The 56,758-nt window shown below is 63.9% G+C and carries 45 protein-coding genes and 3 pseudogenes (1 of these 48 cut by a window edge); 27 read left to right on the forward strand and 21 right to left on the reverse strand.

Features of this window, described 5'->3' with window-relative positions; genetic code table 11:
- A pseudogene (locus tag AC07M7_RS09595) lies at positions 1-592 on the reverse strand (hypothetical protein); the annotation flags it as partial.
- A gap of 300 nt (positions 593-892) precedes the next feature.
- Between AC07M7_RS09595 and AC07M7_RS09600 the strand changes: the two are divergent.
- Positions 893-4,549, forward strand: a complete 3,657-nt coding sequence (locus AC07M7_RS09600) for an autotransporter domain-containing protein (RefSeq protein WP_495207267.1) — start codon at positions 893-895, stop codon at positions 4,547-4,549.
- Positions 4,550-4,631: 82 nt separating this feature from the next.
- Complete coding sequence (locus AC07M7_RS09605; RefSeq protein WP_495207268.1) at positions 4,632-4,937, forward strand: hypothetical protein; 306 nt, start codon at positions 4,632-4,634, stop codon at positions 4,935-4,937.
- Between the two features lie 796 nt (positions 4,938-5,733).
- Here the strand turns inward: AC07M7_RS09605 and AC07M7_RS09610 are convergent.
- Entirely contained in the window at positions 5,734-5,946 is a 213-nt protein-coding gene (locus tag AC07M7_RS09610; RefSeq protein WP_495207269.1) for a hypothetical protein, read from the reverse strand.
- A gap of 369 nt (positions 5,947-6,315) precedes the next feature.
- Here AC07M7_RS09610 and AC07M7_RS09615 point away from each other — a divergent pair, with 369 nt between their 5' ends.
- The gene (locus tag AC07M7_RS09615; protein ID WP_495207270.1) at positions 6,316-9,495 is read left to right on the forward strand and encodes an autotransporter family protein; all 3,180 of its coding nucleotides are present in this window, start codon (positions 6,316-6,318) and stop codon (positions 9,493-9,495) included.
- A 389-nt stretch (positions 9,496-9,884) separates the two neighbouring features.
- Here the strand turns inward: AC07M7_RS09615 and AC07M7_RS09620 are convergent.
- Together AC07M7_RS09620 and AC07M7_RS09625 are read right to left on the reverse strand one after the other, a co-directional pair.
- A pseudogene (locus AC07M7_RS09620) lies at positions 9,885-10,459 on the reverse strand (transposase); the annotation flags it as partial.
- An 83-nt stretch (positions 10,460-10,542) separates the two neighbouring features.
- Positions 10,543-10,935 (reverse strand): DoxX family protein, encoded by a 393-nt coding sequence (locus AC07M7_RS09625; protein WP_495207271.1) that lies wholly within the window; start codon positions 10,933-10,935, stop codon positions 10,543-10,545.
- Between the two features lie 116 nt (positions 10,936-11,051).
- On the opposite strand from AC07M7_RS09625, the gene AC07M7_RS09630 reads away from it, so the two are divergent.
- Entirely contained in the window at positions 11,052-11,471 is a 420-nt protein-coding gene (locus AC07M7_RS09630; RefSeq protein WP_495207355.1) for an H-NS histone family protein, read from the forward strand.
- Between the two features lie 49 nt (positions 11,472-11,520).
- Complete coding sequence (locus AC07M7_RS09635; RefSeq protein ID WP_478474131.1) at positions 11,521-11,928, forward strand: hypothetical protein; 408 nt, start codon at positions 11,521-11,523, stop codon at positions 11,926-11,928.
- Positions 11,929-11,950: 22 nt separating this feature from the next.
- Here AC07M7_RS09635 and AC07M7_RS09640 read toward each other — a convergent pair whose 3' ends face one another.
- Entirely contained in the window at positions 11,951-12,592 is a 642-nt protein-coding gene (locus AC07M7_RS09640; protein WP_495207272.1) for a glutathione S-transferase family protein, read from the reverse strand.
- A 325-nt stretch (positions 12,593-12,917) separates the two neighbouring features.
- Between AC07M7_RS09640 and AC07M7_RS09645 the strand changes: the two genes are divergently transcribed.
- Positions 12,918-13,139, forward strand: a complete 222-nt coding sequence (locus AC07M7_RS09645; protein WP_495207273.1) for a hypothetical protein — start codon at positions 12,918-12,920, stop codon at positions 13,137-13,139.
- 7 nt (positions 13,140-13,146) lie between these two features.
- On the opposite strand, the gene AC07M7_RS09650 is transcribed toward AC07M7_RS09645, so the two are convergent.
- On the reverse strand, positions 13,147-13,950 hold the full coding sequence (locus tag AC07M7_RS09650) for an AraC family transcriptional regulator (RefSeq protein ID WP_046983430.1): 804 nt from the start codon (positions 13,948-13,950) through the stop codon (positions 13,147-13,149).
- 7 nt (positions 13,951-13,957) lie between these two features.
- On the opposite strand from AC07M7_RS09650, the gene AC07M7_RS09655 reads away from it, so the two are divergent.
- A complete protein-coding gene (locus AC07M7_RS09655; RefSeq protein WP_495207274.1) occupies positions 13,958-14,893 on the forward strand; it encodes a DMT family transporter in 936 nt (311 codons plus the stop codon).
- Positions 14,894-14,901: 8 nt separating this feature from the next.
- Here AC07M7_RS09655 and AC07M7_RS09660 read toward each other — a convergent pair whose 3' ends face one another.
- Positions 14,902-15,930, reverse strand: coding sequence for a helix-turn-helix domain-containing protein (locus AC07M7_RS09660; RefSeq protein WP_495207275.1), 1,029 nt, complete (start codon positions 15,928-15,930; stop codon positions 14,902-14,904).
- Positions 15,931-16,187: 257 nt separating this feature from the next.
- Positions 16,188-19,022: a TonB-dependent receptor domain-containing protein gene (locus tag AC07M7_RS09665; RefSeq protein WP_495207276.1), complete on the reverse strand. Its 2,835-nt coding sequence runs from the start codon at positions 19,020-19,022 to the stop codon at positions 16,188-16,190.
- Between the two features lie 556 nt (positions 19,023-19,578).
- Here AC07M7_RS09665 and AC07M7_RS09670 point away from each other — a divergent pair.
- Complete coding sequence (locus tag AC07M7_RS09670; RefSeq protein ID WP_006395575.1) at positions 19,579-20,031, forward strand: PA2169 family four-helix-bundle protein; 453 nt, start codon at positions 19,579-19,581, stop codon at positions 20,029-20,031.
- Positions 20,032-20,116: 85 nt separating this feature from the next.
- Here AC07M7_RS09670 and AC07M7_RS09675 read toward each other — a convergent pair whose 3' ends face one another.
- The gene (locus AC07M7_RS09675) at positions 20,117-21,583 is read right to left on the reverse strand and encodes an MFS transporter (RefSeq protein ID WP_495207277.1); all 1,467 of its coding nucleotides are present in this window, start codon (positions 21,581-21,583) and stop codon (positions 20,117-20,119) included.
- A 167-nt stretch (positions 21,584-21,750) separates the two neighbouring features.
- Between AC07M7_RS09675 and AC07M7_RS09680 the strand changes: the two genes are divergently transcribed.
- Together AC07M7_RS09680 and cml are read left to right on the forward strand one after the other, a co-directional pair.
- Entirely contained in the window at positions 21,751-22,656 is a 906-nt protein-coding gene (locus AC07M7_RS09680; protein WP_495207278.1) for a LysR substrate-binding domain-containing protein, read from the forward strand.
- Between the two features lie 198 nt (positions 22,657-22,854).
- On the forward strand, positions 22,855-24,042 hold the full coding sequence (gene cml / locus AC07M7_RS09685; protein WP_495207279.1) for a CmlA/FloR family chloramphenicol efflux MFS transporter: 1,188 nt from the start codon (positions 22,855-22,857) through the stop codon (positions 24,040-24,042).
- Between the two features lie 71 nt (positions 24,043-24,113).
- On the opposite strand, the gene AC07M7_RS09690 is transcribed toward cml, so the two are convergent.
- Positions 24,114-27,479, reverse strand: coding sequence for an autotransporter domain-containing protein (locus AC07M7_RS09690; protein WP_495207280.1), 3,366 nt, complete (start codon positions 27,477-27,479; stop codon positions 24,114-24,116).
- A 435-nt stretch (positions 27,480-27,914) separates the two neighbouring features.
- On the opposite strand from AC07M7_RS09690, the gene AC07M7_RS09695 reads away from it, so the two are divergent.
- The 5 genes from AC07M7_RS09695 to AC07M7_RS09715 all read left to right on the forward strand — a co-directional run bounded on the left by AC07M7_RS09695 (position 27,915) and on the right by AC07M7_RS09715 (position 33,499).
- A complete protein-coding gene (locus AC07M7_RS09695) occupies positions 27,915-28,451 on the forward strand; it encodes a fimbrial protein (RefSeq protein ID WP_136638525.1) in 537 nt (178 codons plus the stop codon).
- A gap of 176 nt (positions 28,452-28,627) precedes the next feature.
- A complete protein-coding gene (locus tag AC07M7_RS09700) occupies positions 28,628-29,404 on the forward strand; it encodes a fimbrial biogenesis chaperone (protein ID WP_495207281.1) in 777 nt (258 codons plus the stop codon).
- A gap of 19 nt (positions 29,405-29,423) precedes the next feature.
- A complete protein-coding gene (locus AC07M7_RS09705; protein ID WP_495207282.1) occupies positions 29,424-31,994 on the forward strand; it encodes a fimbria/pilus outer membrane usher protein in 2,571 nt (856 codons plus the stop codon).
- A gap of 111 nt (positions 31,995-32,105) precedes the next feature.
- On the forward strand, positions 32,106-33,104 hold the full coding sequence (locus AC07M7_RS09710; RefSeq protein ID WP_495207283.1) for a fimbrial protein: 999 nt from the start codon (positions 32,106-32,108) through the stop codon (positions 33,102-33,104).
- 128 nt (positions 33,105-33,232) lie between these two features.
- Positions 33,233-33,499, forward strand: a complete 267-nt coding sequence (locus tag AC07M7_RS09715) for a hypothetical protein (RefSeq protein WP_136638522.1) — start codon at positions 33,233-33,235, stop codon at positions 33,497-33,499.
- Positions 33,500-33,874: 375 nt separating this feature from the next.
- Here AC07M7_RS09715 and AC07M7_RS09720 read toward each other — a convergent pair whose 3' ends face one another.
- From AC07M7_RS09720 to AC07M7_RS09730, 3 genes and pseudogenes are all read right to left on the reverse strand, one after another.
- A complete protein-coding gene (locus AC07M7_RS09720; protein ID WP_495207284.1) occupies positions 33,875-34,204 on the reverse strand; it encodes a hypothetical protein in 330 nt (109 codons plus the stop codon).
- 36 nt (positions 34,205-34,240) lie between these two features.
- Entirely contained in the window at positions 34,241-34,648 is a 408-nt protein-coding gene (locus AC07M7_RS09725) for an Arc family DNA-binding protein (protein ID WP_495207285.1), read from the reverse strand.
- 275 nt (positions 34,649-34,923) lie between these two features.
- Positions 34,924-35,283, reverse strand: a pseudogene (locus tag AC07M7_RS09730) (DUF3011 domain-containing protein); the annotation flags it as partial.
- A gap of 206 nt (positions 35,284-35,489) precedes the next feature.
- Between AC07M7_RS09730 and AC07M7_RS09735 the strand changes: the two are divergent.
- Complete coding sequence (locus tag AC07M7_RS09735; protein ID WP_197617739.1) at positions 35,490-36,107, forward strand: LysE family translocator; 618 nt, start codon at positions 35,490-35,492, stop codon at positions 36,105-36,107.
- On the opposite strand, the gene AC07M7_RS09740 is transcribed toward AC07M7_RS09735, so the two are convergent.
- Genes AC07M7_RS09740 through AC07M7_RS09750 form a run of 3 tightly spaced genes read right to left on the reverse strand, consistent with a single transcriptional unit; the run spans position 36,104 to position 40,550 of the window.
- A complete protein-coding gene (locus tag AC07M7_RS09740; protein ID WP_495207286.1) occupies positions 36,104-38,923 on the reverse strand; it encodes a TonB-dependent receptor domain-containing protein in 2,820 nt (939 codons plus the stop codon). The genes AC07M7_RS09735 and AC07M7_RS09740 overlap by 4 nt on opposite strands.
- Positions 38,924-38,982: 59 nt before the next feature.
- Positions 38,983-39,987, reverse strand: a complete 1,005-nt coding sequence (locus AC07M7_RS09745) for a FecR family protein (protein ID WP_495207287.1) — start codon at positions 39,985-39,987, stop codon at positions 38,983-38,985.
- The gene (locus tag AC07M7_RS09750) at positions 39,984-40,550 is read right to left on the reverse strand and encodes an RNA polymerase sigma factor (protein WP_136638515.1); all 567 of its coding nucleotides are present in this window, start codon (positions 40,548-40,550) and stop codon (positions 39,984-39,986) included. The genes AC07M7_RS09745 and AC07M7_RS09750 overlap by 4 nt, the downstream gene beginning before the upstream one ends.
- A 269-nt stretch (positions 40,551-40,819) precedes the next feature.
- Here AC07M7_RS09750 and AC07M7_RS09755 point away from each other — a divergent pair, with 269 nt between their 5' ends.
- The 5 genes from AC07M7_RS09755 to AC07M7_RS09775 all read left to right on the forward strand — a co-directional run bounded on the left by AC07M7_RS09755 (position 40,820) and on the right by AC07M7_RS09775 (position 43,557).
- Positions 40,820-41,344, forward strand: a complete 525-nt coding sequence (locus tag AC07M7_RS09755; RefSeq protein WP_495207288.1) for a transposase — start codon at positions 40,820-40,822, stop codon at positions 41,342-41,344.
- Positions 41,337-42,095 (forward strand): winged helix-turn-helix domain-containing protein, encoded by a 759-nt coding sequence (locus tag AC07M7_RS09760; protein ID WP_495207289.1) that lies wholly within the window; start codon positions 41,337-41,339, stop codon positions 42,093-42,095. Before AC07M7_RS09755 ends, AC07M7_RS09760 begins: the two co-directional genes overlap by 8 nt.
- Before the next feature lie 332 nt (positions 42,096-42,427).
- Positions 42,428-42,802, forward strand: coding sequence for a transposase (locus AC07M7_RS09765; RefSeq protein ID WP_169050327.1), 375 nt, complete (start codon positions 42,428-42,430; stop codon positions 42,800-42,802).
- Between the two features lie 97 nt (positions 42,803-42,899).
- Positions 42,900-43,100: a hypothetical protein gene (locus AC07M7_RS09770; protein ID WP_495207290.1), complete on the forward strand. Its 201-nt coding sequence runs from the start codon at positions 42,900-42,902 to the stop codon at positions 43,098-43,100.
- A gap of 106 nt (positions 43,101-43,206) precedes the next feature.
- Positions 43,207-43,557, forward strand: a complete 351-nt coding sequence (locus tag AC07M7_RS09775) for a VOC family protein (RefSeq protein WP_495207291.1) — start codon at positions 43,207-43,209, stop codon at positions 43,555-43,557.
- A gap of 16 nt (positions 43,558-43,573) precedes the next feature.
- Here AC07M7_RS09775 and AC07M7_RS09780 read toward each other — a convergent pair whose 3' ends face one another.
- Positions 43,574-44,203, reverse strand: coding sequence for a TetR/AcrR family transcriptional regulator (locus tag AC07M7_RS09780; RefSeq protein WP_136638509.1), 630 nt, complete (start codon positions 44,201-44,203; stop codon positions 43,574-43,576).
- 125 nt (positions 44,204-44,328) lie between these two features.
- Here AC07M7_RS09780 and AC07M7_RS09785 point away from each other — a divergent pair, with 125 nt between their 5' ends.
- Entirely contained in the window at positions 44,329-45,801 is a 1,473-nt protein-coding gene (locus AC07M7_RS09785; RefSeq protein ID WP_495207292.1) for an MFS transporter, read from the forward strand.
- An 11-nt stretch (positions 45,802-45,812) separates the two neighbouring features.
- On the opposite strand, the gene AC07M7_RS09790 is transcribed toward AC07M7_RS09785, so the two are convergent.
- Together AC07M7_RS09790 and AC07M7_RS09795 are read right to left on the reverse strand one after the other, a co-directional pair.
- Entirely contained in the window at positions 45,813-46,115 is a 303-nt protein-coding gene (locus AC07M7_RS09790) for a KGG domain-containing protein (RefSeq protein ID WP_495207293.1), read from the reverse strand.
- A 243-nt stretch (positions 46,116-46,358) separates the two neighbouring features.
- Positions 46,359-46,823, reverse strand: a complete 465-nt coding sequence (locus AC07M7_RS09795; RefSeq protein WP_495207294.1) for a MarR family transcriptional regulator — start codon at positions 46,821-46,823, stop codon at positions 46,359-46,361.
- Positions 46,824-46,872: 49 nt separating this feature from the next.
- Here AC07M7_RS09795 and AC07M7_RS09800 point away from each other — a divergent pair, with 49 nt between their 5' ends.
- The 3 genes from AC07M7_RS09800 to AC07M7_RS09810 all read left to right on the forward strand — a co-directional run bounded on the left by AC07M7_RS09800 (position 46,873) and on the right by AC07M7_RS09810 (position 51,518).
- The gene (locus tag AC07M7_RS09800) at positions 46,873-47,784 is read left to right on the forward strand and encodes a S41 family peptidase (RefSeq protein ID WP_495207295.1); all 912 of its coding nucleotides are present in this window, start codon (positions 46,873-46,875) and stop codon (positions 47,782-47,784) included.
- A gap of 98 nt (positions 47,785-47,882) precedes the next feature.
- The gene (locus tag AC07M7_RS09805) at positions 47,883-48,776 is read left to right on the forward strand and encodes an NAD-dependent epimerase/dehydratase family protein (RefSeq protein ID WP_046984801.1); all 894 of its coding nucleotides are present in this window, start codon (positions 47,883-47,885) and stop codon (positions 48,774-48,776) included.
- A gap of 210 nt (positions 48,777-48,986) precedes the next feature.
- On the forward strand, positions 48,987-51,518 hold the full coding sequence (locus tag AC07M7_RS09810) for a methyl-accepting chemotaxis protein (RefSeq protein WP_495207296.1): 2,532 nt from the start codon (positions 48,987-48,989) through the stop codon (positions 51,516-51,518).
- Positions 51,519-51,614: 96 nt separating this feature from the next.
- On the opposite strand, the gene AC07M7_RS09815 is transcribed toward AC07M7_RS09810, so the two are convergent.
- Positions 51,615-52,001, reverse strand: a complete 387-nt coding sequence (locus AC07M7_RS09815; RefSeq protein WP_046984802.1) for a DUF2628 domain-containing protein — start codon at positions 51,999-52,001, stop codon at positions 51,615-51,617.
- A gap of 217 nt (positions 52,002-52,218) precedes the next feature.
- On the opposite strand from AC07M7_RS09815, the gene AC07M7_RS09820 reads away from it, so the two are divergent.
- On the forward strand, positions 52,219-52,389 hold the full coding sequence (locus tag AC07M7_RS09820; RefSeq protein WP_169050326.1) for a hypothetical protein: 171 nt from the start codon (positions 52,219-52,221) through the stop codon (positions 52,387-52,389).
- Positions 52,390-52,449: 60 nt separating this feature from the next.
- On the opposite strand, the gene AC07M7_RS09825 is transcribed toward AC07M7_RS09820, so the two are convergent.
- Positions 52,450-54,495, reverse strand: a complete 2,046-nt coding sequence (locus AC07M7_RS09825; RefSeq protein ID WP_495207297.1) for a TonB-dependent receptor domain-containing protein — start codon at positions 54,493-54,495, stop codon at positions 52,450-52,452.
- Between the two features lie 492 nt (positions 54,496-54,987).
- Between AC07M7_RS09825 and mdoH the strand changes: the two genes are divergently transcribed.
- Positions 54,988-56,758: the 5' portion of a glucans biosynthesis glucosyltransferase MdoH gene (gene mdoH / locus AC07M7_RS09830; RefSeq protein ID WP_046984804.1), read on the forward strand. Its footprint extends 155 nt past the window's final position; 1,771 of the gene's 1,926 nt are visible here — the first part of the coding sequence; it begins with the start codon at positions 54,988-54,990; the stop codon falls past the right edge of the window.

Below are 56,758 nucleotides of genomic sequence, written 5' to 3' on the forward strand. Positions count from 1 at the left end.
ATGCGGCGAAGGGTCGCCAGGCAGGATCAGAAGGTTGCGGCTCTTTTAGAACCGTCCGTGATATCGGGGTAGAACCCAACAGAGTGAGGTGTAGCGAGCGCCCGATCTTGAAAGCGCGCAAGCGATGGCCTGCCTCGTGAGCTTCTCTAAGTATGACCACCATGGCAGCTACGGCTTGCAGGCCTGCTTGCCCCTCCAAACGACGCAAGGGCTGATTGGGGCTTCGCCGGCGAACATGGCGGCCCAGAGCCAACACCCACTCGTCGAAGATCGCGCTCTGGATGGCAGACCATAGCCGCTTCAGCGGCGCATCCCCTTGCAACTCCGCTGGATGACGGACGTCCAGCAGATCCCAGTAGGCAGACCAGGCTGGATATGCTGGTTTGGTCCCCGTGTTCGGTGAACCCTTGGATGTGGTCAATGTCGCCACCTGGCTGGCGCGTGGCCAGTATGGAGCCGCGGCGCTATCGGCTGCAGCGGTGATTCCGTTACTGGGCGCGGTCGCGACAATCGGGAAGCTGGGTGCGAAAGGTGAAAAGGTCTTCGTGGTCCGTCGTGACGCGTAGATGAGCGTGCGCTTGATCAAGGTCATGTCCACGACATCGTGGCCCACCGAGCGGCATCCCCTTGTCGCACGCACTCGTCTCAGGAACTCAACGCCCCTTACGGCTAAGGTCAGGCCAACCAGGCTAGCGATTACCCGTCTCCGCCGTGAAGGCCAGGTCATATCGGATGCTGTTCGATCATCATGAATGTGAACTCATTAATTAATCGACTGTAGGGTGAGCGTCGCATGGGGCCGTTCCTATAACACACGACCATTGAAGTTAGATGACCGCGTTCTTGGTGACAGCGGGTGTAGATGGCCGTGTTCCAGGCTGGGGAGCCAAGAGTGAATCCGCTTTTCAACGATAGAGGGCAGGTCTACATGAATCATTCAGTAGTGTCTCATCCGCGTCGTACTTTAACTCCCCGTCCCTTGGCGCTTGCGGTAGTAGGCGCGCTGATGGTCGCAGCGTCACTGCCTGCCATGGCAGCGGACCCCCTTGATGAGCTTCGACAGCAGAGGAGCCTGCAAGCGGCAGCGTGGGCGCATTCGACGCCCGCCGTTGCTGTGGCAGGCGCCAATACGCCTCGTATTGCCGCTGCCACCACCAACACGGCGACGGTCGCTGGTGTGCCAGGTGATCCGGCCAGCTGGCGCACTGAAGAGTTCAATGCGGACTGGAGCAAAGCGGCCATTGGAGCGGAGTATGCCTATGCCCTTGGCTACAGTGGGGCCGGTGTCAAGGTAGGCGTTCTGGACAGTGGTGTTGATGCCGATACGTGGCGTGAGCGCGAGTTCGGCGACAGATTGCATCTGGTTGACACGCGCGAGGCGATGAAGGTGCCAAGTGACGCAGGGGTTTATGAGTTCGGGAGATTCGATGGACACACATCGATTGGGAACTACGATGAGAATTGGCACGGAACGCACGTGGCCGGAATTATTGGGGCGTCGCGAAATGACCAAGGTACCCACGGCGTGGCTTGGGGGGCCGATATCTTCAGTGCATCACATTATCTCGCGGGAGGGACAGGGGGGTACGGTACATCCCGGGTAATTAATTCCAAGTTTGGTAATGGTGAATTTATTCAGTTGCCCGCTGCGGTGCCCGCGTATCAAGGGCTGATAGCACAGGGGGTAAGGATTATAAACAACAGCTGGGGCGGTGGTTGGTCAAGGCTCAGTGATGGTGGATCTCCTCTTTATGATCGTGAGGCAGGGGAGTATATTTCACAACTTACTTCAGGGTATACGGGAACTGATGATCTTGAGGTATATCGATCTGCTTCGGCAGCCGGGATTGTTTCGATTTTTGCTGCCGGCAACAGCTCCAATGCTGCACAAGGCATGGTGATTCATGCCACTCCGACTGCCTCGTTGCCAATGGCATTTCCGGAATTGGAGTCCACCTGGCTGGCAGTGGCTGCATTAGGGGAAGACGGAAAGCTTGCTGAATTTTCGCAGGCCTGTGGCAATGCCCGCTATTGGTGTGTCAGTGCACCGGGTGTAGATGTTCGCTCAACCGGCGCCAAACGAATCATCAGTCGTGAAAATGCGATTGCGTTCATTGAGAGTATGAGGTCGTATTTTCCGGAGTATGTGGATTTGTATTCGACGGAGTCGCTGGGTGCTTTTGTAAATGATCCAGGTAATCCGCTCGCCCAAAGCCTTGATCCATTGCAAAGTGATGACCCGGTGACTACTGCGCGATTGTTTGCAATATATGCAATGCTGGGCGCCCTTACTTCTCCCACGAATCTCGAGAAGATGGATTCGGAGGGCAAGAAGTTGATTGATGACTCTGTTGGTTTTAATGCTCTTGAAGCTCTGATTTTTTTACGAACAGCTGGGATGGTTGGCAGCAAGAATCCTGGTGATAGTTCGGATGTGGAATACATGCTGGAGCGGTCGGAATTTGCGAGAGCCTTTGCTGATGAGTATTATCGAATTATAGGGGAGTACTCTGAGGTGGATTCTGGAGGCTATCTTTATGCGAGCGGAACCTCGATGGCCGCCCCGGTGGTTTCCGGGGCGTTGGCGCTGGTCATGGAGCGCTTCAAGTATCTGTCCGGAGAGCAGGCCCGAGATGTGATCTTGACAACGTCCCAGGACATAGGTGAACCGGGTGTTGACGAAGAGCACGGCTGGGGGCGGCCTGATATGGAGGCGGCGATGAACGGTCCTGGCGGTCTGCTGCGTGATTGGCGCGTCGATCTTCAGGGCGAAAGCGATGTGTGGTCCAACGATCTGGTCAATGGCGTTGTCCTCTCGGCCCGTGAAAGTGATCGGGGGCGCCTGATTCTTAGTGGGGCTGGTCAACTGGAGCTGCGGGGCAACAACTCGATTGAAGGGTTCCAGGTCAGCAAAGGTGTGCTGACCCTGTCGGCGGAGAACCAGGTCGCCAGCACGACACTGGTCGACGGTGGTGTGTTGAACATTAATACGACAGGCACGTTGTCGGGCGCCGACCTTCAGGTCGACAGCGGTTCGTCGGTTGTTAACGGCACCATGACCGGCAATACGCTGATCGGTGCACAGGGGCGGTTGAGTGGCGCCGGCACCCTGGTGGGCGATGTGCGCGTTGAAGGCATCGTCGAGCCGGGCAACTCCGTCGGCACCCTCACCATCGATGGCAACTATGTGCAGACGGCCACAGGTGTCTATGCGGCCGAGTTGGCCTCTGGCAAGCGCAGTGACTTGCTGCGTGTCACCGGGACGGCAACACTGGACGGCACCTTGGCTGCGCTTCCTGAGCCTGGTGTGTACTACCTGGGCGAGCAGTTCAATGTCCTGCAGGCGGATGGGGGGGTGCAGGGGCAGTTCGCCAAGACTGACTTCAGCGCGTTCTCGCCATTCCTGCAGTTCAGCGTGGCCTATGCGGCCAACGGAGCGCGCATTGATGTGGCACGCGGCGCGCTGCTGGCCAGCGCTGCCAGCACGCCCAACCAGCGTGCGGTGGCCGAGGTGGCCGACGCCCTGGCGATCAACCAGGGCCTGCCCCGGCCGTTGACCCAGCTGTTCCCGCAACAGGCCGGTGCGGCACTGGATGGCCTGAGCGGCGAGCTGCATGCCAGCACGGTCTCGGTGCTGGTGGAGAACGGCCGCTACGTGCGTGATGTGGCCCTGAGCCGAACTAATGCCGGCCTGGCGCCGGGAGAAGGGCAGTCCAGCGGCACTGGCGCCTGGGTGCAGGCGCTAGGTGGCAATGGCAAGCTTGATGGCGACGGCAATGCCAGCCGTACCGAGAGCAATGTCACTGGCCTGCTGGTGGGCCTGGACCATGGTGTGGGCGGCTGGCAGTTGGGTGTGCTGGGCGGCACCGGTCGCACCGACCTCAAGCAGGCGCAGGGGCGGCAGGCCAGATCGAAGATCACCAACACCCACCTGGGCCTGTATGCCGGCCATACCTGGGGCGGTTTCGGTCTGCGTGGTGGGCTGGCCTTCAGCCGGCACAAGATCAACAGCACGCGTGAAGTGGCCTTTGCTGGCTTCAGCGATACGCTGAGTGCCCGCTATGATGCGAACAGCCGCCAGGCGTTCATCGAGGCCGGCTACCGCTTCGGTGATCGTGAGTCCGGGCTGGAGCCCTACCTGCAGGTGGCGCAGGTGCAGGTTGATATGGATGAGGTGCGCGAGCAGGGCGGTGCGGCGGCGTTGCGCGGGCAGGCGGAAGATACCCGCACGACGGTGGCCACCGCTGGCCTGCGCTTTGACAAGGGGCTGAAGGCCGCGTTCCAGCAGGATAGCTGGCTGCACGTGCGCGGCGGCGTGGGCTACCGACGCAGTTTCGGTGATCGCAACCCGCTGGCGCAGCTGGCGTTCGATGCCGGCGATGCCTTCACTATCAGTGGTGCGCCGGTTGCTGATCGTGCGGTGGTGGCCGAACTGGGGCTGTCAGCGTGGTTGACTGCGCGCCAGCAGTTGGAGCTGGGCTACAGCGGTCAGTTCGGCGAGGACAGCCGCGACCACAGCGTCAACGCCCGCTGGTCGGTGCAGTTCTGAGGCAGGCCTGAGGCCGGGGAGAGGGCGCGGGATTGGCCCTCTCCCCCTGTTTTCTTTCATCAGCCCGGATTGGAAAATGAACATGAGCAGCGAAGAGGCGCTGTCGGTATCAGGCAGGTTGGCTGCCATGACGGTCATCATGGGAGCGCTTCTTGCTGATGCCAAACGCAACCATGACCATCCCGTGCAGGCCCTGGTCGATCTTCTTGACGTAGCGGATGAGCAGATAAAGAGGGCTCTGGAAAGCGAGCCTGCAGTGATGGATGAACACTTCCGCGAGATATTCAATGATGCGTCGAGCGCGACGATCGTGGAGGTGGGGTTGATTGCACAGGGCCTGTTGGGTGATGCAAACAGCTATGACCATAAAGCGGCGGCTAGCAAGTGAGCCGGCGGTGTGCTCGGCATTGCTCTAGGCAAATGGCCTGGCGGAGTTCGCAGGGAAAGGTGCAATGTACGCTTTGATCCTGCGGACTCTCGAGCCCGTTTGGGTGATTCTGTCCGTTGTCAACCAGGATGCCTGTCACTGCGCGGCGGACGCCCCCCCCCCCCGAACTTTGCTGCATGCCAGAGTGATCTGGAGAATCTGTGCCGACGGAAGTGGGCCCGTCCTCAATGGTGTGATAGATGCCAGTGGGTTGTGGATAGGCAGCAATACGGCTGCTCATTTCAAGGTGCTTGCGAATGGCCGGAAAATCTTGGTCCCGGATAATTCTTCCCGGGGTAAACATGTATGCGGTATGCGGTATGCGGTATGCGGTATTGGCGGGGCAGTAATCAAGCCTCTTCCTGTTGGAGCCGACGCCGCAGGAGCCATGCTGCGGGACCATTGTATGGGCTCCTGGTTATCGCCGCAGAAGGGCCTTCATTCGGACCAGGTTTGCTGTGCCAGCAGCGGTGCATCAGGCGCTCGCCGGTGCGCGAAACAATGAATGATGGAGGGTTCTTTCTCAGATCTGGTGGGCTGCGCTTGGAGCCGGTATCTGGTATGCGCATGCCTGATAGCTCCGCCTTGATGTATGGCACATCACGAGCAACATCCGCGACGGGCGGAGCGATCTGATCAACCCTTCTGGCCGGCGCACGTTGGATGACATGCTGGGAGGCGCACTGCCTCGAGTTTGATATGCAAATAGTGAATGGGAGGTTGTCTTGGCAAGGACTGAAGAGGGCATATTTATCTGTCAGCCATCGATTACAAGACGTGCCAATGCATGGCCAGCGCTGAGGGCGATAGCCAGCGTCAAGAAACTGCGGCCAATCCCTGCAATTGGCATCATATTGCCAACGCAAACCTCAAATACTTCATACCGCTCGCCCCATTGGTCCACTGTGATCTCGTAAAAAGTCCCGGAGTAAATTTCCTGGACTCGATGCTGGCGATGGATCAATTCCATTATCGAGCACTCTATATGTCGATTTGATCAGTGCAAGCATACGCGCGCCGGCTGCCGGACAAAAATTACATGGTCATCAATGTAACAATGTAGTTTATTTTACTTAATTTTGAGACTTGCATCACAGGGTGGGTTGGAACTAGTGTTCCGGTCGCTGCTCCAGTATGTGCCTCCGCTGGAGGCAGCTCCCTCGGCATCGCTCATAGGTTATCTCCCGCAAAGCATCGACCGGCGCTCACGCTTGGAAAGCCGCCAGCCACAGGTGGCTTGGAGGCAAAGCACGAACGAGATGCCCGGGTGCGGTTGGATTCCTGTGGGAAGCAGGATGCCCTGCTGATGGTGTGATCCTCTCTCAAGGTGAATTTGATAATGAAGTATCTTTCTGTGCAGCGGCCTTGGCTTGCCAAAGCTGTTCACCCTACAAAGGCCGGCAGTCAGGCGCTTGCTGCCAATTCAGAGGTGTTCAGGCTGGTTCCCATCCTTGGCCTCGGCGCCGCTTTGGGTGCTGGGCTGTTGCCCAATGCCGCACAGGCGGCGTGTTTCCTTACATCGGCAAGCCAGTACAACTGCTCTGGCGCAACGACAATCACCCAGTCAATCATCGCGCCCGGTGCCACGCTCACCACGACGGACGACTTCAGCATTTCGACGCCTACCGGCGACGGCATTGTTGTCGTCGGAGACGCTGCGCTTTCCTACAATGACCAGCATTCCTCAATGATCAACGCGGACTCTGGCACTGCGCTGACTCTGAGGGCCGGCACGCCAACCAACCAAGGCGGCCAAGGCATCACTGTCTTCACCAACGGGTCCATTTCGGCCGGTTCAGCAGGCACCGCCATTGAGGCGATCAACCGTGGGGCTGGCGGCATTGGTATCAACGCGACCGGGCCGCTTGTAGGTGGCACAGGCATCAGAGCTGAAAACTATGGTGGTACGGATATCCGTATCGAGACCGGGGCAGTCACTGCGACGGCGCGTGCTGGCACTTACATCGGTAGTGGCATCTATGCCAATAATCAAGGGACTGGCGACGCAACGGTCACCGCTAACGGTGTCATCAGCTCAAATGAGCGAGGTGTCATTGCCTATAGTAAAATGGGTAATGCGACGGTTACCACCAACGGTGAGGTCATCGCACGGGGTAGCGGGATATTTGCACAAGTTAGAAGTGGAGATGGAAAAAACGTCATCAACGCCAATGGCGACGTATTGGTGACGGGGACAGGGCGGCCTTCTGAAGGGGTGGCAGGCATCGCTGCTGTGGGAGGTGACGTAAATATCAATGCCAATGGCCGATTGATGACGTCAAGCAGCAAGAACGAGGTGCGAGGGTCTATTGGTATTGCGGTTCTTCGTTCGCGTAACGTCGACATTAAGACCAGTGGGAGTATCAGCGCGGAAACATTTGGCATAGGAGTGGCCTCCGGTCTCAACCAACTAGGACTGTGGGGCCGGTCGGGTTTGGGGGGGGCTGCTCCGTCATCAAGCGACACCGTTGGTGGTGTGAACGTGACGGCTGATGGCGACATCACCGTGGCAGGAGTTGCCAGCGGTTCCTCGGCATCGCCAGTTTCAGCGATTTTTCTGCAATCCATCGGCAATCGTGGTGCGGCCAATATAACCACCAGCGGGATTCTGACTGCAACAGAAACGGGGATATTCGTAGGTAGCCTGGAAGACACTTCCGCCGCCGGGGATACCCGAATCAATGTCAAGGAAGGCAGTGTGGTGCAGGGTGGCGTTGAGGCGATCAGGCTGTTCGCAGATACGCAGAAGATGGCGCAAATCAGCAACGCAGGCACGCTCCAGAACAGCTCCGGAGACTCGGACGCGACGGTGATTACATCCCTTGCCGAAGAGGTGTTCAATAAATCTGCGCGCAGCAATCTGCTGTCGGTATCCGTCGTCAATTCCGGCGTTGTGCTGGGTACTGTGGTTCTTGCAGGTCCTGGTAATGCGTTCACCAACAGGATGGGCGGTGTCTGGAACACGGCAGGGAGTACAAATGATTTCGGCTTTGACGTTGCAAACAACCGGATCTCGAACGAGGCCGGTGGCACGATCGTGGCTGCGCTTGGGGACAGGACGACAACGACAACTTTCAGCGGCATCGGTAGCTTCTCCAATGCGGGACGGTTGACGATGGAGAACGATACTGCCGGTGATCGAACCGTGATCGATGGCGAGTATGTGAGCGACGGCGGCGTGGTTGCGCTCGATACTGTGCTGGGCGGTGATGATTCGCCCACGGACCGCCTGATCATCAATGGTGGCACCAGTGGCTCTGGCCTGGTCCAGGTGCGCAACGCGGGTGGCGCGGGTGCGCCGACGGTAGATGGTATCAAGGTCATCGAAGTTGCAGGCGCATCCAATGGAACTTTCTCGTTGCTGGGCGACTACAGGACGAAGGATGGCAACAGTGCCGTGGTGGCGGGTGCTTATGCCTATACGCTGCACCAGGACGATGTTGCGACATCCACCGGTGGAGACTGGTACCTGCGCTCGCAGATGGATCCTGCGGGCCGAGTGACGCCGACTGAACCGGTAAGGCCTCGGTATCAACCGGGCGCATCGGTCTACGAGAGCTATCCGCAGGCCTTGTTGGGGCTCAATGGTGTGCCGACGTTGCAGCAGCGTGTTGGCAACCGGATGTGGTCGGGGACCAGCACCCAGACGGTCGGTGCCGGCGCGGAGGGCAACGGCGTATGGGGGCGCATCGAAGGTGCGCATCGCCGTATGGACACGGGCCGCTCCACCACCGGTGTCGACTACAAGCAGGACGCCTTCACTCTACAGGCGGGCATTGATGGACTGCTGTCGGAGAGCGCGGGTGGCACGCTGATTGGCGGCATGAACGCTCACTATGTCAATGGCAGAGCAGCGACTTTGTCGGCCTATGACGCAATCAACGGCGGCGGTAGCATTCGTACGGTCGGCTATGGTTTCGGTGGCTCGCTGACTTGGTATGGCGATAATGGTGCCTATGTGGATGCGCAGGGGCGGGCGACCTGGTACAGCAGCGATCTGAACTATGATGGTGGTGGTCGCCCGCTGGGCGACAGTCGCAAGGCCTTCGGCTATGCGCTATCGATGGAGGCCGGCAAGCGGTTTGCCCTGACGCCGGAATGGTCGCTTACACCGCAGGCGCAGCTGGTCTATTCCAGCGTGAAGTTCGATGACTTCAACGACCCCTTCGGCTCGGCCGTAAGTCTTGACAAGGGAGAAAGCCTGGAGGGGAGGCTCGGCCTTGCATTGGCCCAGGAGGCTAGTTGGCAGAGTGCCAATGGTGTGACATACCGCTCGCATGTGTACGGAATTGCCAACCTCAGCCATGAGCTCCTCGGCGAAACCCGGGTCAAGCTCGACGATGTGACGCTGAAGAATGGAGTGAATGGCTTGGGCGGCGGCGTGGGCATTGGTGGCTCTTACAGTTGGAATGACGGCAAGTACTCGTTCTATGGCGAGGGCCTCGTCAATACCAGCCTGAGCAGTTTTGCCGACAGCTATTCCCTGAGCGCTACGCTGGGCTTCCGTGCCAAGTGGTAGTGCACTGACGTGCATAAATCCACGGCTGTAGCTGGGAGGGCAAGCCCGAAGTGGGACGCTGTCACTCGGTGGTGACAGCGTCTTTGGTCTGCGCATGGCGACACATCGGTGTATCCAGTTTCATCTCCACTACCGGCTGAAACATGCTGTTGCATTCACTTGCCTGTCGTTGAATGTGCTGCAGCGGCCTCTGCGATGCACAAGTTGACGCTGGCAGCCTGGTTCCACGTTTGGCAAGGATGAGAACCGAGGGGTTGCCGCAAGGGAAGCGAAGCATGGAGCAACCGTGTCGCCGGAGGGGCTTGGGGCTCTCCGGCAGACAGGCATAGTAGTGCCTGCCGATGGCCGGCAGCCTCAGGATGTCCGCCCTGGCTGGCTTCAAGATCCGGTCCGCTTTCAGCGCCACGCACGGCGGTGCTGAGGGTCATCAGCATCTTCCGTATCACCGCCACGATGGCGACTTTGGCTTCCTTGCCGCGGGCACGCAGCGATCGGTAAAAGTCATGCAATCGAGGTTTGTGGTGCAGTGTCGAAATGCTGACCATGTAAAGTACCTGACGGATCTCGGCTCTGCCGCCGTGGATGCTTCGTTTTTTGCGTACCGCTCCGCTGGCGCGGGATATCAGGGTTACACCGACCTAGCTGGCGATGGCCTTCCACTGATCTTGTCCAGCTCAGGCAGGTGCTTGGCCAGGGCCACCTGCAGCACAGGTCCGGCGCCCGTCATCGCCTTGAACACGGCGAGTTGGGACTGTTGGGCGACCTGCTCGGCTATCTGCCTTCCCAAGCGTTCGGCCAGCGCTTGCAGTCGCCGAGCGTGCACAAACTCACGCAGTTTCTGCTACCAGGGTTCCAGCGGCTGATAGGAGAGCGACTTCACCTGTGGGGCCGTCGGCGCCAGTGCATAGGTATCCAAGCGGTCGGTCTTGGTCGTCTGGCTCAGCCTTTGGGCCAGTTTCCGGGCTGGGCGAGCAAGGCAAGCTGATCCACACGCTGGCGCCGGAGGCCGAACCTTTCCGCCAGCGCGTGCAGACCACGGACGGACGCTTACCCGCGCCGTCCCCTGCCATCAATGCTATAGCGCCCGGCGCCGGTACAGGCCAGCAGCAGGAAGCCACCGGCCAGCCCCAGGTTCTTCAGAAACATGATCTGCTGGGTCTGGTCGGCGAAGTTGTGGTGGAAGATGAACGCGGTGACCAGGCTGAAGCCCACCAGCACGATCGACACCAGCCGGGTCTGGAAGCCGAGCAGGATGCACAGCCCGCTGCCGATCTCGAAAACGATGGTTGGCCACAGCAGGATGCCCGACACCCCCATCGCTTCCATATAGCCCTGGGTGCCGCTGAGATCACCGAGCTTGCCCAACCCGGAGACCAGGAACAATGACATCAGCAGGATGCGCGCTAGCAGGTAGGCAAGCGAATGCGATGAGTGGCTCATGTGGATGTCCTCAGGGGCTGGCGAGGCCGATCGGAGCCCAGTGCCGGTGAAGCCTGTGCATACAACCAGATAGGGCGTCTTGACAGATGGCCATGCCGCAGTGGACCTTTCCGGCCATGAAGATAAATATTGAATCGCTCAGCCTTCGGGAACTGGGTGCCTTGGTGGTTGCCGCTGAACAGCGCAGACAACTGATTTCCAACCGCCGTCCGGCCAGTGCGGTGCGGCGCATGTTGAAGGCCGCAGCGGCCGAAGCCGGCTATACGCTCGAAGAGCTCTTCGGCGAAGAAGCCGTCGAAGACGCCGCACCCAGCCGCAAGCCCGCGAGGCGTAGAACCGGAAAGGTGGCGGCCAAGTACCGCGACCCGGAGTACAAGCGCCTGACCTGGTCCGGCCGCGGGCGCATGCCACGCTGGCTGGCGTCCAAGGTGCAGAAGGGCCACAAGGTGACCGATTTCCTGATTCCCGGCCTGGCCCGGCCGACGGCGCGCAAGAGCAGCCCAATCGGCAAGCGCACGGTCTTCAAGAAGGATTGACCAGGCCACGCTGTTAACCTGCCAGGGTCTGCACAGAGCGAGAGCACGCATGCAACATAACGGCAGCATGACGATTGCGCCCAAGATCCTGTACGCCGCAGGCGCCGCAGCCGTGCTGATCAGTCTGCTGGCCTGGTCGGTGGAATGGAGTGGGGTGGCCTACGTCTGCCCATACTGCCGGGTGCAGCGCACGGGTATCGGGCTGTTGGGCCTGTTGGTGCTGTTCGCGCGGCCCGGCGGGCTTATCGTGCCTTGGCTTTCATACACCACGGGCGGTTTCGCGTTCGTGGTGGCGGCGATGCAGCACTTCAACGGCTGGAAGCGCATTTCCGCCGGCAATTTCAGCTTCAATGAACAGTGGTACATCGACCCCTGGCTGCTGTCGGGCTGCGCGATGCTGATCCTGGTGGCGCAGCTGATGCTGGTACAGGCGGCGTGCCGGCGCAGTCTGCACTGAGGCCTGCCCACGGGGCGTAGCGTCAGGCGTTCTGGAACACTGCCAGCTGCGCGGCAAACGCACGCTGGTAGGCGGGGCGCTGCGTTGCACGGGCCACATAGGCGACCACCTGCGGGTGCTCGTCGAGGAGGCCGCTGCTCTTCAGGCGCAGCAGCACCGAGACCATCATCAGGTCGCCCACGCTGAAGTCACCGTCAAGCCACAGGGCTTTGCCCAGCCACGCTGACAGCTGCGCCAGCCGCATACGCACACGCTCATCGAGCATCGGCAGGCGCTGCGCGTACCAGGGCTGCTCGCGCTCCAGCACCCAGGCCATCGAGCGTTCGACAATCGGCGGCTCCACCGTGTTCAGCGCGGCAAACACCCACATGATGGCGCGCATGCCCGCATCCGGATCGGTCGGCAACAGACCGGGATGCTGCTCGGCCAGGTGCAGGATGATCGCGCCGGATTCGAACAGGACCCGATGTCCTTCCTGCCAGGTGGGAATCTGTCCGAAGGGACTCCGTGCCAGATGCGCGGGCTGCTTCATCTCGGCGAAGGTGAGCAGCTGCACGTCATAGGACACACCCAGCTCTTCGAGGGCCCAGCGCACGCGCATGTCACGGGCCAGGCCCTGGCCGCGGTCCGGGGAGGTGGCGAAGGCGGTGAGGATGGGGCACATCGGGGTACTCCTTCGGGCCGAAGGGCCCGCCTTTCCTGTTCCGACGAACGACGGGGCGGGAAATCGACAGCCATTCCGGGACGCCGGGCGATACACTGCCCGCTACCCATCAACCCTGTGCCCTCCCCATGTGGCAGCGCCGCACCTCCCAGGCCGAACTGCGGCAGCAACGCGATCTGCTACAGGCTGAGATGGATGCGGAAGCCCGGCGACAGGTCTCATGGCTTCCGCCGGATGATCTCGTGGCAGCGCTGATGCCGCAGGCGCGCCGGCTGCAGGCGCTGAATCAGAGCAGATCATCCGGGCTACTCCGCCGCGTGAGCTGATGAAGCGCCTGCAGGCGCTTGAACGGCAGCTGGTCGAATCCGGTGCACAAAGCGCAGGTATGCGGCAGGCGCTGCGGGATGAACTGCGCGATCTGAACCTGCATTTCAGCAATCCGCGCCGTCGTCCATTGACAGCCAAGGTGTTGCTGATCCTGTTGGCCAGCGTTGCGGCGGCGTTGTTGCTGCCGAAGCTGCTCGTGGACCTGCTGGCCGCTATCTAACTCGCCCTCACTCTGCCCGATGCAGCTTCCGGTACTGATCCGGCGTGCACTGCGCGTGCCGCTTGAACATCTCGGCGAAGGCGCTGACGCCGGAGTAACCCAGCTCTTCGGCGATCCGGCTGATCGGCCGGCGTGTGCACAACGCCTCCGTGGCGCGCACGAACTTCACCCGCCCACGCCAGTCGCCAAGCGACATGCCCAGTTCGCTGCGTGCCAGGCGCTCCAGCTTGCGCACGCTCATGTGATGGCGCTGCGCGACCTCGGCAACCGATTCGGCCGCCGACAGGCGTTTCTCCATGTACGCCATCACCTGCTTCAGTGCAGCGCTGCTGGCGATCGGCAGGAAACTTGGCAGCACCGCGGCATTGACGATCTGATCGATCACCACCGCGGCCATGCGCCGCTGGGCCGGTGTCTGCGGATCGGCAACCCCCTGCCGTGCCAGCTCATGCAGCAGTTCACGCAGCAACGGGCTGACTTCCAGCGCACTGCAACGCGTTGGCAGCCGACGTGACAGTGCTGCCGACAGATAGGCCGAGCGATAGGCCAGCTGCGATCGATTGCGCGAGTAGTGGGCCATGCCGGGTGGAATCCAGATGGCGTAGTGGGGTGGAGATACCATCCACTCACCATCGATCTTCATCTCCATCACGCCCTGCGCGACGAAGTTGAACTGTCCCCAGGGATGACTGTGCGTGCCCCAGTTGGTGGGCTCCATCGAGCCCTGCCGGAAGTAGATTGGGCCGGGCAGCTGGAGGAAAGTGGGGACCGGCTCAAGAGGTTGCCGCAAGCGAGGGGTGGAATGGCGCATTTTCGGGATGTCCTCGATATGCGCCAAGCGTACGCTGGTCATTCCCCTGCGTACAGCCGCCGCCTTGAACTATCTCCTTCCTATCCTTGCGTGCCTGTTGTGGGGCGCAAACACCATCGTCACCAAGCTTGCCTCCGGTTCAGTGGGCCCGATCGACATCGGCTTCTTCCGCTGGCTGGTGGCGGCCGTCCTTCTGTTGCCGTTTGCCCTGCCACGTCTGCGCGGAAACCTGCCAACCGTGCGTGCAAATCTCGGCCGCTTCCTGGTGCTGGGTTGCCTGGGTGGCGTGATGTACCAGTGCCTGGCTTACTACGCGGCACACTTCACCTCGGCCACCAACATGGGGGTGATCCAGGCCCTGATTCCACTGATCGCGCTGGCGCTGTCACGTGTATTCATGGGCCATCCGGTGCGTGGCACCGCCATCCTCGGAGCGGTGATCTCCAGCATCGGCGTGGTCGCGGTGGTGTCCCAGGGCGACCTGGCGCGGTTGGCTACGCGGGGCCTGAATCGCGGTGATGCGATCATGCTGGTCGGCGCGTTGGCCTTCGCCGCCTACAACGTGCTGATGCAGCGCTGGAAGATTCCGCTGTCGGTGCTGGAGTCGCTGTTCCTTCAGGCCACGGCCGCATCGCTGATCCTGCTGCCACTACAGCTGCTGTTCGGGGCCGGGGTGGACAACCTGACGGCGGTCGGTTGCATCGGCTTCGCGGCGGTCTGTGCATCCATTCTCGCACCGCTGACCTGGATGACCGGCCTTTCCCGGCTGGGCGCAGCGCGTGTTTCCGGCTTCTTCAATCTGGTGCCGATCGTCACCGCTGCGTTGGCGGTGATGCTGCTGGGGGAGTCGCTCACTGGATGGGTACTGGGCGGTGGCCTGTTGGCTGTCGGCGGCGTGGTGTTCGCCGAATACGCTGCCAAGCGCGCAGCAGCGCAGGCGTAGTGTCGTGATCAAGAATCGTGCATCGATCCGCACAATGCCTGCTGCACCCGCAACTCCAGTGCATCCACATCGTGACCTCGCTTGCCCTGCAGGCTGAGATACAGCGACAACGGGTCAACCGCATCGTCGATGCTGGTGAACCCGGGCGGATATGCCCAGATCTGCAACCGGGCATTCTGTGCGCAGGTGGGCCCCGGCGCGGGCAGTGCGCCCAGTACCCGCCAGGTTTCGATGTACAGGGCGCGGGTGGTGCTGGCCGCCTGCGAGAGACCGGCAAGGAGGGCATCGGTACCGGCCACGGGTGCCGGATGGCCGGCACTGCGGAGCACATCGGCGGTCTGTTCCCAGCAGACATCAACCTCTTTCAGCACCGGCGAACGCAGGAACGGTTGTGCCCGGGCCCAGACATCGTGGCGGTTGCCGGCCAGCGTGAGGAAGCGCTCGCGGCCGCCCTTGGAGCGTTCGACCAGTCCGCGTTCGACCAGTTCGGCAGAGAGGCGCGATGCCGTCATGGAGGTGTAGCCAGCGGCCGCACTGATCTCGCGGGGAGACCACCATCGCGGCTGCCCCGACAACAGTACGTGGATCAACACAGCCTGTGCCGAGGGCAACAACGAGATGGCCTTCTTCTCGTGATCGGGCGCGTCGCGGAACTCGATGGCCAGGCTGGGCGCGAACAGCTGGGCATGCGGAACCACGAAGTCGATATGGGCCTCCACCAGGAACCGTCGTTGGGTGGGGGTGAGATAAGGAGAGACATACAGGACCAGTGCATTTGCTGCAGCACGCAGGCAGCGGACGTCCTGGATGACGCGGCTGCTGGACTCGCTGGGCTCGCGGGCCACGGCAAGCATCGCAGGTGTTTCCCCATACAGCATCAGCTCGGCAAGGTGGTAGCGCGAGGACATCGCGCGTGGAATGGCATGCGATGAAGCCAGCGGGTGCACCGCAGAGGCGAGCCCGGGGAGAATCCTGCGCAGGTACCGCTGCGCGTCAGTGACCAGGTCGGTCAGGCCAGTGCGAACTGCCGTCGTCATCTCGTACTTTCCTTGCGGCGGCACGTCCGGAGGATCGGGACCGGGCCACACCGTCGCGTTCAGTGGTGAACCTGGAGACGGGCGTGCAGTGTCGAGGCGCGTGGCGATCCATGCGGTCCTGCTCCTTTGCCGTCATGACATCAGTGTTGACGGGAACCTTGGAGATTCCGTCGAAGAACGATGGAGATCGGGTGGAGGTTGTGTGCATCGTGGCCGGCGGACTCCCCTTCCGCCGGCCACGAGCACGTACCTGTCGATCAGAAGCGCTGCGAGTACTTCACGTACACGGTGCGGCCGATGTCGAAGCCGCCGTAGTAGGGGAAGGAGCTGGACGGCTTGGAGAACATGATCGGGCCCTGGTGGTTGAACACGTTGTTCGAGCCTAGTGCCACCGTGCCGTCCCACGGCAGCTTGTAGCTGACCTGGATGTCGTGGAAGGCATTCGAACCCACCTTGCGCAGTGCATCCGGTTCACCATAGGCGTAGCGGTCGGGCAGGGTGCAGGGCCGGTTCGGCACGCAGTTTTCAACCATGCCGGAGAAGTAGCGCACGGTGTACTGGGTGCTGAAGTTGCCGAGCTGCCAGTTCACGCCCAGATTCGAGCGCAGTCGGGAAATGCCCGGCTGGCCGATCCGGCCCATCATGATCGTATCGCCGGCCGAGTTCTGGTTCTGCTCGTCGTACTTGGAGACGTAGCTGTTCTGCAGATCGATGGTGATGCGGCCGAAGGAGAACTCGGGCAGGCGATAGCGGATGCCCAGATCCCAGCCTTCGGTCTCCATCGAGCCCAGGTTGGCGAGGCCGTAGAACATGCTGGTGATGTGGCCATCACCGGCTCGCTTGACGCTTCCGCAACGCGAGGCATTACCCAGCACGTAGCAGTCACGCAGGATGCGGTCGACGCTGTCCTGGATGATCATGTTGGTGATCTTGTAGCTGTACCAGTCGAGGTTGATGTCCAGGCCCTCGACCCAGCGCGGGCTCCAGACCACGCCCACGGTCTTGCTCTTGGACTCTTCCGGGCGCAGCTTCGGGTCTGAGCCGGTGGTGAACTCGTCAGGAGTGGCGCACGGATAGCTGGCACAGGGCTTCAGGCTCTGGTTCAGCTGCTGGTAGCCCAACGGCACGCCGGCGGCGTTGCAGGCGGCATTGCCGTTGACGCTGTTGGTGGCACCGATGCCGCAGGGGTCGACATACGTTTCGAAGCTGGTACCCAGGCCGCCGTACAGGTCGGAGATGCTCGGTGCGCGGAAGCCTTCGGCGAAGGTGCCGCGGATCATCAGCTCTTCGATTGGACGCCAGGCGAAGCTAGCCTTGGAATTGGTGGTACTGCCGAAGTTGCTGTAGTCGGAGTAGCGCGTGGCCAGGTTCACGGTCAGTTCCTTGGCGAACGGCAGGTCGCGCAGCACCGGTACGTTCACTTCGGCGAAGAACTCGTTGAGGCTGTAGTCACCGGCGGTGGTGGAGGCGCCCAGCGCCGTGCTCTGCCGCGACTGCGCGAAGGCATCGGGCACGAAGCGGCCTTCTTCCTTGCGGTACTGGTAGCCCAGGGCGACCGACAGGTCACCGGCGGGAAGTTCGATCACCGGTCCGGAGATGTTGGCGAAGTAGCTGCGGGTCTTGGTGATGCCGGTGTCGTTGAACGTCGGGAACAAGAAGCGCTGCAGTTCAGGATCGGAGAGAGAGCCAGCCCCCGCGACCCCGAACGGCAGCAAAGGATTCCAGGCCAGGCAACCCGTGACCGGCGATGCCGCCGTGCCACAACGGGCCACACCGTTGGCATCGAGGTAGGAGGGCCCCAATGCCTGCCGGGAAGCGATCAGGCTCATGTCGCCACGGCCTGTTTTTGTAACTTCATTGCGGTTGAACAGCGCGCCGACGTCCCAGTCGTACGCCTTGCTTCCCAGCTCGAAGTAGCCGGACAGGCTCGGCGCGACGCGCAGGGACTTCAGCTTGCTTTCGGTGGTGCGCGGCACTTCCCACAGGCGGCGATTGAACGCAATGCTGTGGTCGACGGGGTTGAACACGCTGGCCGCGTCCAGCGGCGTGCCGAACTTGGTCGACTGGTACGGGTAACCTGCAATCTGCTGGTCGGTGGTGCGCTCGTTGTAGCCGATATCGGCAGTGAACTTGATCTGCTCGGTCAGTGCGTAGTCCGTGCTGAGGAACAGCGAGCGACGCTCGATGCCGGTCTGCAGGTGCATCTGCTCGTTGCCGTTGGCGAACTCCGACGGCGTGATCGGGTGGTAGTCGTTCGGGTTCTTCGGGTTGCCGCCACGATTGAGCGTCTTGAACACCGCATCACCGGTGTTGCACTTGTACAGGGCCGGGTCGCACCACGAACCGTTCTGGCTGATGTTGCTCCAGTCCGCACCGGGGTAGTTGGGGCCAGCACCACCGTACCGGGAGAACTCACGGTCGCGGGCGAACACCGGGTCCGATTTCTGGTATTCCAGTGCGAGCGTGTAGCCGCCGCGTTCACCTCGGGCGCCGGTGACCAGCGAGAAAGTGCTGTCCTTGCCGTCGCCCTCGCTGAACTGCCCATGTTGCACGGACACTTCCAGGCCTTCGTAGTTCTTGCGGGTGATGATGTTGACCGCGCCGGCGATCGCATCCGATCCGTACAGCGCAGAGGCGCCGTCCTTCAGTACATCGATGCGCTCCACCGCGCTCATCGGGATCTGGCTGAGATCCTGGTAGCCGCCGGTGGTGGCGCCCAGGCGCTTGCCGTTGACCAGCACCAGCGAGCGGGTGGCGCCCAGGTTGCGGATGTTCACGTAGTAGCCGCCGACGTTCTCGCCGGAAGCCAGGGCGCGCGCACGCGAAATGGTCGGGGCGCCGGTGGAGGTCAGGTTCTGCAGCAGGTCGGCAATGGTGGTGAAGCCCTGCTGTTCGATCATCGCGCGGGTGATGGCGATGATGGGCTGCTGCGTCTCGATGTCGACGCTGCGGATGGCCGAGCCGGTGACCTGGATGCGATCGAGGTTCTTCGGTGTTTTCTCGCTGCCATCCTGGGCATGTGCGGCCGGCGACCAGGTGGCAGCCAGGGCGGTGCCCACTGCCAGTGAAAGCAGGGTGTACTTGTAATGCATTTGGCTCTCTCCAAATCCAGTTGAATGGGTTTCGTGCATTGCTGCGTGGAAACCGATCTGAAACTCCGCTGTGCGGAATCGGAAGGAACCTAACACTCCGTTTACATCCTGATTACGTTATGGACGCGTTATCGTCGCGCGCTGGCTCCGTGCGTTCCTGCACGGGTCCTGCACGAAATCTCTACGCGCGCACATGCTGCTTTGCATCAGTGTGCCTGTGCACCTTTTGCAGATCGAAGGAGACGCGTAGTGAATACCCCTGGAAAGCCCAAGCCCAGTTGGCGGCAGAGGCATGTGCTGCTGCTTGTACTGGCCATCGTGCTGCTGGTCGCGTTGATCATCATCATCGCGCCCTGGTGAATCGACGTCGGTTCGCTTGTTTTCCGTGAACGGAAATGCGCCTGCGCATGAAGAAGTCAGCACGCGTTGAACGTGGTGACGTGCACATCAATCCGTACTCACCCGACAGCCACGCCACACCCGCCACAGTGGGGTCGAAGGCAACGCAATCGCGCTGCCATTCCCCACAGATTTTCGAGCACACAGGAGCGACTCCATGAGCACCCAGTCCACCATTGAACATCGCCTCAACGACCTGATCGAGATCGCCCGCGACGGCAAGTCGTTCTATGAAGAAGCCGCGACCAAGGTGAAGGATGCCGAGCTGTCGGCATTGTTCACCCGTATCGCCGGTGTCAAGGGTCGTATCGTCTCGGCGTTGAGCAGCTCGGTTGCTGCCAGCGGCGGCAAGCCTGCCGAGCACGGCACCATGGTCGGTTCGATGCAGCAGTTCTACGGCAAGGTACGCGCCGCGTTTGGCGACACCAATTATGGCTATGTGGCCGAACTGGAAGAATCCGAAGATCGCCTGCTTGGTGCGTTCAAGGACGTGCTGAAGGACAACGAGCTGCCGCCGGCCGTGCGCCAGGAAGTCACCCAGCTACTTCCGGAAGTTCAGGAATGCCACAACGTCATGCGCGCCCGCAAGCACGCCATGAAGGCGGCCTGACGCTCTCTGGCGGCCTTCTCCCCGGGGCCGCCACGGCCGGGTCAGCGCGGCTGCCCCGGCCATCTTTGCAGAAGCAGGAAGAGAATCAGTTGCTCTCCTGCGATTGCCGTTGATGGTGGGAAATAGCGTCTGCTGATCGACTCCCCAGCAGTGCCACCGCCAGGCTGGCCAGCGCTGCGGCGATGGCCGAGGTCCACAGGGCGCTGGCGAAGCCGTGGCTGTAGATCGCCTGTGCGAACGTCGCGGTGTGTGAGCCAGCGAATGTACCGGTGGCGATCGCATCGGCCATCGGCCGCACGTCGCCGGGTGGCACCGCCGCCGCCAACGCGGTGCGGATGCCCAGGCTCAGTGCGCTGGAAAGGATGGTGAAGCCCAGCAGGATGCCGACGAAACGCGTGGTGGCGCTGATGCCGGAGGCCATGCCGGCGCGGTCGCGCGGTGCCGCACCGATGATGGCCTTGGAGGTCTCGCCATTGAGGATGCCGCCACCGGCACCGATCACAACCATCGCGAGCAATGCAAGCCATGTTTGCTGCTGCCACGCGGCGAGGCCGGCCACGGCGTTGCCGGCGGCGGTGATCGACAGGCCGATGGCCAGCACGGCCGGGCTCGTCAGGTGGCGGCCCAGCCGCCGGCCGATCGCAGGGAACAGCAGCATCGCCACAGCGAAGGGCAGCATGCCGACACCGGCGGCCAACGCGCCCAGCCCCATGCCATTCTGCAGATACTGCGGCAGCATCGAGGCCATCACCTGGGCGCTGACCGAATAGCCGACCATGGCGATGAGCGCGCCGACGAAGCGCGGGCTGGCCAGCAGCCCGAGGTCCACCATGGGATGCGGCCGTGCCCGCTCAACGATGACGAAGGCGGTCCCCATGGCGAAGGCCAGGGCCAGCCCGGTCAACGCCGTTGCAGCGCCCCAGCCCTGCGCCAGGCCTTCCACCAGGAACAGCACGATGCCGAAGATCGCCAGGCTGAAGGTGGCGATGCCGGGCGGATCGAGCGGGCGGAGCACGCTGTCGGAGGATTCCGGTATCCAGCGCAGCGCGCCGCAGCCGAGCAGGGCGAGGAACGGCAGGATCGCGATGAACACCGCGCGCCAGCCCCATAGCGTGGACAGTACGCCACCGATCAACGGCGAGAGCACCATCATCATGCCCATGGCCGTGCCCCAGAATGCCCACGCGTTGTCCTTGGCGACCCCCTCGTGGAAGGTGTGGCCGATGATCGACAGCGATGGCGCCAACAGGAATGCGGCACCCACGCCCTGCAGCGCCCGCGCGAGATAGAGCGATGATGCGGTCGGCGCCAATGCGCACAGCAATGAGGTGAGGGCGAACACGGTGATGCCGATCAGCAGCACGCGGCGGCGGCCGCAACGGTCGGCGATGGCACCGGCCGGCAGCAGCAGCGAAGTGAAGGACAGGATGTAGGCGCTGATCACCCACTCGATATCCGCGAACCCGGCATGCAGGTCACGCGCGATGCCGGGCAGTGCGACCGCCACTGCATTGGTCTCGAGCACGGTCATCGTGCAGCCCAGCGAGGCCACCAGCAGGATCCGGTCGGGCAGCCTGTGTGGCACAGGGGAAAGGGTGGGGGAGGGTGGCACCGGTCGCTCGCAGGAGGGGGAGGACAGGCATTCCAGCAGCGATCAGTGTTTGTTTCATTCTCGGTGTTTTCCCGGTACGTTAGGTTTTGCCTAACGAATCGTCGCCCATGGAACGTCGTCACCTGGAGTACTTCGTCACCTTGGCCGAGGAGTTGCACTTCGGCCGTGCGGCGTTGCGCCTGGGGATCGCCACGCCGACCCTGAGCGTGCAGATCCAGGACATCGAGCGCCGGCTCGGGACCCGCCTGTTCGAGCGCGGACGCCGGGAGGCGGCGCTGACCTCGGCCGGCGAGGTGTTCCTGGCCGAAGCACGTGACGTGCTGCGCCGGTTCGAGCAGGCCGAAACCGTGGGCCGGCGGGCTGGCCGCGGCGAGATCGGCAAGATCGAGATCGGTTATGTGGGTTCGGCGTTGTATGCCGGTGCGCTGCAGGACCAGCTGAGCCGGTTCCGCGACCGCTATCCCGGCGTTGACCTGCAGGTGAGCGAATGGCCGATGGGCGTGCTGCCGGAGCTGCTGCAGCAAGGCCGGGTGGACGTGGTGTTCTGCCGGCCGCCGATGGAAGTGCCCGGCAGCGTGGGCGAACACACCCTGGTCGAAGACCAGTTCTGCGTGGCCCTGCCGGAAACCCATCCACTGGCGCAGGCGCGGCGTCCGGTGCAACCGGCGGCGCTGGCCAGGGAAGGGTTCGTGATGCCGGAACAGCCGGCAGGCGCGATGGAGGTCGCGCGACGGGGCGGCTTCATTCCACGCATCCGTTCGCAGCCCGGTCATCTGGCAGCGGTGCTGGCTGAGGTTTCCGTCGGCGTCGGTTCGGTGGCGATCGTGCCATCGGTGCTGCAACGCACGCTGGTGCTGCCGGGGATGGTCTATCTGCCGCTGGCCGGACCGTCCATCGTCTCGACCATTGCCGTGCAGTACCGCCAGGCCGAGACCTCGCCGGTGGTCCGACGCCTGATCGAGCAGGTGAAGCAGACACCGTGCAGACGCATCGACATGCTGCCGCTGGGCTGACCGCTGCTGCCACTTGCCGGTGGTTGCTACACTTGCGCCACCCGTACAGGTATTCGATGGCGCCATGAACAACGGGAACGGTCCGCAGACAGTTCGCTGAGCCGCAACAACGATGCAGACGTTGTTGCGGTGATCATCCCTGCGATGCACGCGAAGTGGATGGATCACCGCCGGATTCACTCTGGGCGGAGACTCCCCATGTTCAATCGACAGGCCCCACGTTGGGCCCATTCCCTGCCGTCGGCCATCGTGCTGATGGCCCCCTTCGATCTCCTGGCCTCGCTGGCCATGGATATCTACCTGCCTGTGGTTCCTGCAATGCCACGCGCTCTGGGTACCTCGCCGGTGCTGGTGCAGCTGACGCTCAGTGCCTACCTGCTGGTGCTCGGCGTGGGCCAGCTGGTGTTCGGCCCACTGTCCGACCGCATCGGGCGACGGCCGGTGCTGTTGCTGGGCGCGTTGCTGTTCACCGTCGCGTCGATAGCGCTGGCGGCGTCCAGCAGAGGTGCGGCGTTCCTGGCCTGGCGTACCGTGCAGGCGATCGGTGCATCGGCGGCGCTGGTGGCGACCTTCGCCACCGTGCGTGATGTATATGCCGATACGCCGGAGGGTGCTTCGCTGTATGGGTTGTTCGCCTCGATGCTGGCCTTCGTGCCCGCGCTCGGTCCGATCCTTGGTGCATTGGTGGCAGGCGCATTCGGCTGGCGTGCAATCTTCGCACTGCTGGGCGTGCTCGGCCTGATCGCCGGCCTGCGCGCGCAACGCCATTGGCAGGAGACCCGCCCGCCGCGCAGCGACGCGCCAGGCCCGGTGCTGCAGCGCATTCTCCGCAGCGGTGGGTTCTGGGTGTACACGCTGGGTTTCAGTGCGGGCATGGGCACCTTCTTCGTGTTCTTCTCGATCGCCCCCCGCATCCTGGTCGGACGCATGCAGTACTCGCCGCTGTCCTTCGGCCTGGCGTTCGCAACGGTGGCGCTGGTGATGATTTTCAGCGCGCGCCTGGCGAAGAGGCTGATCGCCCGCTGGCAGGTGCGCGGGACCTTCCTGCGTGGGCTGTGGGTGATGATCGGCGGGGCGTTGCTGATGGCACTGGCGACGCTGTGGCCACCGTCATTCGCCAGCGTGGTGCTGCCGATGTGGGCCATCGCGGTGGGCCTGGTGATGGTGGTATCGGTGGCGGCCAACGGTGCATTGCGTGATTTCGCCGATGCCTCCGGGATGGCGGTGGCGCTCTACTACGCCCTGCAGAGCGTGATCGTCGCCGTAGTAGGGACGTTGGCTACCGTGCTGCTGCCGGGAGACACGGTGTGGCCGCTGGTGGCTTATGGGCTGCTGTTGCCACTAGCCAGCCTGCTGGCTGCACGCTGCCTGCCGCGTGGTGCATAGCGGCTGGCGGCGGACAAAAAAGGGGCGGCCGCGCGGCCGCCCCAACCTGTCAAGAGAACACGTGCCTGGAACTAGAAGAGGACCGACCAGCGTGCATTGGCGCCATGGTCGCGGCTTTCGCTGCCGAACTGGCCGCTGTAGCCCAGCTCCAGCTGCTGCCGCGGCGTCAGCCATGCCGACAGGCCCAGCTCGGCCACCACGGCGTTGTCGGCGATCGGTGCGCCCTCCACCGCGAAGGTGCTGCTGCTGTTGGCGAAGGCCAGGTTGGCCACCTGGCTGCGGTCGCCAGAGGCGCGGCGGTAGCCTACGCCACCGCGCAGGTGCAGCCAGCTGTCCTGCTGGAACGAGGCCTTCAGTCCCTTGTCGAAGCGCACACCGGCGGTGGCGATCGTGGTTGCGGTGTCATCCACCTTGCCCTGAAGGGAGGCCGCACCACCGCGTTCGTTGATGCGCTTGAGGTCCACTTCCACGCGCGCCACCTGCAGGTACGGCTCCAGTCCGGCTTCCGGACCACCGAAGCGGTAACCGGCTTCGATGAAGGCCTGGCGGGTGCGGGCGTCGTAGCGTGCGCTCAGGCTGTCGCTGAAGCCAGCGAACGCCACGTCGCGCGTGCTCTTCACCTCGTGCTTGCTCCAGGCCACACCACCGCGCAGGCCGAATCCACCCCAATTGTGGCTGGCGTAGGCGCCGAAGTGCGTGTTGTCGATCTTCGACTTGGCACGACGCTCCTGCTGCTTCACGTCGGTACGGCCGGTACCGGCCAGCACACCGACCTGCCAGCCGGAGAACTCGCGGTCGATGCCGACCAGCAGGCCGTTGCTGTTGGCTTCGGTGCGGGTGGTGTTGCTGTTGCCATCCAGCTTGCTGTTGCCTCCGAGTGCCTGCACCCAGGCGCCGGTGGCATCGCCCGCGTCGGCACCTGGTGCGGTGGTACCGGCACGGCGCGACAGCGCGGCATCACGCACGTAGCGGCTGCCCTCAACCAGGGCCAGTGCCGTGGCCGGATGCAGTTCGCCGCTGAGGCCGTCAAGCACGCCACCGACCTGTTGCGGGAACAGTTGGGTCAGCGGCTTGGGCAGGCCCTGGTTGATCGCCAGGCCATCGGCGCTGGTCGCCACCGCGCGTTGGTTCGGCGTGGTGGCAGCACTGGCCAGCGAGGCGCCGCGTGCCACGTCGATGCGGGCGCCGTTGGCAGCATAGGCGAGGCTGAACTGCAGGAACGGCGAGAACGCGCTGAAGTCGGTTTTCGCGAACTGGCCGCTGACGCCACCGTCGGCGCGGATGAAGTTGAACTGCTCACCCAGGTAGTAGGTGCCCGGTTCCGGCAACGCAACCAGGGTGCCGCCAAGGGTGGCGCTGCCGGTGACGTGCAGTTGGTCGCTGCGGCCGCCGGGGGCAAGCTCGGCGGCATAGACGCCGGTCGCGCCCTGCACGTAGTTGCCATTGATGGTCAGCGTGCCGATCGAGTTGCCCGGAGCAAGGGTGCCGTCCACGCGCGTGTTGCCCAGCGTGCCGATGCCCTTCAACAGGCCGTTCGCACCGACCGTGGTGGTGCCGCCGGTCTGGGTGCCGTTGAAGGACACCACGCCACCGTTAATGGTCAGGTTGCTGTCCTTCAGGACGCCACTGGCACTGACGGTGCTGACGCCATCGGTGGTGGTCAGTGCGGTGGAGACCAGGCTGCCGTTGAGCAGGAACTGGCCGCCCTGCACGTCGACCGCCGAGGTGAGCGTGTTGGCGCCGTTCAATTCCAGCGTGCCTTCGCGCAGTACCGCGCCGTTGAAGGTGTTGTCACCGCTCAGGCGCAGCCAACCGATACCGGATTTGGTCAGCTTGCCGGGGCCCCCGATGTCGTTGGTCCAGTCATCCCAGGCGTCGCCTTCCCACACTTTCAGGCCGCCGGCCTTCTGGTTCATCACCACGTTGGTATCCACGCGCAGCGAGCCGTAGCCTTCAATGGCCTTGCGCAGGTCGACCATACCCCAGCCGTAGACATCGTCCACTCCCGGCGCGCCGAGATCACGTGCCGTTGTCAGTAGCACGTCGCGGACCTGTGCGTTGTCGAGGTAGGGGAAGCGCTCCATCAGCAGGCCGAGCGCGCCGGTGATGTGTGGCGCGGCCATTGATGTGCCGGTCTTGGTGCCGTAGAGATAGTTGGTGTTTTCGCTGTCGATGATCAACCGCACATAGGCGGAGGTGTTTTCGATGCGGCCCTGGATACCGCCGGAGACGATGGTGCTGAGGATATCGGTACCGGGCGCCGAGATGCACCAGTTGGCGGCGACGCCGCAGATGCTGGAGCTTCCGTCGATCACGTAGTCGGTTTCACCTGCAGCGGCGTTGGGCTGGCGCACGTTGGCCACCGCAAGCCAGTAGGGTTCCAGTTCGGGCTTCCAGCGTGGCATCGAAGCGGTGATGCCAGCGAGCGCACCGCTGCCGTTGCCGGCCGACCACACCTGGATGAGGCTGGAGCCCTGGGTATCGCCGTTGCTGGCGTAGATGCTGCCATACACACCGTAGTTGGCGCCGATGCTGGCGTATTGCTGGTCCAGCGCAGCGGCGGTCATGTTGCGCGTGGAAATGCCCCAGCTGTGGTTGATCGCGCGTACACCCTGCGCCTGGATCTGTGCGTACATGTCCAGTTTGGCAGCATCATCCGGATCGGTGCGGTACAGCGCACGCGGGCGATAGAAATTGTCAGGGTCCAGGCGCCACTCGTAGTAGGTATCACCGAACACGCGCGCGGCGGTGAGATCCGCACCAAAGGCCACGCCATGCATGCCCGTACCGTTGCGGTTTGCACCGATGGTGCCCAGCACATGCGTGCCGTGGTCGGCGTAGCTGAAGCCATAGGGCTGGCCGGCGGCGATCAGGCGTGCCGCCAGTGCGGGCGGAACGCCGGCGCCGAGTCCGTAGTAGTTGTAACCGGGCTGTTCGCCGTGGGTTTGTCCGCAGGCGCCGGTACCTGCGACCACCCCTGGCGTCGCACAGTCGGCGCCGATGGTGATACTGGACGTATTGCGTCCTGCAAACTCCGGATGCGCCAGCGCGGAGCCCGAGTCGAACAGCGCCAGGCGTACGCCCTTTCCGGTCAGTCCTCGTGCATAGGCGTAGTCCGCGCCCATTGCACCCAAGCCCCAGTCGGCGTTGAATTCATCGCTGCGCCAGCTGGCCGGATCGCCCGGGCTGCCGAGGATCGACATGCTGCCGGTAGCGGCGGTCGAGAGCGGCGCCGACAGGTTCGCGGTGCCGGCTACGCTGGCAGGTTGCGCCCAGGCCGCCTGCAACTGGCGCTGTTGCTGCCAGGCGTCGAGTGATCCACTGGCAATGGCGGGCGATGCCGTGGCCAGCAGCAGGGAGCTGGCCACGGCAAGGGTGAGGCGGCTGTGCAGCGGAGAACGGGAGCGGGACGAACGGCCGTGCAGCGGGTGATTCATTGGGCAACTTCCTTGGTTGACGGTCAACCAAGCTGTTAACGGATTCATAGCGCTATCACCCCCAGTGCTTCGAGGACGAAACAGTGAAGGTGTAAGAGACGCGAAGTGCCAGACGGGAGCGCGCTTGTAGCTGCAGATTGTTCCGTGGATGGGCAGGTACCTATCGCCGCATTGCGACGTCCTGCAGAGTGTCGATCACGTGAATCCAAAAACGTTCCGGATGACGTCTTGGCGTACATGAATCGTGGCTGGTGAAAATAATGTTTGTGACATTAAATGCATTGTTATTCATGTAATAAAGTGATGATTTTAAAGGAAAAAATAGACTCACGTCACAGATTCTTATTACTATGCGTGGGTCGGCGCGGTGGTTGCGTCCGGCATTTTTAGAACGGGGCTTCCGTGCCCGCCCATCATTCATAGGTAAATATCACCATGCGCAATTTGATCATCGCCAAGCTCACCGCCGTTGCAGTCACCGGTCTGCTGTCGCAGAGCGCCTTCGCTGCCGACGGCACTGTCAACTTCATCGGCGAAATCGTGGACGCGCCGTGCTCGATCGCTCCCCAGAGCCAGAATCTGACCGTGCCGCTGGGCAAGGTCTCCCGTACCACGCTGGACGGCGCTGCCGGCAAGGTGTCGGCCCCCGCCAAGTTCGCCATCGATCTGCTGGGTTGTGGCGCTACCGCCAAGGGCGCGACGGTGACCTTTGCGGCCCCGGCCGACGCCCTCAACAAGAACCTGCTGCGCGTGGGCGTGGGTGAAGTGGACGGCAGCTTTGCCACCGGCGTGGGCATCCAGGTAGCCGACTCGTCGGGCAAGCAGATCCCGGTCGGCCAGGCGTCGGGCAACTACACGCTGGCACAGGGCGACAACGCTCTGCAGTTCCAGGCCAATTACATGTCCACCGGCCCGGCTGTCACCGTGGGCCGTGGTAACGCGATGGCACAGTTCACCGTCGCCTACAAGTAATCGCCGGCTGTCGGTACCCGGTCCAGGCCGGGTACCGGCATCGAGTACGGGATCGAGCGCCTTGCTGCAACAGCGGCCTGCCCGCCACCCGACCTTCACTACACATTTTTCCGTTCAGGCGGTGCCCTCGCGGTGCTGCCCTGGCCGCTGCATTTCCGAACATCCGAGAGACCTCCATGTTTTCCAAGCGTCTATTTCCGCAACTCAGCGGCCTGGTGCTGGCCGCCTGTCTATTCGCTGTTGCAGTACCGGCCTCTGCAGCGATCATGCTGGGCGGTACGCGCGTCATCATCAACGAAGGCAGCCGCGAAGCGTCGATCTCGATGAAGAACGAAGCCAATGCGCCGTTCGTGGTGCAGGCATGGATCGACGCGGGCGAGGGCAGGAACAAGACGCCTTTCCTGGTGACCCCGCCATTGTCGCGGCTCGATCCGGGTATGGAGAACATTCTGCGCATCGTACGTACGGGCGATCAGCTGCCGTCGGATCGCGAATCGGTGTTCTGGTTGAACGTCAAGGAAATTCCCGAGCGCGCCGAGGAAGAGAACGTCCTGCAGGTGGCCGTCCGCAGCCGCATCAAGGTGTTCTACCGGCCGGCCGCACTGCGCGGTGGTGACGCGTCGCAGGCGCGCAGCAAACTCAAGTGGGCCGTGTCGACGGCCGCGGGTGGTGGCGCTGTACTGAAGATTGCCAATCCGACGCCGTACAACGTCACCTTCACTCTGCTCAAGGTGGGAGAGGGGAAGGAAGAGATCAATCCGGACATGGTTCCGCCCCTGGGTGAACTGGTGGTTCCGTTGAAGTCCATCCGGGTCGCCCAGGCGCTTGGCCTGCGCTTTACCACGATCAATGACTACGGCGGCGAAACCGCCGAAGAGGCCGTCACCGCGCCGGCTTCCGATGTTCCGGTGGCGGTGCTGCCGCAGCCGGTGCCGGTTTCTTCCACGCCCTGATTCTCCGAAGGTGAACGCCGTGAGTCGTGTCTCCATTCCGTCGCGCATGAGCGGGCAGGCGATGTCCATCCTGGCGCTGGCGCTGTCCTCGCAGTTGAGTCATGCCCAGTCGCCTCCGCCTAGCGTCTTCAACGAAGGGTTTCTGGAAATCGGTGGCGACCAGCAGGGTGCTGATCTGTCGCTGTTCTCGTTCGGTAACCAAGTGCTTCCCGGTGATTACCTGGTGGATGTGATGCGCAACGACCTCCGCCTGGGGCAATCGCAGCTGCGGTTCAATGCCGTGGAAGGCAAGCGTGATGCCGCGCCTTGCCTGACCGTGGGCATGCTGTCGTCCTGGGGCATGAATGTCGCTGCCTTCCCGGACATCGCCGCCCAGCCCGAGGGCAGTTGCATCGATCTGGCTACGGCGGTTCCCGAGGCTGCGGTGAACTACGACGCAGGTCGTCAGCAACTGACTGTGAGCATTCCGCAGGCGGCGCTGGTCAGGTCGGCGCGCGGTGCGGTGGATCCTTCGAAATGGGATCGTGGTATCAACGCCGCGATGCTGGACTACCAGCTCAACGTCGCCAACAACTCGGGTTCCAACACGCGTGATGGCGACCGCAGGAGCTTCATGGCTAGCGTTTTCGGCGAGCCCTACGAAGAGAAGAAGCCACGCCGTGACGCTGTATTTGGCAGTCTGCGCGGAGGCTTCAACCTGGGCGACTGGCGGTTCCGCAACTACACGACGTACAGCCGCGACGTGATGGGGGAGAGTCGCTGGGATGCGGTGCAGACCTTCGCCCAGCGCGACCTGAAATCAATCAACGGGCAGCTGCTGTTGGGCGACGGATTCACTCCAGGTGATCTGTTCGACGGCTTCCAGTTCCGTGGTGTGCAGATCTCGTCGGACGACTCCATGCTGCCCGACAGCCTGCGAGGCTACGCGCCGACCGTGCGTGGTGTCGCGCAGACCAATGCACGCGTCACCGTGCGCCAGAACGGCTACATCATCTACAACACATACGTGGCGCCAGGTGCTTTCGTCCTGGCTGACCTGTATCCGACCTCGTCCGGTGGAGACCTGCAGGTCACCATTACCGAAGCCGATGGCAGGGAAACGAAGTACACCCAAGCCTATTCCGCCGTGCCCACGCTGCTGCGCGAGGGAACATGGCGCTACAGCGCCACCGGCGGCCAGTATCGCCAGGGGTACGGCCGCTTCGAAGGCAGCCAGCCGCAACCCTACTTCTTCCAGGGCACGCTGGCCCGGGGCCTGGCCAACGAGTTCTCGCTGTATGGCGGTACCACGCTGGCGGGCAAGTACCAGGCAGCCATGGTCGGGTTCGGCAAGAACATGCGGGGCTTCGGCGCTGTGTCGGTGGACCTGACCCACGCGCGAAGCCGGGGCGACAGCGGCCAGTTCTTCAATGGACAGTCGTTGCGCTTCCTGTATGCGAAGTCGCTGGAGGAAACCGGCACCACCTTCCGCATGGCGGGCTATCGCTACTCCACCAGCGGCTACCGTACCTTCCCCGAAGCGGTGGGCATGCTGTTCGCGCAGGAGAATGGATTGCCCTTCGCCAACCGCCGCAACGAGCTGCGCCTGGAGGTTTCGCAGTCACTGGGCCGGTGGGGATCCCTCTACGGTTCGGCGCGGCAGCAGACCTACTGGGGCAGCGATCGCAAGGAGCGGCTGATCCAGGTGGGGTATTCGGGAAGCTACCAGCGCCTGACCTACAACCTGTTCTACAACCAGTATTCGAACCTGTATGGCTCGGCCAACAGGCAGGTGATGCTGACGCTCTCGCTCCCATTGGGGCGCAGCAGCAGTTCGGCGATGTACACGGCTTCACACGACAGCAGCGGCAGGACTGCGCACCAGGCCAGCGTGTTCGGCAGTGCCTTCGACGATCACCGGATGACCTATGGCGTGACCCTGGATCGGGCCAACCAGGGCGGTACCAGTGGCAGCGGCAATCTCAGCTACAAGGGCCAGTACGGGCGCGTCGACCTCGGTCACAGCCAGGGCAACGGCTATGGGCAGACCAACCTGGGCGTGGCCGGTGGCTTGGTCGTGCATGGCGAGGGCATCACCCTGTCGCAGCCCTTGGGCGAAACCATCGCACTGGTACGTGCGCCGCAGGCCGAGGGCGTGGGCATCGAGTCCCAGTCTGGTGTGCGCACCGATGGCAAGGGCAGTGCCGTGCTGCCCAATGTCACGCCCTATCGAACCAATCGCGTGGCGCTGAACACGCAGGATCTGGGCGACAAGGTCGAGGTGCGCAATGCGGCGATGGAGGTGGTTCCCACGCGCGGAGCGGTGGTGCGGGCGCACTTCGAAACCGCGGTTGGCTATCGACTGATGCTGGTGCTCAAGGGCGCCGACGGTCGACCACTGCCGTTCGGATCTCGTATCGAGAACGAAGCTGGACAGGAAGTCGGAGTCGTTGGGCCGGAGGGCCAGGCCTACGTGACCGGCGCACCGGAGGCCGGCACGCTGAAAGTGATCTGGGGCAGAAGCGAATCGGCGCAGTGCACGCTGAAGTATGCGTTGCCGCAGGAAGAGCACCCGTCGCCGATCCGAAACCATGAGGGGAACTGCCTGTGATGCCGAAGACCAGCTCCAGTACCCGGCCCGGATGGGATAAGGCTGTTCTGCAAATGAAGGCGATCGGCGCAGCAGCAGTGGTGTTTGTCAACGAAACCTTGGATCTCGCATATGAAATCTAGTAATTACTCCGTCGTCGTTGCTTCACTGCTGACGCTCGGCACTGCGGCCCCGGGTGTGGCGCTGGCTGACTGCATCTACCGACCGGAATCCAACAATGGGGCGAAAACTGTCAACGCGGGCACGGTGATCGTCTATCAGAGTGCCGCGGTTGGAAGCACCATCCATTCGAGCTCTTTCATTGCTGGATGGCCGGAAATTGCCTACTGCACACCGCCGGGTGGCACCATGACGTATTGGAATCAGATTCTTTGGGGAAGTCCAGTGGCGGGTATGAGTGGGGTCTACTCCACCAATATTCCGGGTATCGGCTATCGGGTTTCTCTGCCGGGAGCCTACAATCCATGGTTCCCGGGCACATACACGCGCGACTTCACGGTATCGTCCGACAAAGCATACTGGGTGGCAGCGCAACGCTGGGTGGTCCAGTTTTCTCTCGTCAAGACTGCTGCCAGGGTTGGCAACGGTCCTCTCAATCCAGTGCCATTCGCGCGCGCTGATTCCGGCGCCGGCGCCTCACAGCCTTACATGGTCCTGCAGATTGGCGACATCCGCATTCTTGCCCCTTCGTGTCAGGTAGCCGTTGGCTCTCGCAACCAGACCGTCAATCTCGGGCAGGAATTCCGCAATCGATTCCGTGGCGTGGGCAGTACCACGGCCGGCAAGGACTTCCAAGTGGTCGTCAATTGCCAGGCATCGCCCAATGGCATCGAGAACATGGTTTCACTGACCATGGATGCGACGCCGGATGCGTCCAGCACGCCAGGTGTTCTGGGTATCGACACCGGCACGGGAACGGCAACGGGCGTCGGCATCCAGGTGCTCGACAGTGCTGGCCAGCCTGTGGCGTTCGGCGAGCCAAAGCAGTTGGGCCAGTCGAAGGATGGCGATTACGTGGTGCCGTTCAAGGCACGCTACTACCAGGTCGCGAGCGCCGTGGGCGGTGGCCAGGCCAATGGCCGGGCCACCGTCACGTTGAGTTACAAGTAACGCCAGCCTCTAGGCCGGTGTGGGGCGCGCCGGCGCTACAGGTACGCGAGGGTCACCTCGTATCCCTTTACGTCGCGCCTGCCGGGCACGTCGGTCTTCAATACGACCGGACGTGTCTGGACCCTCACGTGCCGAGCGCTGAGACGAAAGCGATCAGCAGGCTTGCCCGCAGCCTGGGCGCGTTCCGCATCGCACCAGATGCGGAATGGGGCCATCCTTGGTTGAAGCTGCGGCAGGCAGGACGCGGGCTCGACGATGGCGCCCTGGAAGTGGATGATCCCATCTGCGGCGTGTCCCGCCGATGCTGGTCCCAAAGCGCACAACAGAAGCGTGGAAAACCGGGCCTTGTACATGGCTGCGACTCGCTGGAAGAGGTGGGATTGCGTCTTGCCTGAGATTCCTGACAGCGAACGTCGGGCAGGGCTGTTTCGCACGTATTCGTGATCGGGCTGATGTATCGAGGGCTATTTCTACTTCTGCTTTTGGGGCAACGCACTGTGCATGCACATCCCGTCGCGGGCCTCGCTGCGGCGGGAAGCTCCCCCCGCTGGACCGGCGTTGGGGATTCCACCCAGCCCCGATCCAAGGCGGCGCAATTATCCGGCGGCGCCTGCGCCAAATCTGCGCGCACGATCACGTTCTGGAATCAACGGCGGCTGTTCAGCAGCTCTGACCGGATGGGCTCGTTGGAGCCAGGAGCGTTGACCGAAAAGCTGCATCGGCGCAGATGTCAGGCAACCGCGATGCAGGGGTCCCTGAATGAGCTTCGCTCAGCCCATGGCCAGGGTTGAGGCTGCCAGGGAAAGCAGGGTCGCCAGCAGTGTGATCAATGCGGTGCCGATCCTGTGAAGCCGACTGATGCGTGCGACCAGCAGTACGACAGCGGCGCTGATGACTGTAGTGGCGAGCGCGCCCGGGCGCAGCAGGTGCGCCTGATGCACAGTGACCACGTGAACAGTGAAATGCGGTTCCGGCGGCAAGGGGAACTGGGCGTCGAGCGTATAGATGAGCGAGGCCATGCCGACGGCGCTGATCAGGCCGGGGAGATAGGGACGTACCCGCAGGACGCGGTCGCCTGCTGGAGAGGGGGAGGACGGCATGATGATGCAGAAGGAAGGATTCAGGGAGAGCTCTGCTCAGTCAGCTGGTGAGGTGCGAGGACCGAGTGCCTGATCGAGGCGGCGCATGCCTTCGACGTCGCGATGCAGATACGCAAGGAGAGCATCCAGGCGGCGTACCCGGTCTTCGCTGCGCAGTAGACGTGCTTCGATCTGCCTGCGTTCTGCTCCGTTGAGCGCGGTGTCACACAGGAAGTGGGTGTGCATGGCGATGAACTCTCGGCTGGTGGCCAAGGCAGCCTCGACTTCGGTGATTTCCTGCAGTCGCGCCTTGCCGATACGATCGCAGACATCGCCGAAGCTCTCCTCCAGTCGCACGATGATCTCTGAATTCAGTGATCGACCGCCGCTGCGTGCGGCGAAGTCGAGGCGATCACGAAGATCGGAAGGGAACCGGAGAGTGAAGGGAATCATGTATTTCTTCATGGGAACGGATGGTGCAGGGTGCGCAGCCATGCCGGCCCGCTGGGAGGAGCCGGCATGGCGGATGGGTTGATCTGGTACTGACTGCACCAGCTATGGCTGGCCATGTCTCGTGCTGGCATCCCGTGACGATGATGGGACATGTACGTGGGGCACGCCGTGCAGGGATTCTGCTGGAACCCGAGGCATGTTTCCAATCGTGCGGTCGTTGTTGTGGATGTCACAAAGTGCCTGTTGCGATGGATGCAGCGTGCGGGCAAGGCAGCTCAGTGATGGCGGCGCCGGCCTTCGCCAACAAACTCGGCCCGGCAGCCACCGGTCACCCATACGCCATTGCGGCCATGGCCCCATGTTTTTCCTTCCTCGCACGGCGTATCCGACAACTGGCGGATCAGGCGCGCACGTCCGTTGACGCGGCAATCCTGGCTGCGCCCCTTGATGGATTCGCAACGGACGACGCCCGAACCATCTTCGATCGGTACCGCTACCGGGGCCGGCACGTAGTAATCATCGCGGCCATGGTCGTAGCCACTCTGGTCGTAGCGTGGGTCGTAGCCCGGAATGGCGGCGCATGCTGAGAGCAGCAGGGCACTGGAGAGGGCGCAGAGGATCGCGGGAAGGGACTTCGTGCGAGACATGTCGTGATTCCGGTGAGGTGGGCCGGATTATCCGCATAGAAATAGGCGCTCATTCATTGCGGCCATCCATCCATAAAGTCGAGATTCAAGGACATGGATATGAAAGTGAAAAAAAGCACGTTGTGACAATGGGGCATGTGCTCTGAAGGATTGGTTCCACGCCGGCTTCGGTTACAGTGGTGGGGCATTCAGATCATGGAGGCGTCATGCCCGAGTTGCTCGCTGTACTCACGATTGCCCTGCTGGCGACGATCAGCCCGGGGCCGGATTTCGCGATGGTGTCGCGCAACAGCCTGCTGTTATCACGCCGGGCAGGTGTCATCACGGCGCTGGGTATCGGCCTGGCCGTGTTGGTGCATGTGAGTTACACGCTTCTGGGGGTCGGGGTGCTGATCCGCCAGTCCATCTGGTTGTTCAATGCAATCAAGCTGGCCGGCGCGGTGTATCTGATCTACCTGGGTATCAGGATGCTTCGTGCGAAGCCTGCAGGTGATCTGGCGGCCGCACAGGTCGCGCCGCTCTCGGACCTGGGCGCACTACGGGTCGGCTTTCTGACCAACCTGCTGAATCCGAAGACGACGATTTTCATCGTCAGCCTGTTCATGCAGGTGATCCGGCAGGACACGCCGCTGCATGTGCAGATCGGCTATGGCGTGTTCATCGCCGCACTGCACATCGCTTGGTTCTCGGCGGTGGCGTTGTTCTTTTCCACGCGGCGGGTGCGTGATCGATTGCTGGCGGTACGCCACTGGATCGATCGCGTGTTTGGCGGCCTGCTGGTGGCCTTCGGCCTGGTGCTGGCGACAGCACGCGGGCAGCGCTAGAAGCGCTGTGTGGCGCTGAACTGGAGGTAGCGGCCAATGGGATCGTCGTCGGCCACGGTATAGCCCAGCGGGCTGCCGCTGTAGTTCTTCGGCGTGCGATCGGTCGCATTGAACATCTGCAATGCCAGGGTCAATCGCTCGCTGGGCTCGTAGCCGATGCCCAGATCGAGGGTGGTCATGGCAGGAAGATCACGTTGGAGCTTGCGGGCCAGTACCAGCTCTGGCGAGTCTTCAACGTAGGTCCATGGCGCCGTCAAGCCGCTGCGATGGCGCACGGTCAGGCGCAGGTTCCATGCGGCCCTGCGCCAATCGAGCTCCATGGATGCGTGTAATCGTGGCGTTTTGTCACCGGCCAGATTGCCACGTGGCGGTGCCGACGGTTTGTCACGCCGGAGCGTCTCGAGATAGTCCGCCTGCAGGCGGATCTGCCATTGGTTCGTGGCTGGGCCATCCAGGCGCCAGGTGCCCTGGCCCTGCCAGCCGCTCACCCGTGATCGGCCCTGATTGGCGAGGTAGACAGGGATTCCGGTGAGGATCCCGTTGGCATCGCGGATCAGCGAGGCCGTATCACTCGCGTCAAAGTAGGGAATGATCTCATCGCGTCGGTGTATCCGGTAGTGATTGATCTCCAGATCCAGGGCTGTCGACGGTGACCATTGCAGGCCGAGTGTCAGGCTGCGCGAGCGCTCCGGGCGCAGTGAAGTGCTGCGGGTGGGCTGGAACGCCAGAATGCAGGTCGGCACCGTACTGGTGTCGAGCTTGCAGGGTTCCAGCCCAGGCGTGGCGGGCAGGCCCAGTGCGTTGCCGGCCAACGGGGGAAGCACGCTGGGTGCACGCTCCTCATACAGAGTGGGAACGCGATACCCGGCGCCATAGGAGGCGCGCAGGGTCAATTCCTCCAGCGGCGCCCACGTGATGCCGGCACGCGGCGTGAACGAGGTGCCGAAGCGGGGATCGCGGTCCACGCGCCAGGCCAGGTCCAGCACCGCACCGCGCGTAAAGGGGATGGCGAGTTCGCCAAACTGGGACAAGCGGAGCGCCTGGATGTTGAAAGGAGCCGGGTTGCCGCCCAGATATGCCGCGTAGCTTGAGTAGCCGGTGCGGTTGGCGGACAGGTCCGTAGCGAATCCAAGATGTTCGTGGCGTAGTTCGATACCCGTGCGTGCCTCGACCGGGCCATGGGCGAGCTGCAGGAGCGGACCGCCGATATCGGCGCTGAGACCTTCGGCACGATAGCGGCCACGAAGCAGGTTTTCCGCACCGAAACCGGGCAGGGGAGCGGTGTGGGGTCCGCCGCCGAGGGCGTAGCCCAGGTCGATCAGCTGTTGCTCCTCATAGCCGGCCACCGGCAGGTCGACGATGCCGCTGGCACGATTGATCACGGTATTGCTGTGGTGGAAGACGGCACTGTTCCAGCTCCAGCGGGATCCGCCACCGTGCAGGGTCACCAGCAGATCGGCATCGTGCATGTCCGAATCGAGGCGGACCGGGCCGGCATCGAAGAATACGTGCTGCCGCCGCATCTGCGGGCCATTGACCAGAAGGACCGCCGCCGGCGCGTACTGTGCGAAGGAGCGTGCCTCGGCCAGGCGCAGCGTCGCACCCAGTTCAGTACGCTCGCCCAGAGGTTGCCGGTAGGTGGCCATCGCGGCTGTCGACTCACTGGCGGGAATCAGGCGGGTGTAGCGGGGTGGATCCAGGCTGCAGATCTGGCCGCTGGGGCTGACATCATTCCCGACGCAATCTGCGGGCCGTTTTACACCGGAGCTGTTGATCGCCGCCAATGCGAATCGTTGGTCATCCAGGCCAGCTGCACGCTGGTCTACCGTGGCCCAGCTACGCCTGCTGCCAAGCAGGCCGTCGTCGCGCCTGCGATCGAATGCCAATGTCCACTGCGCCCCGCTGTCCATCGTCCCACCGAGGCTGGCGGCGAGGCCATGGCGTGCGGCATCACCGCGGGAGGACATGCCGGCGTACGTGCTGATTTCCGCGCCCTGATAGTCACGCTTTAGCACGATGTTGATCACACCGGCCATCGCATCGGAGCCGTAGACCGCTGATGCACTGCCGCTGATGATCTCGATGCGATCAATCATCCCCAGCGGAACGCTGTCGAGCGGGACGATGCTGCCGAAGCCCGGGGTGGTCAGGCCGAAGCTGGTCGTGCGCATGCCATCGATCAGGAACAGGGTGGCCTGCGGGCCAAGGGCCAGCAGGCCGGTGGCCGAAGACAGTGCAAGCGGGGTCGTCGTTGAAGTGCCGAAGTTGGTGGATACATCCCAGGGGTGATAGGGGTTCATGCCCGGCCAGCGGCGCAGTACATCGAATAGCGACGTGCTGCCACTGGCCCGGATCTGTTCGGCGGTGATGACTGACAGCGGTGCACTGCTCTGCAGCGATGTTCGCGGGATGCGGCTGCCGGTGACCTGTACGGCATCGAGTTCGGAGGTGCGCGGCGTTGCCTCGGCTTCCCGCTGGCGCGGCAATTGTGCGACTCGCAGCAGATAGGTGTTGGGGCTGATTTCCAGTGCGGTGAGGCCGCTGCCGCCGAGCAGCTGGGCCAGTCCCTCACGGGGAGAAGCATCGGCTGCCACGCCGTTGCTGCGCCGATGCGCGAGCAGTGCCGGCGAGTACAGCAGGTTCAACTTCACCGAGCTGCGGGCGAGGAACTCCTGCAACGCCGCTTCCAATGGTCCGGGGGCAATGGCCAGTGATGCGGTGGTGGTCGCCGTAGCCGCCAGCGCATGCATGGGCACGCTACAGGCGAGCAACGGCAGGCCGAGCAGCAGGGGGAGCCGGTGCAGGGGCAGGGTCATGGGCGGGTGTGGAGGGCTGGCGTCGCGCGAGGCGGGCTGGGCACAGAATGCATGGAGGGCTAGTTGGACTGGCGGCGTCGGTACAGGACGATCTCGTTGTGGTCGCCAGGGCGGGACGTCAGTGACCAGCCTGCGTCCAGTGCGGCGAGGAAAGCCTGCTGGTCCTGTACGTTGAACCGCCCGCTGATCAGTAGCGTGCCGTCGGCAGTGTCGGCCAGGCGCAGTGGCTGGGTGCGATAGCGGTTCATCTCGGCCAACACCCGGTCAAGGCGCTGCCGCTCGACCAGCAGGGTCCCCTGCGTCCAGGCATGCAGGGCATCGATGTTGGTATTGCCGATCTGGATTCGTCCCTGTGGATCGACGCGCGCCTGCTGCCCGGGGGTGAGCGACGCCTGGGCGGTGGAGCTCCCTTTGTGGCCGATGTCGACTTTGCCATCGAGCAATGCCACGTCCACGCCATCGAGGGCGCGTCGGACCTGGAAGGTAGTACCGATATCGCGGATCCAGACGTCGTCGGTAGTCACGATCAGCGGGCGTCGCGGATCGGCGCCGACCGTGAACTGGGCTTGCCCGCGCAGCAGTTGCAGCTGCCGCTCGCTGTGCGTGAAACGCACACTGATCTCGGTGTCGGTGTCGAGTACCAAGCGACTGCCGTCCTCAAGGGTAACGTCGCGTCGCTCGCCGATCGCAGTGGCGAAATGCTCGGGGGACGGGCGCCAGGGCTGCAGGACCAGCAGCGGTACCAGCAGTACCGCAAGTGCCGCAGCAATGCCGGCGGGCCAGCGCCAGCGAGTCTGCCTGACTGGTGCGCGACGGGCGCTGTGCAGCTCGGCGCGCAACAGTTCATCACCTGCCAGTGCCTGGGCCAGCAGGTGGCTGCGTTGAGCGCGCGCGAACTGTGCTGGATGCAGGGTCGACTGCTGCAACCAGTGTTCGAAGGATGCCCGATCCTCTGCGCTGGCGTCGTCGGCTTCAAGCCGGATCACCCAGGCGGCAGCGGCAGCGATGACATCGTCGTCGTCGCGTTCGTCGCGTTCGTCGCGGGCGGAATGAATGGAGGTCATGGGGAGCGTACCGTTTCTGCGCCGCGTGCCTTCAGGTGGCGATCGATGAGGGTCAAGGCCTTGGACATCTGCTTTTCGACAGCTTTCACGCTGACACCATGGTGCATTGCGATCTGCGGGTAGGACAGGCCATCGAGCCGGTTGAGCAGATAGGTGCGGCGGCACAGCTCCGGCAGCCGCCCGATTGCCTCGCGCACCATCAGCAGTTCCTGCTGTTGGGACGCGTACTGGTCGGGCATCGCGCTGGCCGGTGCCACCTCTTCACCGAGCTCGGCCATCAGCTGCCCCGACTGGGCCTGCGCCACCAGCTCGCGCCGGCCACGGTCAGCCAGGATGTTCAACGCAATGCGGAACAGCAGCTGCTTCAGCGCCGCAGCGGGTTGCCCACGGTACCGCATCAGCCGCTCGAAGCTCTCCTGGGTGATGTCCTCGGCCTCGTCGGAAGCCTGCATGCGTCGCCGCAGATAGCCCAGCAGCAAAGGGTAGTGCCGGTCGAGAAACCCCGGGAAGTCATCGTCATCAGGCGATGTTCCTGGCGGCGCGGGGGAGGAGTCCTGACGCATCGACGTAACCGGTCTCCGCACAACTCGGTAGCCTACGTTAGATCAGCTGCTGTGATGACGTCCAGAAGGGGGCGAAGGCATGGGGATTGGGCATTCATCTTGGGGCCGGATTGGACACGACTGTCCATATCCGGCCGCTGGAAATGGATCGGGTATGGCCGATGAAAGAGCGGTAGGGGGAGTGTGCCTTGAGTCGTTATAGGTACCAGGTCGCATTTCTACGTGGCCGTGAACTACGACGAATGCAACAGTCCAGATGGAAGAGTGCAATGACGATGCAACTGAGATTGAGTGATGAACAGTGGCAGCAGGTGATGAGGCAGCTGCCAGGAATCCTTGGGGTTCGCGCGCAGCGCGACGTGCAGCGCTATCGCACTTTCATCGACGAAGTGCTGTGGGTGGTCGGCAACGATCTGGTGTGGCATGAGCTGCAGCCGGCCACCTGTGGCTGGCGCAGCGTCTACATGCGCTTCCAGCGCTGGGGCGATGCCGGCGTATGGGCGATCGTCCTGCGCGTTATCGAAGATAATCCGATGCTGTGTGAGGCGCTGCAGCGGCGCCTGGACGAGCAGCAACGCTCCCGCGAGCGGCGATTGCGCCGAGCACCTGCCTTCGTGCCATCCCCGACGGCGGCGATGATGCCAGCCGACGCGCAGCCAGTGCCCCTGCGCGCGCAGAGCGATGATGACGATGCTGCTGTCCGCCCGTTGCCGGGGGGGCCGAAGCTTTCGTTGGGCAGTGCCGGATCCTGGGCCCGTGGCGCGGAGCTCGACGTGATGCGCCGTCGTGCGTGAACTGCCGGCTCCCTCGCTGGACTGGGAAACGTGCGTGCCGGCTGCGGATGCGCCTGCAGGCCGTGTGCTGTTGCTGGTGGCACGGACCGAGCTGCACATGCGCAGCTATCTGCGCAATCACGGTTTCTCCGTGCAGGTCGTGCATGAGAGGGCGCACCTGGAGCGCCTTCTGCAGCGCTCAGCGCATGACTTCGTGTTGATCGATTCCGATGAGGTGGGCGCCGAAGGCCTGATGATCTGCCATCGATTGCGTACCCATGGGCACCTGGTACCGATCCTGCTGCTCAGCACGAGAGGAGAAGCAACGGATCGCATCATGGGTCTGGAGATGGGCGCCGACGATATCCTTGGAAAGCCGTTCGAACCGCGTGAGGTCGTGGCGCGATTGCGTTCGCTGCAGCGGCGGCAGCGCATGACGCTGGCTACGGCGCTGTGGAGCGCGACAGGCAGTACATCGTTCGGACCGTTTGTTCTCAACGGAGCAACCATGGAGCTGCGTCGCAATGAACAGCCGGTGATGCTGACCAGTACCGAACTGCAACTGTTGCGAATCTTCCTGCGCCATCCTGGCCGCCCGTTGGGACGTGACTATCTGCTGGAGAGTCTGAAGGGCGCAGGTGCAGATGTGGCGGACCGCAGCATCGATGTGCAGGTGTCGCGCTTGCGCCGCAAGCTGGGTGAGGATACTGCGGCGCCCCGTTTTCTGCGGACCGTCTGGGGTATTGGCTATGTCTTCGTGCCAGGCGTGTAGATGGAACCGGTGCGGCTGTCACACCCCGACACATCTTCGAGGCGTACGGCAATACTCTGCAACCCGTGCATGGATAGCATCGGTCATGTCGGAACTGGCGATCGCCACAGGATTTGAAGGAAATGGATCGTGGCGCACCCCGGATTGCCTGGACCGACCCCGGCAGGGCGGTATCGGATCGTCGCTGTACATGGCTCCCCGGCCCCGATGCCGCCTTGCCACCTTTGAATTGACCAATCAAGGCGACGTCGGCGCCGGGCAGCACGCAGATGGCAGGTGATGAAGCGATGGGTAAAACACCATGTGCAGACCCTCAGGCGACGGAAGTCGGCATGCACAGGCTGACGGATGTGCAGTGGTCGCAGCTGCTTGAGCGCCTGCCGGGCAGTGTGGGTACGAGGGCCCGTGGCAACCAGGGGCATTACCGCCGTTTCGTGGAGCAGGTGCTGTGGGTGGTCGACAACGATGTTGTCTGGCATGAGCTCAAGCCTGACAGAGGAAGTTGGCGCAGTGTCTATGTCCGGTTCCTGCGCTGGAGCGACAACGGCATATGGCCAGGCGTCATCGACGCGCTGGCAGCGGATGAACCGCTGGCACAAGCATTGCGGGACCGGATAGAGGAGCATCGAAGCTATCGGCACCGTTGCGCGAACAGCCACGTCCCGGCGCCCGACGGTGTTCCTGCATCGCGCCGTTTCGGGCGTTGAGGCGAAGCGGCGTCGCTGCCATCTTCACCTGTTATCCCTGCAGCGACGCTAAGGTGAGCCGGCCTGGGCTCACCAGGCTTATCAGGGAGTGATGTCGATGCGTATTCTCAGGAAAATGATCGTGGGTGCCGTGTTCGCATTGGCCTGCAGCGGCTCTGTTGCCGTGGCCGGGCCGATTCCGCCCTGCGATCTGCCCTGCTGGAAGGCCGATCAGGCGTGTCTGCCCGGTGGCGGTGATGCCATGGAATGCCAGTACGAATACGACCGTTGCATCATGGAGCGCTGCGGCGCCGTGTAAGCCCAACCGGTACCGGCTGATGGCGAGCCCCGTCATCGACGGGGCTCTTCTGTTTCTGGCGTGGGTCGGGCAGTCTCGACGCATCTTCACCCGGCGAAGGAGTGTCATGGCCGTCAAACGTGTTGTCGCCAACATAGCCACGCCCGATCCATCGCGCGCAAGGGCCTTCTATGGCGACCTGCTCGGTATGCCCGTGGTGATGGACCACGGCTGGATCGTCACCCATGGCGGCCAGGGCAGTGCGCTGGCACAGGTCAGCTTCGCCAGCGAAGGCGGCGCCGGAACCCCGGTGCCGGACCTGTCGATCGAAGTGGACAACCTGCAGGAGGTGCTGGAGCGCATGCGCGCGGCCGGCATTGCGCTGGAGTACGGTCCCGTTGATGAACCCTGGGGCGTGCGCCGCTTCTTCGTGCGCGACCCGTTCGGGCGGTTGTTGAACATCCTGGCCCACGCCTGAGCGAAGGGGCTGCCTCTCAGCGGCGTTTGCCACCACGCGCCGAGGCGGGCGAGATGCCGACCATGCGCAGGCAATCGGCCACCACCGCCGCGATGAAGGCGTCTGCATCCTGGGCCGGTGCCGCGATCAGGTCGTCGGTGGCGCCGTGTACGCCAGCATAGATCAACGATGCGGTGACCTGCGGTGCCGGCAACTGCCACAGGCCGGCGGCGATGCCCGCCTCGAGGATCTCCCGCAGCTGCTTCTGGATCGCATTGCGTTCGGCATTGCCGCGCTGGTGATGGTGGTGGTTGGCGAACACCACGTCGTGCAGCGCATGGGTACGCACGTAGAGCTCGATGTTGGCGCGGATCCAGGCGCGCAGGCGTGCCACGCCATCGTGGGCGGGCTGCTGCTGCACGGCGAGATCCACCCCATCCATGAACTGCCGCGTATAGCGCTGCGCCAGCGCCTGCAGGATTTCGGTGCGCGAGGCGAAGTAGGTATAGAAGGTGCCCTTGGCCACGTCGGCGGCAGCGACGATGTCGCTGATGGTGGTCGCTTCCACGCCCTGCGACAGGAATAGCGCCTGCGCGGCGTCCATCAGTTCTTCCTGGCGGGTTTCGGCGGGCTTGGTGCGGGGCCTGGCGACAGCTGGGGTCTGCATGGTGGGCGTGATCCGGGTGCGGCGGCCACCATTCTAGCTGCCCTGCGCAGGCGACTGACCGTCAGTCATTGACCGACGGTCAGTCAGTGGATACGATGCGCGCACATCCTCCGCGGGATCCGTACATGCATCGCTTCCAACGACCGGCCCTGGTGCTGGCGGCTTATCTCGGCACGTTCCTCGCCTCGCTGGACATCAGCATCGTCAACGTCGCCCTGCCGACCCTGCAGCAGGCATTGCGGACCGACATGGCCGGCCTGCAGTGGGTGATCAACGCCTATGCGATCGCGCTGTCAGCGCTGATGCTGTCGGCCGGTCCGCTCGGTGACCGCTATGGCCATCGGCGGATGTGGCTGCTCAGCGTGGCGACCTTCACTCTCGGCTCGTTGCTCTGCGCCTGTGCCGGCAGCCTGTCGATGCTGGTGGCCGGGCGCGCGGTGCAGGGCGTCGCGGGCGCGCTGTTGATTCCCAGCGCGATGCCGATTCTCAGTCATGCCTTTCCTGATCCGCGCCAGCGTGCACGTGCGATCGGCGGCTGGTCGGCGTTCAGTGCGTTGGCCCTGGTGCTTGGGCCGCTGCTGGGCGGGGTACTGGTACAGCGAGCCGGTTGGCCGAGCATCTTCCTGATCAACCTGCCGCTGGGCCTGCTGGCGCTCGTGCTGGGGGCCTGGGCCATTCCAGAGCGGCGGCATCCGCAGCACGCTGCACTGGATCCGGCCGGGCAGATGCTCAGCATCGTTGCCCTGGGCGCGCTCAGCTACGGCCTGATCGCGATCGGCGAGCGTGGTCTGCTGGCCCCGTTGACGCTGCTGGCGTTGGGCGTCGCAGCCGCGGGGTTGATCCTGTTCGGCGTCGTCGAACGCCTGGTGGCACGCCCACTGCTGCCCCTCGACCTGTTCGCCAGCCGCCGCTTCGGCATGCTCAACCTGGCTTCGTTCGTGCTGGGCTTCACCGCCTATGCCAGCCTCTTCTGCCTGTCGCTGTTCTTCCAGCAGGCGCAGGGCCATGGTGCGGCGCTGGCGGGAACGCAGCTGGTCCCGCAGTTCCTGCTGATGGGCGCGGTGTCGCTGCTGTTCGGCCGGCTGGTCACCCATATCGGCCTGCCCACCGCACTGGTATTGGGTTATGCCCTGACCGGGGTGTCGCTGTTGGCGATGACCACGTTCGAACCGGATACGTCGCGCTGGCACGCCAATGCACTGCTGATGCTGCTTGGCGTTGGAATGGGCCTGGCGGTGCCGGCCACCGGCATGGCGGTCATGGCCAGCGTACCCCCCGAGCGCGCGGGTATTGCTTCGGCCACGATGAACGCATTGCGCCAGGCTGGCATGAGCCTGGGTATCGCCTTGCTGGGCAGCCTGATGAGTGTGCGAGCGGTGCAACAGTTCGCCAGCTCCGCACAGGCTGCCGGGCAGTCAGGGGTGGCCGAGCAGGCGCGCGCGCTGATCCTGCGGCACAACTCGATGGTGCCGACGCCGCAGATGCTGGCCTGGTATCGCAGCGCGATGGCCAGTGGCTTTGGCTGGGCGATGGCCGTGGCGGGTGCAATGGCGCTGCTGGCGGCCATCGGCCTGCAGCGGCAGCGGTTGCGGGACTGACTACGGGCTACTCATCCCTGCTGGCGCTTCGGGTCGTCCGCCAGGGTCGTGGACTGGCCCTGCTGCTGCTGCTGCCGCGTATTGGCGTGGCGCGCATGCCCGCCTTCGCGACCGATCGCAGCCATGTGCTGTCGATCACGGCTGATCGCTTCGCCGCCTTTGCGACCCGCGACGCGCGCTTCAGCAGGACTGAACTCATGTGCGTTGCCGGACGCATGCGCAGCGCGTCCACCCTTGGCAGCGATCTCGCGCTGCTTGCCCTGGTCCATCGAGGCGAAACCCCGATTGGAGGTGCCGCGTTGCTGGTCAGCCATGTGAAATCTCCCGTTGCGTGGGTGTCGCCGCGTTCGACGACGGCGACCATCGTTGGCCATGGCACGCTAAGTCCAGGTCGCCATCTTCAGGGTCGCTTTCACCTGGCCTGCGCATCCGGTTGACGGTGATGCCCATTCAGGCTGGCGCCGCCTCGAATGGATGCACCTACGGGGCTGGATCGCCATGCGGATAACCACGGGGTGCTCGAGGTTCCGCAGCGAAGGCCGGATGGCGAGGCAGCGTCAGCGCATGCGCCCATCGCGCAGGCGCTGCGCGAAGGGCCGCTGCTCAAGCGCTTGTAGTGTGTCGCGCAGCACCTGCTCCAACGACTGCCCGAGATCGACGTCCAGGCTGCGTGCCGCGCGCGCCGTCGCCTGCCACTGCGCCTGCAGCGCCGGCAGCGACTGTAGTGCATGCAGGCTCAGTTGCAGGATGCGCTCGCGACTGTCTTCGCCGACGGCGGTGTGCAGCCAGCCGTCGCGCACCATCGCTGAAACCGTCTGGCTGAGCGCCGAATGGCTGAGCCCGCAGGCCAGCGCCAGGTCCTTGATACGGCAGGGCCCCTGCGCCATCAGCGTGCGCAGCACCGGCGTGTAACGCGGCCGGTAGTCCAGTTGCAGATCGCGATAGGCCTGCTCGACGGCCGGGTCGAGCTGATCAAGAAGAGCACGTAGCAGGGTGCCCAGGGTGGCATGTTGGAGATCCATGGTCGTGATGATATATAAGCACTTACATATCATCAATGCGGGGTGGGGCATGGCGGTTTCGTGGATGCTTGGCGCGCTGCTGGCAGCCTCCTGCCCTGCACAGGAGGCGGTGCTGCAGGCGGCGGCCACGGCCATACAGGCGCAGTACCTGGACGCGGCGGAAGGTGCCCGCATCGCCGATGCCCTGCGTGGTTGGTCGAACGGACAGCGCTACGCCGATACGTGTGCGGATCCGAAGGCCTTCAGCTTGCGCCTGAACCAGGACCTGGACGTATTCAATGGCCATTTCCACGTCGAGCGGGTGGATGCCAGCGCCGGACAGGACGATTGGCTGATGGCCTGGCGCGCCGACGCCCGCAGCAACGGTGCCGGCGTGCGCGAGGTAAAGGTGCTGGAGGGCAATATCGGTTACCTGCGGCTGAGCACTTTCTATCCGCTCGACCTGGCCAGGCCGAAGCTGTCTGCTGCCTTCATCCTGCTGGCCGACACCGATGGGCTGGTGCTGGATCTGCGCCAGAACGGCGGCGGTGATGACGGCAGCGCCGACCTGCTGGTGCGTACCTTGCTGGATGCGAACATCACCCAGGTGCAGGCACTGGAGCAGCGTGGCCGACGTACCCCGGTGCCGTTGCCACCGGCGAGCCTGCCGGCGTACCTGAAGCCGCTGGTGGTACTGATCGACCGCCGCACTGGCTCGGCTGCCGAATATGTCGCCTTTTCGTTGCAGGCGCTGGGTCGCGCGCGCATCGTTGGCAGCCGCAGTGGCGGTGCCGCACATATGTTCGATGATCCTGTGCTGCTGCCGGATGGCTATCAGATCAGCATTCCGGACCGGCAACCGATCAATCTCCGCACCGGTGGCAACTGGGAGCGCACCGGTGTCAGGCCCGACGTCGCCGGTGGTGACGATCCACTGTTCGTCGCCCGTCAGTTGTTGGCCATGCTGGCGTCGTCAAGATGAACGCACAATTGCAACCATGCCCTATCGCAGACGACATGCAGCGTGCCTAGAATCGATGCATCCCGGTAGTTCCCGGGCGCTTCGAGTGAATGGACTCAATGAAGATTCTGTTGACCGGCAGTTCCGGGCGGATCGGGCGCGCGATCTTCGGCGCGTTGGCGGCGGCCCATGAAGTGGTGGGGCTGGATCGCAGTCCGTTCGCCACTACGCGCATCATTGCCGATGTCACCGATCGTCAAGCGGTCACGCGGGCGGTGCAGGGTGTCGACGCGGTCATCCATACCGCGGCGCTGCATGCCCCGCACGTCGGGCTGGTGCCGGATGCGGTGTTCCAGCAGATCAACGTGGACGCCACCGCACACCTGCTGCAGGCCGCGCGCGAGGCCGGTGCACGGCGCTTCGTGCTGACCAGCACCACCGCCCTGTACGGTCACGCGGTGGTGGCCGGCGGCTGCCGCTGGATCGACGAGGACACCGAGCCCCTGCCGCGCACCATCTACCATCGCACCAAGCTGCAGGCAGAGGCCCTGGCCGAAGCTGCAACCGCGCCGGATTTCAGTGTGCGCGTGCTGCGCATGGGCCGTTGCTTCCCGGAACCGCCCGAGCGCATGGCGATGTTCCGCCTGCACCGTGGCATCGACGCACGCGACGTGGCCAGCGCGCACGCCGCGCTGCTGCTGGATGAAGGCGCTGCCTTCGCCCGCTATCTCGCCTGTGCACCGACCCCGTTCCGGCGCGAGGACTGCCTGGAGCTGGCCACCCAGCCGCGCAACGTGCTGGCCCGGCGCGCGCCACAGCTGCTGGCCGAGTTCGAACGCCGCCGTTGGCCGTTGCCGCTGAGCATCGATCGCGTCTACGACAGTGCCCGTATGCGGCGGGCGTTGGGGTGGCAGCCGCGCTTCGGCCCGGACGATGTCTTGCAGCAGTACGCGGCTGGCAGCATCGAAGTGCTGCCGCGGGCGGAATGGATCAAGGACCGCGTGGCCGAATAGGGCGGCAGCAGGGCGGGTTCCTGACCCGACCCTGAGTACGTTCAGCAATGTGCAGAACGGCCGCCTCAACCTCGTTGACGGGCGGCCGCTAACCCGGTGCGCTTCCTGTGCTGGGCCCGGCCCGGCGACCGGTGGCCTGCGCGATGGATCGCGCGCCTGCGCGGTGCCCTCGCGGTGCCGGTCGTCCTGAACTGCCTTGCGGATCCTTCCATGCCTTCTTCCCGCTCCGTCGCCGCCCGCCGCCCGGGCAGCATCGCCCACAAGCTGATGCTCGGCACCGCCGTGATCGCGCTGCTGTGCTTCGGCCTGACCGCGTTCCTGATCTATCGCCAGGCCAGCGCCAGCCTGGTCAATGCCTCGCGCCAGACCATGGCCAGCGAAGCCACCGCCGAGGCACGCCAGGTCGCGGCCGACCTCGGCACGGCTTTCGCCAGCAACGATGCCATGGTTGAAAGCGTGCTGGCCCAGCGTGCCCGTGGCGACGTGCCCGATCGCGCCAGCCTGGCGGCGGTGCTCGGCGAACAGCTGCGTACCCATCCGGAATGGCTGGGCAAGAGCACCATGTGGGAAGCTGATGCCTTCGATGGCAAGGATGCCGAGTTCGTCAACACCGAGGCGCACGATGCCACAGGTCGCTACATGAGCTACTGGGCCTGGCACGATGGCACGCCGCAGCAGTCGACGATGACCGACTACACCGAGACCGCCAGCGGCTCCGGCGACTGGTACATGGTACCCAGCCGCGACAAGCTTGCGAAGGTGAGCGAGCCCTACGCCTATGACATCGGCGGCCAGCAGGTGCTGATGAGCACGCTGAGTACGCCGATCGTCGAAAACGGTACGTTCCTCGGCGTGTTTACCGTCGACTTCTCGCTGGCCGCGCTGCAGAAGCACCTGGCCACGCTGAAGCCGATGGGCGCCGGCCGCGTCGAGCTGCTCTCGCCCAATGGCGTGGTGCTGGCTTCGGCCAATCCCGCTGAAATCGGCAAGCCGCGCAGCGATGCACTGACCAGCAGCATGCTGGCCGACATCGCCGCCGACCGCCGCTTCGAAGCCTTCACCCCGGATGCGGCCGGCAACGTGCGTGTGTACGTACCGCTGCGCGTGGGCGATGCCCCGCAGCGCTTCGCGCTGGGCGTGGTGATGCCGCATGCGGTGATCGTGGCAGAGGCGCGCCAGCTGCTGTGGCTGACCCTGCTGGTCGGTGTGGTGGCCGCCTTGACCCTCAGTGCGGGTGTCTACGTGCTGCTGCGCCGCCTGGCGATCAGGCCGCTGGCCGAAGCGGTGCGCGTAGCCGGCGATGTCGCCGCGGGCAAGCTGGACAGTGCGCTGCCGACGCGCAGCAATGACGAAGTGGGGCGCCTGCTGGAGGCGATGCAGGGCATGCGCGGCCAGCTGCAGTCGGTGATGGCCGCGCAGTCCGAAATGGCGCGTCGCCACGATGCCGGCGAGCTCAGCTACCGCATGGACGCCTCTGTATTCCCCGGCGAGTACGGCCGCATGGTGGCCGACAGCAACCAGCTGGTAGCCTCCAGCAATGCGGTCACCCAGCGCCTGGTCGAGGTGATGCAGCGCTACGCAGTGGGGGACCTCAGCGTGGACATGGAAGCATTGCCGGGCGAGAAGGCAGTGTTCAGCGCCGCGATGGCCACCACCAAGAGCAATCTGGCGGCGATCAACGATCAGATCCAGCAGCTGGCTGCTGCAGCCGCTGCCGGTGACTTCGCGGTGCGCGGCGACGCCCTGCGCTTCGACCACGATTTCCGCCGCATGGTCGAAACCCTCAATACCATGATGGAGGTCAGCGACCACAACCTGGCCGAGCTGTCGACGCTGCTGCGCGCGATCGCCGCCGGCGATCTGAGCGCGCGCATGCAGGGTGACTTCCATGGGGTGTTCGCGGTGATGCGCGACGATGCCAACAGCACCGTGCAGCAGCTGACCCGGATCGTTGGCCAGATCCAGCAGTCGGCCGCCAGCATCCGCCTGGCCGCCGGTGAGATTGCCGCCGGCAACAGTGACCTGTCACGCCGCACCGAGCAGCAGGCCGCGAATCTGGAAGAAACCGCCGCTTCGATGGAAGAACTGACCTCCACCGTGCGTCAGAACGCCGACCACGCGCTGCAGGCCAATACCCTGGCGGGCTCCGCTGCAGGTGTCGCCAGTGAAGGTGGCCAGGTGGTCAGCCAGGTGGTGCAGACCATGGAGCAGATCGAGGCCTCCTCGCAGCGCATTGCCGAGATCATTTCGGTGATCGATGGCATCGCCTTCCAGACCAACATCCTGGCACTGAACGCGGCAGTGGAGGCAGCACGCGCCGGTGAGCAGGGCCGTGGCTTCGCTGTGGTCGCCAGTGAAGTGCGCGCGCTGGCCCAGCGTTCGGCGGGTGCTGCCAAGGAGATCAAGGGGCTGATCGACGCATCGGTGGCACAGGTCGGTGCCGGAGCGCAGCTGGTACACGGCGCCGGACGCACCATGCAGGAGATCGTTGGCCAGGTCGGCCGGGTCAACGAGATCATGGCCGAGATCTCGGCGGCGTCGCGCGAGCAGTCGGCGGGCATCGAGCAGGTCAACCAGACCGTGGTGCAGATGGACGAGACCACCCAGCAGAACGCTGCGCTGGTGGAGGAAGCCAGCGCCGCAGCGCGGGCGATGGAAGAACAGGCCGAGCAGCTGGCGGTGGCGGTATCGCGCTTCCGGCTGCAGGCCGAGCCGGTAGCCGCGGCACGCTACGCGGCCTGAGCCGCGGCTGGCACAAATGAAGACGCCCGGCAAAAGCCGGGCGTCCTTGTTTCAGCTTGCTGGCATGCCGGAACCGGGTCCGGCAATCGCAATCGTTCAGAACATGCCTTCGAAGGGGTTCCAGCTGGCTTTGCCCTTCACCTGCTCCAGGTAGTAGCTGTAGTTGGTGCTGGCGGCGACCAGGAAGTTCATGGCAATGAACAGTGGACGCGCAACGACATCCGGCAGGAACAGGGAGACGATGCCCAGCACGATGCCGATGCCGATCACCACCAGCGCCTTGCGCCACATCCCCAGGATGAGCAGGTAGATGAAGCCGAAGAAGAACGCGAAGAAGTTGATGTTGATCTTCAGGCGGTCGCCGAAGGACAGCGCCTTCCAGGCGTGTTTGAATCCCGGCTCCTTGGGAGCACCGTGCTGCTGGAAGAAGTTGAAGCGGAACTGCCACTTCGGGCTGAAGCGGGTGAGGTCGACTGCGTTCATTGACGATTACGTCCTTGTAGGAAAACGATTACATGATACGAGGCCGCCGGTTCAGGAAACTACCCTCAACCGTCAAAAATGTGACGCGCCCAGCATGTGCAGGTCTGCGGCGGGGCGCCGCACCGTCACCCATCCGCCTTGTTTTTAGGATAGGGTGCGCAGTTCCGCCGCTGCCCCAGCTGAATCCGGGCAGCGGCGGGATGTCCATGGAGGTTGCATGACCACACCTGCTACACCGGAAAACGCACCGGGACCGGTGCTCCTGCCGACACCTGAAGTGGTGCAGGCACAACAACTGCTCGCACGCCAGCAACTGGCGGTGGCAATGGACCGTGCGCGCACGGCGGCCACGCAGAACGCGGCACCGGCCGCGCTGGAAAGCGAGTAACCCGCAACACCGCCGATCGCGCTGGCCAGCCGCCAGCGCGATCGCGGCGCGCGTCGCCGGTCAGAAGCGCGCGGTCATGCTCAGGAAGTAACTGCGCCCGGCCACGAAGTAGTCGGTGGAGCCTTCCGCGTACAGCTTCTTGTCGGCCAGGTTGCTGACGCCACCACGCAGGGTCAGTACCTCGTTGACGTTCCAGGCGGCGGTCAGGTCATACAGGGTGTAGGCCTTGAGGAAGGTCGTCGCCGTGCCGGTCTGCTTGCCGGTGTACTGCGCCGACAGGCTGCTGGAGAACGTCGTGTTGGGCGTCCAGTCCAGCGACGAGTAGCCCGAAAACTCCGGGGTATCGATCAGGTTCCTGCCGGTGGTCAGGTTCTTGGCTTCCTTCATCCAGGTCGCTGAGGTGCGCCAGCGCCAGTGCTCGCCGAAGCGGACGTTCAGGTTGCCTTCCATGCCACTGGTACGCGCGCGCTGCACGTTGCTCATGCGCGTCCACCAGATGCCGTTGAACTTGCCCAGCGGTGCGTATTCGATCTTGTTCCTGAAGTCGGTATGGAAATAGGTCAGGCCGGCATCGACCAGGTCGTTGTCGAAGCTGATGCCGATCTCGCGGTTGGTGCTGGTTTCCGGATCCAGGTCCGGATTGCCGGCCATGTAGCAGCCGCCACGGGTATAGCCCAGCGGGATCAGCGAGGTGCAGCCACGGCCACCGGACTGGGTGGCAGCGCTGGGCGAGTTCTCGGTCAGGCTGGGCGCACGGAAGCCCTTGGAGACGCCACCGCGGACCGTCCACTGTCCGGCCGGATGCCAGACCAGGTACGCACGCGGGCTGACGTGGCCGCCGAACTTCTCATGGTGGTCCAGGCGCGCGCCCAGGGTCAGGGCCAGCGTGCGGTGCAGCTTCAGCTCGTCCTCGACGAACAGCGCCCAGGTATCCACCTGCAGGTCGGAGCCGTTGACCGCGTTGCCTGCGTAGTCGATCGGCGCGCGGCCGATGGTGTCGGTGTTGGTCAGTTCCTGGCGCTTCCACTGGCCACCCACGGCGAACTGGTGTTCAACACCCAGGGTGAACGGCGTGGTCAGGCTGCCCTCGATGATCGTATCGGTAGCCTCGGAGCGGCCGGTGGCGCCGATGTCATTCTTGTACTCGGTCCAGTACGCGCTGATCTTCGAGTTGCCGAAGCTCCACTTTCCATCGTGGTTGAGCGCCAGCGAACTGCGCTTGAGTTCACTGGCACCCCAGGCGCCTTCGTCCTGCTTTTCCAGCGAGGCATCGATGAAGGCCTGCTGCACGCCATGGCCGGCTTCCAGCGACAGTTCCTGCGCATCGCTGAGCTTCCATTGCAGCAGTGCGTCGACGTTGCGGTCCTTCTCCCCGGCATAGGCATTGCCGTAGACGCCGCCGTTGGACTGGTCCGAATCGCGGCGCATGCTGTTGGCGCCGATGCGCAGGCCGAAACGTTCGCCGAGCGGGCCGGAGAAGGTCGCGCCGATCTGCTGGGTGTCACCGCGCTTGCCGTCACCCGGGCGGGTGTAGCTGTGGGTGGCACTGCCGTTCCATTCGTCGCCGATGCGGCGGGTGATGATGTTGATCACGCCGCCCATGGCGTCGGAGCCGTACAGCGACGACATCGGGCCGCGGACCACTTCGATGCGCTCGATCTGGTCGGGCGAGATCCAGTTCAGATCCTGGCGGCCAAGGTCGGGGCGATAGTTGGTCGAGGCCGAACTGCCCATGCGCTTGCCGTCCACCAGCACCAGCGTGTAGTTGGACGGCATGCCGCGCAGCTTGATCTTGGACTGCTCGCCAACGGCGCTGAGGCCGCCGGTTACGCCCGGAACGCGGCTGAGCAGGGTGGCCAGGTCATGCACCGGCTGGCGCGCGATGTCCTCGCGGCTGATCACGCTGATGCTGGCCGGGGCATCCTTGATCCATTGCTGGTTGCCCGAGGCGGTGACCACCACGGTATCCAGGTCCTTGGTGGAGGCATCGGCACTGGCTTCGGCGGCGGCCAGGCCGGGGAGGGCAAGCAGGCAGGCGGCAGAGAGGGCGGTGGCCAGGCGGGTGCGCGGCAGGCGCGCACAACGGAGGTGGGACGACAGGGACATGACGGCTTCCATCGGAGGAGGGAGACCCGGTGGAAGCAGCAGGCGCAAGCAGTCAGCAGGCAGCCCCTTCCATGGGTCGTTGGGCGCGCGGCTTGGACCGGCGCAGCTGGGTGGGTCTCGACCGTGTGAGGACGGTGACCTGCCTGGTTAATGAAATGATAACCGTTCGCGTTTGTTACGATCCAGTACCTGGGGCGATGAAGCGACATCCACCTGGCCCGCCCGGAGATCGCCTGCTGTTTGCTGAATGGGGGTAAATCCCGGCGTAGACCTTCGCGCGCGGCTTACATCCAGCGCCCTAGACTGGCGCCGCATTTTCGATTCCGCCCCGTTGGAGATCGTGTGGGTTCCGGTAGTGACAGACATCGACTGTGCGGCCACAGGCCGGCACAGCCAGGGCAAGTGCGGGCGCCGGGAAGGCGCGCCGGGAACCTTCGTGCATGCAGCCCGGCCGGGATGGCCGGCCGTGCCGACTGCGCGGAGTAGGCGGCGATGGGGGGGCAAACCATCCACGCGGAAGCGGATACGCCCCGGCTTGACGCCGGCTGGGCGCTGCTGCCTGCTGAATCGCCACTGCAGATGCCCGAGCAGACCCTTCGCGACGGCCAGCTGAAGGTCCGCAGGCATCGCACATCGCCGCGCATGATCGGCCTGCGTCGGCTGTACATCTTCGGCGGCACCTTCGCCATGACCGCCATCGCCACCCGGATGATGTGGCGGGTGCTGTCGGCCAATGGCATCAGTGTGCTCGAGGCCTGCCTGCTGGTGCTGTTCGTGGGGCTGTTCGCGTGGATCGCACTGTCCTTTGCCAGCGCCGTGGCCGGCTTCCTGACCGCGGTGTTCGACCGTGGCTACCGCCTCGGCATCGACCCGGACAAACCGCTGCCGACCGTGCACAGCCGCACCGCGCTGCTGATGCCGACCTACAACGAAGACCCGCGACGGCTGCTGGCCGGCCTGCAGGCGATCTACGAATCGGTGGCCGCCACCGGGCAGCTGGAACGTTTCGACTTCTTCGTGCTCAGCGATACCCGCCGCGAGGACATTGCACGGGCCGAGGAGCAGGTATTCGCCGAGCTGCGCGAGCGCGTGCCCGACGGCCAACGACGGCTGTTCTACCGCCGCCGCGGTGACAACGGCGCGCGCAAGGCCGGCAACATCGCTGACTGGGTGCGCCGCTTCGGCGGGGCCTACCCGCAGATGCTGATCCTGGATGCCGACAGCCTGATGACCGGTGACAGCATCGTGCGCCTGGTTGCCGGCATGGAGCACAACGCCGACGTTGGCCTGATCCAGACCCTGCCCTCGGTGATCGGCGGCCGCACCCTGTTTGCCCGCATGCAGCAGTTCGGTGGCCGCGTGTACGGTCCAGTGATCGCCCGCGGCGTGGCCTGGTGGCACGGTGCCGAGAGCAACTACTGGGGCCACAACGCGATCATCCGCACGCGCGCCTTCGCCGATCAGGCCGGCCTGCCGGCGCTGCCGGGCCGCAAGCCGTTCGGGGGCCATGTGCTCAGCCACGACTTCGTCGAAGCGGCGCTAATGCGTCGGGGTGGCTGGGCCGCGCACATGGTGCCGTACCTGGGCGGCAGCTATGAGGAAGGTCCGCCGACCCTGACCGACATGCTGGTGCGCGACCGCCGCTGGTGCCAGGGCAACCTGCAGCACGGCAAGGTGGTGGGCAGCCGCGGCCTGCATTGGATCAGCCGCGTGCACATGCTGATCGGCATCGGCCATTACTTCACCGCGCCGATGTGGGCGATGCTGATGCTGATCGGCATCGCCATCCCGTTGTTCCAGGAGGGCATCGACTTCAACGCCCTGCTGCACCTGTCGCCCAGCGTGTACTGGCGCGCCCAGGACGAGGAACAGGTGGTACGCCTGTTCGCTGCGACCATGGCGGTGCTGCTGATGCCCAAGGTCCTGGGGTACCTGGCGATGCTGCTGGACCCGGTCGACCGTCGCGGCTGCGGCGGCGCGATCCGCGCATTCGTGTCGATGCTGGTGGAGACCGTGCTGGCCGCACTGATGGCGCCGGTGGTGATGTACGTGCAGTCGCGTGGCGTGGCCGAAGTGCTGTCCGGCCGCGATTCGGGCTGGGACGCCCAGCAGCGCGACGACGGCGGCATTTCCTGGATGGCGCTGATCCGTGGTTACGGTGGCCTGGGCGTGTTCGGCGCCTTCATGGGCGTGCTGGCGTGGGCGGTGTCGCCGTCGCTGGCGGCGTGGATGGCACCGGTGGTGATCGGCATGGTGCTGGCCA

This window comes from Stenotrophomonas sp. GW821-FHT09E08, assembly GCF_059416125.1.

What these genes read in the sequence shown, in the direction of transcription:
- AC07M7_RS09605 (WP_495207268.1), top strand. Translation starts at nt 4,632, where the DNA reads ATGAGCAGCGAAGAGGCGCTGTCGGTATCAGGCAGGTTGGCTGCCATG.
- AC07M7_RS09610 (WP_495207269.1), bottom strand. Translation starts at nt 5,946, where the DNA reads ATGGAATTGATCCATCGCCAGCATCGAGTCCAGGAAATTTACTCCGGG.
- AC07M7_RS09615 (WP_495207270.1), top strand. Translation starts at nt 6,316, where the DNA reads ATGAAGTATCTTTCTGTGCAGCGGCCTTGGCTTGCCAAAGCTGTTCAC.
- AC07M7_RS09625 (WP_495207271.1), bottom strand. Translation starts at nt 10,935, where the DNA reads ATGAGCCACTCATCGCATTCGCTTGCCTACCTGCTAGCGCGCATCCTG.
- AC07M7_RS09630 (WP_495207355.1), top strand. Translation starts at nt 11,052, where the DNA reads ATGAAGATAAATATTGAATCGCTCAGCCTTCGGGAACTGGGTGCCTTG.
- AC07M7_RS09635 (WP_478474131.1), top strand. Translation starts at nt 11,521, where the DNA reads ATGCAACATAACGGCAGCATGACGATTGCGCCCAAGATCCTGTACGCC.
- AC07M7_RS09640 (WP_495207272.1), bottom strand. Translation starts at nt 12,592, where the DNA reads ATGTGCCCCATCCTCACCGCCTTCGCCACCTCCCCGGACCGCGGCCAG.
- AC07M7_RS09645 (WP_495207273.1), top strand. Translation starts at nt 12,918, where the DNA reads ATGAAGCGCCTGCAGGCGCTTGAACGGCAGCTGGTCGAATCCGGTGCA.
- AC07M7_RS09650 (WP_046983430.1), bottom strand. Translation starts at nt 13,950, where the DNA reads ATGCGCCATTCCACCCCTCGCTTGCGGCAACCTCTTGAGCCGGTCCCC.
- AC07M7_RS09655 (WP_495207274.1), top strand. Translation starts at nt 13,958, where the DNA reads ATGTCCTCGATATGCGCCAAGCGTACGCTGGTCATTCCCCTGCGTACA.
- AC07M7_RS09660 (WP_495207275.1), bottom strand. Translation starts at nt 15,930, where the DNA reads ATGACGACGGCAGTTCGCACTGGCCTGACCGACCTGGTCACTGACGCG.
- AC07M7_RS09665 (WP_495207276.1), bottom strand. Translation starts at nt 19,022, where the DNA reads ATGCATTACAAGTACACCCTGCTTTCACTGGCAGTGGGCACCGCCCTG.
- AC07M7_RS09670 (WP_006395575.1), top strand. Translation starts at nt 19,579, where the DNA reads ATGAGCACCCAGTCCACCATTGAACATCGCCTCAACGACCTGATCGAG.
- AC07M7_RS09680 (WP_495207278.1), top strand. Translation starts at nt 21,751, where the DNA reads ATGGAACGTCGTCACCTGGAGTACTTCGTCACCTTGGCCGAGGAGTTG.
- cml (WP_495207279.1), top strand. Translation starts at nt 22,855, where the DNA reads ATGTTCAATCGACAGGCCCCACGTTGGGCCCATTCCCTGCCGTCGGCC.
- AC07M7_RS09690 (WP_495207280.1), bottom strand. Translation starts at nt 27,479, where the DNA reads ATGAATCACCCGCTGCACGGCCGTTCGTCCCGCTCCCGTTCTCCGCTG.
- AC07M7_RS09695 (WP_136638525.1), top strand. Translation starts at nt 27,915, where the DNA reads ATGCGCAATTTGATCATCGCCAAGCTCACCGCCGTTGCAGTCACCGGT.
- AC07M7_RS09700 (WP_495207281.1), top strand. Translation starts at nt 28,628, where the DNA reads ATGTTTTCCAAGCGTCTATTTCCGCAACTCAGCGGCCTGGTGCTGGCC.
- AC07M7_RS09710 (WP_495207283.1), top strand. Translation starts at nt 32,106, where the DNA reads ATGAAATCTAGTAATTACTCCGTCGTCGTTGCTTCACTGCTGACGCTC.
- AC07M7_RS09720 (WP_495207284.1), bottom strand. Translation starts at nt 34,204, where the DNA reads ATGCCGTCCTCCCCCTCTCCAGCAGGCGACCGCGTCCTGCGGGTACGT.
- AC07M7_RS09725 (WP_495207285.1), bottom strand. Translation starts at nt 34,648, where the DNA reads ATGAAGAAATACATGATTCCCTTCACTCTCCGGTTCCCTTCCGATCTT.
- AC07M7_RS09735 (WP_197617739.1), top strand. Translation starts at nt 35,490, where the DNA reads ATGCCCGAGTTGCTCGCTGTACTCACGATTGCCCTGCTGGCGACGATC.
- AC07M7_RS09740 (WP_495207286.1), bottom strand. Translation starts at nt 38,923, where the DNA reads ATGACCCTGCCCCTGCACCGGCTCCCCCTGCTGCTCGGCCTGCCGTTG.
- AC07M7_RS09745 (WP_495207287.1), bottom strand. Translation starts at nt 39,987, where the DNA reads ATGACCTCCATTCATTCCGCCCGCGACGAACGCGACGAACGCGACGAC.
- AC07M7_RS09750 (WP_136638515.1), bottom strand. Translation starts at nt 40,550, where the DNA reads ATGCGTCAGGACTCCTCCCCCGCGCCGCCAGGAACATCGCCTGATGAC.
- AC07M7_RS09755 (WP_495207288.1), top strand. Translation starts at nt 40,820, where the DNA reads ATGACGATGCAACTGAGATTGAGTGATGAACAGTGGCAGCAGGTGATG.
- AC07M7_RS09765 (WP_169050327.1), top strand. Translation starts at nt 42,428, where the DNA reads ATGCACAGGCTGACGGATGTGCAGTGGTCGCAGCTGCTTGAGCGCCTG.
- AC07M7_RS09770 (WP_495207290.1), top strand. Translation starts at nt 42,900, where the DNA reads ATGCGTATTCTCAGGAAAATGATCGTGGGTGCCGTGTTCGCATTGGCC.
- AC07M7_RS09775 (WP_495207291.1), top strand. Translation starts at nt 43,207, where the DNA reads ATGGCCGTCAAACGTGTTGTCGCCAACATAGCCACGCCCGATCCATCG.
- AC07M7_RS09780 (WP_136638509.1), bottom strand. Translation starts at nt 44,203, where the DNA reads ATGCAGACCCCAGCTGTCGCCAGGCCCCGCACCAAGCCCGCCGAAACC.
- AC07M7_RS09785 (WP_495207292.1), top strand. Translation starts at nt 44,329, where the DNA reads ATGCATCGCTTCCAACGACCGGCCCTGGTGCTGGCGGCTTATCTCGGC.
- AC07M7_RS09790 (WP_495207293.1), bottom strand. Translation starts at nt 46,115, where the DNA reads ATGGCTGACCAGCAACGCGGCACCTCCAATCGGGGTTTCGCCTCGATG.
- AC07M7_RS09795 (WP_495207294.1), bottom strand. Translation starts at nt 46,823, where the DNA reads ATGGATCTCCAACATGCCACCCTGGGCACCCTGCTACGTGCTCTTCTT.
- AC07M7_RS09800 (WP_495207295.1), top strand. Translation starts at nt 46,873, where the DNA reads ATGGCGGTTTCGTGGATGCTTGGCGCGCTGCTGGCAGCCTCCTGCCCT.
- AC07M7_RS09805 (WP_046984801.1), top strand. Translation starts at nt 47,883, where the DNA reads ATGAAGATTCTGTTGACCGGCAGTTCCGGGCGGATCGGGCGCGCGATC.
- AC07M7_RS09810 (WP_495207296.1), top strand. Translation starts at nt 48,987, where the DNA reads ATGCCTTCTTCCCGCTCCGTCGCCGCCCGCCGCCCGGGCAGCATCGCC.
- AC07M7_RS09815 (WP_046984802.1), bottom strand. Translation starts at nt 52,001, where the DNA reads ATGAACGCAGTCGACCTCACCCGCTTCAGCCCGAAGTGGCAGTTCCGC.
- AC07M7_RS09820 (WP_169050326.1), top strand. Translation starts at nt 52,219, where the DNA reads ATGACCACACCTGCTACACCGGAAAACGCACCGGGACCGGTGCTCCTG.
- AC07M7_RS09825 (WP_495207297.1), bottom strand. Translation starts at nt 54,495, where the DNA reads ATGTCCCTGTCGTCCCACCTCCGTTGTGCGCGCCTGCCGCGCACCCGC.